The following is a 56,880-nucleotide window of genomic DNA, read 5'->3' on the forward strand; positions in this document are numbered from 1 at the left end:
GCGAGCACGTGACGGTCCATGCCGGCACCGCGCGCGGGCGCGGCCGCACCGTCGTCGGCGACGACTGCTTCTTCATGGCCGGCGCCCATATCGGGCACGACTGCATCGTCGGCAACGGCGTCATCCTGTCCAACAATGTCCTCCTCGCGGGCCACGCCCATCTCGGCGACTTCGTCCTGATCGGCGGCGGCGCGGCGATCGTCCAGCGCGTGCGGATCGGGGCCTACGCCTTCATCAGCGGCCTCTCCGGCGTCACCAAGGACGTGATCCCCTACGCCTATGTGATCGGCCATCGCGGCCGGCTCGACAGCCTGAACCTCGTCGGGCTGAAGCGGCGCGGCTTCAACCGCGAGGCGATCCGCACCCTCCTTGCGGCCTACGAGATCCTCTTCGCCGAAGAGGGCCTCTTCCGCGAGCGTCTCGACCGGCTCACCAACGAGATGGGGAGTGACCCGCTCGTGCGCCGGATCCTCGACTTCATCGCGGAGGGGAAGAACCGTCCGCTCCTCCATCCGCTGTCGCGCGCGGGCCTCGACCCCTCGACGGAGACGGACCTTCTCGAAGCGGGCGTGTGAGCGCCCCGATTGCGATCGTTGCCGGGGCGGGCGCGCTGCCCTGGGAGGCGGCGAAGCGCATCGCGCCGCGCCGCAGGGTCATCGTCTTCGCCCTCATCGGCGAGGCGGATCCGGCCCCGCCCGGGATCGAGACCCACGCGGTCGGCTACGGCCAGATCGGCCGCATCTTCAAGCTGATGCGTGAGAACGGGTGCGCCGACGTGATGTTCCTCGGCGCGATCCGCGCGCGGCCGGACTATCGCCGCATCCTCGGCGACGTCCAGACCCTCAAGCTCGTTCCGAAGATCGTGCGCGCCGTCGTCGGCGGCGACGACAGCGTCGTGCGCAACGTCATGAAGCTCGTCGAGGCGGAAGGGTTCCGCGTCGTCTCGGTGCCCGAGGCGGTGCCGGAGCTTCTGGCCGAGGTGGGCACGTTCGGCCGCTTCGCCCCGGAGGCGCGGCACGAGGCGGACATCGCCCTCGGCGCGCGCTTCCTCGACGCCGCCTCCGACTTCGATATCGGCCAGTCGGTGGTGGTGGCCGAGGGCCGCATCGTGGCGGTGGAGGCCGCGGAGGGGACGGACGCGATGCTGGAGCGATGCGTGAAGCTGCGCGAGGTGAAGCGCTTCCGGGCGCCGCGCGGGTCGGGCGTCCTCGTGAAGCGCGCGAAGGTCGGCCAGGACATGCGCTCCGACATTCCGGTGGTGGGGGCGGGCACGCTCGCGAAGGTGATCGATGCCGGGCTCGGTGGGATTGCCGTCGAGGCGGGCCGCACGATCATCGCCGAGCGCGAGGCGATGGTCGCCGCGGCCGACAAGGCGCGCGTCTTCGTGGTGGCGCGATGAGCCCCACCCGCATCGCGATCATCGCCGGGGAGGAATCGGGCGACCGGCTCGGCGGCGCGTTGATGAGCGCGCTGTCGGCGCGGCGCGACATCACCTGGTTCGGCGTCGGCGGGGACGACATGGTGGCGGCCGGGCTCGATCCGCTCTTTCCGCTGGAGGAGATCGCCGTCAACGGGTTCGACGCGATCGTGCGCCGCCTGCCGCAGCTTCTGGCGCGCATCGCGGAGACCGCGAAGGCGGTCGCGGCCTTCAAGCCGGACGTCCTCATCGTCATCGACGCGCCGGAGTTCAACCACCGCGTCGCGAAGCGCCTGCGCCGCGCGCTGCCGGACGTGCCGATCGTCAACTATGTGAGCCCGACCGTGTGGGCCTGGCGGCCGGGGCGGGCGAAGGCGATGCGGCCCTATGTGGACCTCATCCTCGCCCTCTTCCCGTTCGAGCCGGCGGCGCACGCGCGCCTCGGGGGACCGAAATGCGTCTATGTCGGCCACCCCCTCTACGAGGCGCTGCGGGCGGGCCGCGACGGGTCGGTGGGCGAGGCGCTTCTCGTGCTGCCGGGGAGCCGGCGCGGTGAGATCGACCGCCTGATGCCCCTCTTCGGCGAGGCGCTGGCGCGCCTTGCGCCAGAGGTGCCGGTCCGCCTCCTCGCCGTGCCCCGCCACCGCGAGCGGATCGAGGCCTATGTCGCAGACTGGACGGTGAAGCCGGAGATCCTGACCGGGGCGGAGGGCAAGCGGACCGCGTTCGCGACGGCCCGCGCGGCTTTGGCGGCCTCCGGCACGGTGACGCTGGAGCTCGCCGCGGCGCGCGTCCCGATGGTGGTCGCCTACAAGCTCGACTTCACCTACCGGCAGGTGAAGCGGTTGCATCGTTTCATTCCGATCGTGACCGCCACCTCGATGGTGCTCGCCAACATCGTCATCGGCCGCAACGCGATCCCCGCATTCCTCGAGGACGAGGCGACGCCCGAGGCGATCGCCGGCGCACTCGAGCCGCTCCTGCGCCCCGGAACGCCGGAGCGGGACGACCAGGCCACCGCCTTCGACGAATTCGACGCGGCGATGCGCGTCGCGACCTCCCCCTCCGAGCAGGCCGCCGACGCCGTCCTCGACCTCCTCGCGACCCGCGCCACCCGCTAGCGTCACCTAACGACGCACGATGTCCGGCGGGACGTGCCAGTGGCGCACGTGGCCGTAGGGGCGCGCCTTGTCGACGACCCACCCGCCGGCCGTCCGCCGCGCGGCGAGGCTGCCGTGACGCCACAGCATCGACCGGTCGATGAGGAGGGGGGCGGCGCAACCCCGCGGGCGGTCGAGCGTCACGACCACCTCGGCGCGCCGGCAATCCTCGGCGAGGGCGCGCGGGGAGGCGGGCGCGGCGATGGGCCGACGCGGGCACGAGCCACCCGCTGGCCCCACCTACCGACGCACGATGTCCGGCGGGACGTGCCAGTGGCGCACGTGGCCGTAGGGGCGTGCCTTGTCGACGACCCACCCGCCGGCCGTCCGCCGCGCGGCGAGGCTCCCGTGCCGCCACAGCATCGACCGGTGGAGGAGGAGGGGGCGCGGCGCAGCCCCGCGCGCGGTCGAGCGTCACGACCGCCTCGGCGCGACGGCAATCCTCGGCGAGGGCGCGCGGGGAGGCGGGCGCGGGTACGAGCCACCCGCTCGCCCCACCTAACGACGCACGATGTCCGGCGGGACGTGCCAGTGGCGCACGTGGCCGTAGGGGCGTGCCTTGTCGACGACCCACCCGCCGGCCGTCCACCGCGCGGCGAGGCTCCCGTGCCGCCACAGCATCGACCGGTCGATGAGGAGGGGGGCGGCGCAGCCCCGCGCGCGGTCGAGCGTCACGACCGCCTCGGCGCGCCGGCAATCCTCGGCGAGGGCGCGCGGCGACGGGGCCGGCGCGGCTATGCGCCACCCGCTGGCCTCACCTAACGACGCACGATGTCCGGCGGGACGTGCCAGTGGCGCACGTGGCCGTAGGGGCGCGCCTTGTCGACGACCCACCCGCCGGCCGTCCGCCGTGCGGCGAGGCTCCCGTGCCGCCATAGCATCGACCGGTCGATGAGGAGGGGGGCGGCGCAGCCCCGCGCGCGGTCGAGCGTCACGACCGCCTCGGCGCGCCGGCAATCCTCGGCGAGGGCGCGCGGGGAGGCGGGCGCGGCGACGGGGCCGGCGCGGGTCTCCAGCGTGCATCCGAGCGTGTCGCAGTGGGCCTCGGCGCGGGTCGCGGGCGCGGGGTCCCCGTCGGCGCGGTGCCAGACGTCGCCCACATAGTCGCTCTGCCGGCCGTGGAGGGCGATGTGGCCGCTCCGCTCGCGCACGCCCACCGTCGCCCCCTCTGCGGTCACGAGAAGGTCGTGGCGGGGGGCGAGCGGGGCGATCGCGAGGCCGAGCGCCAGCGGGACGATCCCGGCGAGGCGCAACGGGGAGACGAAGAGGGCGAGCCATAGGATGCCGAAGGCCGACAGGAGCGCCGTGGCGGCCGGGATCGTGCCGACGGTGCCCATGTCCCCCGTCCACCGCGTGACCGCGTGGGCGATGGCGAGGATCGCGTCGAGACCCCATCCCATCGCGAGCAGCGGCCACGCCTCCCCGCCGAACGGCATCAGGGCGAGGGCGAGGACGCCGGCGGGCATCGCGAAGAGCGTCAGCACCGGCATCGCGGCAAGGTTTCCGAGAAGGCCGAGCGGGGCGAGGCGGTGGAAATGGAAGACGGAGGCGGGCGTCGTCGCGAAGCCCGCGATCAGCGATGTCATCGCGAGCCCCGCGATGAAGAGGACCACCGGCCGCAACGGGCCGGTCCACGCTCCGCCCGGCCGCCGCGCCCACCATTCATACGCGCCGACGAGGGCGATGACGGCGAGGAAGGACATCTGGAAGCCGGGCTCGGCGACGCTCACCGGGTCGATCAGCATGATGACGAGCGCGGCCATCGCGACCGTGCGCATCGTGAGCGCCGGCCGGTCGGCGAGGATGGCGAGGAGCGCGAAGGCGAGCATGACGAAGGCGCGCAGCGTCGAGACCGACCCGCCGGAAAGGGCGAGATAGAACGCCCCCGCCGCGAGCCCCGCGACCGCCGCCCACTTTCGGATCGGTGCGCGGAGCGCGAGGGCGGGGACGAGGGCGAGCCCGCGGCGCACGAGCGCGAACACCGTGCCGGCGACGAGCGCCATGTGGAGCCCCGAGATCGCGAGGACGTGGCCGAGGCCCGAGACGCGCATCGCCTCCTGGTCCGCCGCCGGGATCGCCCCGCGCCGGCCGACGAGGAGCGCCGCCGCGAACGCCGCCTCGCGCGGGGCGAGCACGGCCGACAGGCGCGCCGCGATCGCGCTGCGCATCGCGTCGATCCGCGCCGAGACGCTCCAGCGTGGCGCGGGGCCGATGACCTCGAGCGGGCCGTAGGCGAACCCCGTCGCGCCGACCCCGTCGAAATAGAGGCGTCGCGCCGGGTCGTAGCCGCCGGGGAGCGCGGGGCCGGCGAGGGGGACGAGGCGGGCGCGGCCCGTCACCCTCTCGCCGACGGCGAGAGGCGCGCCGCCGCGCACCGAGAGGCGGACGCGCCGCGGCACCGGCCCGGAGAACTCGCCCGAAAGGCCGGTGAGGACGACGCTCTGCCGCCCGTCCTCCGCCGTGTCGACCGCCACCACCCGTCCCGTCACCACGAGCGACAGCGGGGCGCGGAGCGTCGCCGTCCCCCGCCATTCGGCCTGGAGGGCGAGGAGGAAGGCGCCGAAGAGGAGCGCGGCCGCGGCGAGGAGGAGCGGGGAGAGGGCGGCCATCGCCCCGCGCGCCGCCCACCAACGCAGCGCCGCGAGGACGACGAGGACGCCGCCGAGCGCGGCCGGCGGCGGGTCGAAGGGAAGGGCGAGCGCGATCGCGATCCCGGCCGCCATCAGCACCGGCAGCCAGAGCGCGCCGCGGCCGAACGCGGTCTCCTGCGCGATCGCCCGCGCGGGCCACCAGACCGCGCGCTGCGGCAGGTCTGCCCCGCTGAGGACGAGGGTCATCGGCGAATTCCCCTTGCGCGGGCCGGGCACCCGCGTACTTAACCCGCGTCCGCATTCTTCGGCCCGGAAGGGGCGCGAAGGGTCGACGGACAGGCCGCGTGTTCGCTACACCTGCCGGAACAGACTCACACTAGCGTGTATCGGATGACAATGAAACCCAAGGTGGTAACGCGCTTCGCCCCGTCGCCCACCGGCTATCTGCACATCGGCGGGGCGCGCACGGCGCTGTTCAACTGGCTCTATGCCCGCCACCATGGCGGCGAGATGAAGCTGCGCATCGAGGACACCGACCGCGCCCGCTCCACGACCGAGGCGATCGACGCGATCCTCGACGGGCTGACCTGGCTCGGCATCGAGGGGGACGGGGAGACGCTCTACCAGTCCGAGCGCGCCGCGCGTCACCGCGAGGTCGCCGAGGAGCTGCTCGCCAGGGGCGCCGCCTATCGCTGCTATACGAGCGCGGAGGAGCTGGCCGAAATGCGCGAGAAGGCCGCCGCCGAGGGCCGCCCGCCGCGCTATGACGGGCGCTGGCGCGACCGCCTTCCCCACGAGGCGCCTCCGGGTATCGACCCCGTCATCCGCCTCAAGGCCCCGATCGACGGGGAGACGGTGATCGCCGACCACGTCCAGGGCGAGGTCCGCTTCGCCAACAAGGATCTCGACGATCTCGTCGTCCTGCGCTCGGACGGCACGCCCACCTACATGCTCGCCGTCGTGGTGGACGACCACGACATGGGCGTCACCCACATCATCCGCGGCGACGACCACCTCACCAACGCCGCGCGGCAGACGCTGATCTACCAGGCGCTCGGCTGGGACGTGCCGGAGATGGCGCATATCCCGCTGATCCACGGGCCGGACGGGGCGAAGCTCTCCAAGCGCCACGGCGCGCTCGGCGTCGACGCCTATCGCGCGATGGGCTACCTGCCGGAGGCGCTGCGCAACTATCTCGTGCGCCTCGGCTGGTCGCACGGGGATGACGAGTTCTTCTCCACCGCGGAGATGATCGAGCTCTTCGGCCTCGACAGCGTCGGCCGCTCGCCGGCCCGCTTCGATTTCGCGAAGCTCGAGAACATGAACGGCCACTACATGCGCGAGGCCTCGCCCGAGGCGCTGATGGCGGCGCTGGGGCCGGTCATCGCGGCGCAGGAGGACGCGGCCGCGATCGAGGCCGCGCTCGATGCCGGCGGGCGCGAGCGCCTCGCGATCGCGCTCCCGTCCCTCGCCGAGCGGGCGAAGACGCTGAAGGAACTCCTCGACAACGCCCGCTTCCTCTGGGCCGAGCGTCCGCTCAGCGTCGACGAGAAGGCCGGCAAGCTCCTCGAGGGCGACGCGCGCAACCATCTCGGCGCGCTCTCTGACCGCTTCGCCGCGCTCCCCGAATGGTCCGCGGCGGCCACCGAGGGGGCGGTGCGTCAATATGCCGAGGATGCGGGGCTGAAGCTCGGCAAGGTCGCCCAGCCGCTGCGCGCCGCGCTCACCGGGTCGAGCACCTCGCCCGGCATCTTCGACGTTCTCGCCGCCCTCGGGCGTGAGGAGTCGATCGCGCGGATCCGCGATCAGGCCGTCTGACGCACGGGCGCGGGCAGCGCCCCCGTCAGCCGCGTGGCGACGATGGTGAGGAGCACCGTCGTCGCCGCGCAATAGGCCGACATGAAGAGCGCCTGCTCGGGGATCGTCACCCCGAGATCGATCAGCCACCCGGTGACGCCCGGCCCGAGCGCGGTGGAGAACACCATCGCGGAGGTCACCAGCGCCTTGATGCTGCCGATATGGCGCGTCCCGTAGAGGGTCGGCCACAGGGCCGCGAGGAGCGTGGCGGCGACACCCTGGCTCATCGCGATCCCGGCGAGCACGGCGAACCAGAGGCCGACACCCCCCGGCACGGCGAGCATCGCGACACCGAGCGCCGTCGGCACCAGGAAGAAGGGGAGGAGGCGTGTCGGCCCGAAGCGGTCGATCGCGGTCCCCGCGACGAGCGTCGTGCAGAGGGAGATGGCGGCGTAAACGGGGAAGGCGAGGGCCATCGTCGCGAGGTCGAAGCCGCGCACGACGGAGATGTGGACCTGGTGGAAGATCACGCAGGTCCCGATGAAGGGGGGCGCGAGGACCGCCGGGAGCAGCGCCCAGACGGACCAGTGGCGCAGCACCTCGGCGCGCGTCCAGTGCCGGTCCTCCATGCCGACCGCCTCCTCGCCCCCGCCCTCGCCCTGCGGCACGCGCCCGTGCCGCATCAGGACGAAGAGGAGGGGCAGGAAGACTAGGAGGATGATCGCGATCGCCACCGCCCAGCTGAGACGCCAGCCGAGGGCGGCGATGATGCCGACCGTGACGAGCGGGAAGAAGGCCTCGCCGAGCGGATAGCCGACGATCGCGATGGAGGCGGCGCGGCCGCGATTGGCGCGGAACCAGCGGGCCATCGCGGTCATGGAGATGTGGGACATCATCCCCTGGCCGCAGAAGCGCAGCCCGAAGACAGCGAGCGTCAGCATGATCGGCCCGGTCGCGGTCAGCATGATCGTCGCCGCGAGCGCGTAGAGGAGGAGGACGGCGACGGTGAGGCGTGCGAGGGGGCGCGTGTCGGCAAGGCCGCCGAGCTGGAAGAGGCAGGCGGCCGAGGCGAATGTCGCGAACGTGTAGATGCCGCCCCACTCTCCGTCCGACAGCCCGAACTCGCGTCGGATGCCGCCGGAGAAGAGTGAGATGAAGTAGGTCTGCCCAAATGCTGAGCCGAACGTGAGGAGGGCTCCGGTCGTGAGCCACCACGCGTTCTGGCGATAGAAGCTCCAACGCATGCGCTTTCCATAGCGCGCTTTCCTTCCGCGTGGAATCACCCCCGCGGGATGAATTTTTCCAACGCTTTCCGGGCTGTTCGGCCGTTATCATTTCGGCGTGAAAGGTCCGGACGCATGGCGCGGGAGCCGTCCGGAACGGGCCGGGTCGGCCCGAACGAGGGACCGGCGGAGGTCAGGAGACTTGAAGGGGAAGGGCGCTTCGGATAATTCGCGATGGACAGAATCTGAACGCAACGTGAGCGGCATCCCCTCCGGTTGCCTACAGACACGGCGCGTCATCCATACAAGGGAAGAGTGGGGCCGACGATGACCACAGACCACAGCGCGCAGTTTGCCGTCGGTGCCGAGACGGTGGATTACGACGTGATGCACGGGACTGAAGGCCCGAGCGTCATCAACATCGCTTCGTTCTACAAAGATACCGGGATGTTCACCTACGACCCCGGTTTCACCTCCACCGCTTCGTGCGAATCGAAAATCACCTATATCGACGGCGACAAGGGCGTCCTCCTGTACCGCGGCTACCCGATCGAGCAGCTTGCCGAGCACGGCGACTTCCTCGAGACGTGCTACCTCCTTCTGTACGGCGAGCTTCCGACCCCCGCCGAGAAGGCCGAGTTCGTGGGCCGTGTGACCAACCACACCATGATCCACGAGCAGATGAACCGCTTCTATGCCGGCTTCCGGCGTGACGCGCATCCGATGGCGATCATGGTCGGCTGCGTCGGCGCCCTGTCGGCGTTCTACCACGACTCGACCGACATCCATGACCCGACCCAGCGGATGATCGCTTCCATCCGCATGATCGCCAAGATGCCGACGATCGCGGCCTGGGCCTACAAGTATTCGATCGGCCAGCCGTTCGTGTATCCGCGGAACGACCTCGACTATTCCGCGAACTTCCTGCGCATGTGCTTCTCCGTGCCGTGCGAAGAGTATGAAGTGAACCCGGTCCTGTCGCGTGCGATGGACCGTATCTTCATCCTCCATGCCGACCACGAGCAGAACGCGTCGACCTCGACCGTGCGCCTCGCCGGCTCCTCGGGCGCCAACCCGTTCGCCTGCATCGCCGCCGGCATCGCCTGCCTGTGGGGCCCGTCCCACGGCGGCGCGAACGAAGCCGCGCTCAACATGCTGGAGCAGATCGGCTCGGTCGACCGCATCTCCGAGTACATCGCCCGCGCGAAGGACAAGGACGATCCGTTCCGCCTGATGGGCTTCGGCCACCGGGTCTACAAGAACTACGACCCGCGCGCCCGCATCATGCAGAAGACCTGCCACGAGGTTCTCGGCGAGCTCGGCATCAAAGACGACCCGCTCCTCGAGGTCGCCATCGAGCTGGAGAAGATCGCGCTCAACGACGAGTATTTCGTCGACAAGAAGCTCTATCCGAACATCGACTTCTACTCGGGCATCACCCTGCGCGCGCTCGGCTTCCCGACGACGATGTTCACGGTGCTCTTCGCGCTCGCCCGCACCGTCGGCTGGATCGCGCAGTGGAAGGAAATGGTCGAGGATCCGAACCAGAAGATCGGCCGTCCCCGCCAGCTCTACACGGGCGCCCAGCGCCGCGACTACACGCCGATCGTGCAGCGCACCTGATCCCGGCGACCGGGGCCGCCCGCCGGCCCCACCCCGCCCCGATCGAAGGCCGAGCCCCGTGGCTCGGCCTTTTTCGTTGCGGGGCGGCGGTGGGGGACCGTTCTCCCACGACGGCAATGTCCGATGGGTCCAGCGGCTGGGACGCCCGGTAGCACCTCCGCCCGAAGCATCCCCGAGGGCTCTGCCTCGCTCCTTCTTCCGTCTCCATCCGCTCGGCGGCCGTCCGCGCTGCCGGGAGCACCCGAGCCGTCCGTTCACATGAAGACGGGCGATCGGAACGCGTCGCGAACTTTTCCAGAAGACCGCCGTGATCGCTGAGCCCGAGCGCGATGAAGAGCACGGCGCGGCAAGCCCGACGAGCGGATTGATATCGCCGATGACGGGCCGAAGGGCGGAGCGAGCCCGCACCAAGCGCGACCCGAGGGTGCGACTCTTCGTTCCGGGGACGCCGAAAGGGTGCGAGCGAGGCTCGAAAGCCGCGCTTCGAGGTCGGCCGCAACCCTCGTTCTTTCCGCATGGATCGCCGCCGAATTTGCAAAGAGGCATTGTGATTCGACCGGGTCCGGAGGCGTGCGCGTAGGCGGTCTGCGGCCAGAATTCTGCGAGTCCGGCGAAGCGACACGGGGGGAGCGCGACGCGACGGACAGACGGTGCCTGGAGCACCTCACGGCCTTGGCGCCCCCTCACAGCCGGGACGGTCCGACTTCATGCTCTGAGGCGGCTGTAGGACGGCTCTGGTCCGGTGGCCTGTCCGACTGTCGCCACGGCTTGCGCGGAAGGGGACCGGAGGGGGACGAGGGTGCGGTCCGGCTTCTGGGGCACGTGGCCGCGTGACACCGCCGTGGGCGGCTAGGCCGGGCCGCGCTGCGAAGTCTGTCAGTGCTGTCCGGCGACGGCGCACGGCGGCCGGCGAGCGCGCAAAGAAAAAGAGCCGGTGCGGGGCACCGGCTCTTTGCGTCGGGGGGAGGGCGCGGGGGCCGCGCCGTCCGGTCAGTTGAGGCGGCCGGAGGCGTGGGCGAGGAGGGTGTAGAGCTTGCCGTCGTCCGACATCAGCGCCTCGCGGGTGCGGCGGCCCGAGGTGTCGGACCGGGCCGCGACGCCGATCTGCTCCTCGAACTCGTCGACGAAGCGGTCGACCTCGCCGCGGAAGTCGCGGTCGCGCTGGTAGCGGCGGCGCACGTCCTCGAAGGTCTGCTGGCCGTCGAGCGTGTAGAGCTGACGGTTGAAGACCTGCCGCTCGCCGCGATTGAAGCGCGTCCACAGCTCGCGATAGGTGCCGTCCTCGATCGCGCGTGCGGCGGGCTTGGCAAGGCCCGAGAGGCCCGCATCGCCCTCTTCCGGCCCATCGGCGCGGCGCAGGAGGCCGCCCATCCAGCCGCCATTCTGCTCCGACGGACGGGCGCGGCCGTTGGTCGGCTCGCGCTCAGGCAGGGCCGCGCGGCGCGGCTCGGCCGCACGGCGCTCGGCCCGGCGGTAGGTGTCGCGCCCGCCATCCTCGGCGGTGGCGGCGGCGCGCACGGTCTCGCCCTGGCTCGCATGGCGCGCCACGATGGCGCCGAGCTCACGCACGGCGTCGAGCTGCTCGGTCACCGCGCGGCGGAGCGCCTCGGCGTTCTGCACGGTCTCCTCGGGCAGCTCCATGACGGAGCGCTCGAGAGCGGTGCGGGTCGATTCGAACTCGTCCTTCACCGCGCGGGCCGACTGGCGCATCTCGCCGGTCGCCGCCTCGAAGCGCTGGGCGACCGACTGCAGGGCCTCGACCATCTCGGCCGCCATCCCCTCATAGGAGATGCGCAGGTTTTCGCGGACGCGCTCGGCCTCGCTGTTGGCGTTCTCGTGGAGCTGCTCCAGCTGCGGGGCGACGGCGCGCGAAGCCTCGTCGAGCGTGCGCTCCAGGAGGAGGCGCGCGTCGTGGACCCGCTCCTCGGTGGCGCGCAGCTGGTCGTCGACGCGTTCCGTGAAGGAGCGCATCAGCGTGTCGACCTGCTCGGACTTCAGCATCAGGCTGGAGGAGAGATCCTCCAGCGCGGTGCGGCGCTCGTCCATGCGGCTGTCGAAGGCCGCGGCATCGCCCTCGAACCGCTCCACGGTCGTGGCGAGGAAGCGGCCGTCGCGCTCGATCCGCTCGGCGATGGTGGAGAGGTCGGCGAGCGCCGCGTCGGCGGTGTCGCGCAGCGCGGAGGCCTGGCGGGACATCTCCTCGCCGGTCCGGTTCGTGTCCTCGAGCGCGCCCTGGACGACGTCGCGCAGGGCTTCGCCGCGGGTGGAGAGATTGTTCTCCATGTCGGCGAGCGTCGCGCCCACGGAGCCCAGCATGTCGTGGAGGGCCGTGTTCGTAGCGTGGACGCGTTCGAGCGTGCCGCCGAGCTCCTCGATGAGGGCGCGGTGGGTGTCGCGCAGCTCCGAGATCGCGCCGGCGCCGCGCTCGGCGAGGGCGTTGAGGAACTGGTCGCCGTGCTCGTCGATGACGGTGCGCAGGTCGGCGAGGGAGGCGGCGGCGTCGCGCGCCACCGACTGCATCGCCTCGGCGGTGCGGTCGCCTTCCTGAGCGAGGGCGTGGTGGGCGCTCGCCATCGTCTCGGCGATCGCGCTGCGGGTCGTCTCGGTGCGCTCCTCGATCATCTGGAGGAGCTGGTCGAGCGCCTCCACCATCGCGTCGCGCATCATCTTGCCGCCGGAGGCGACCTCGCCGGACATGGAGGCCATCGTCTCCGACAGCATCCGGTTGACGGCGGTGGTCTCCTCGCTGAGCTGGCCGGAGATGTCCTGCATCGGCTCCAGAATGTCGCGGCGGGCGGCGTCGACGACGCTGCGGAGCGCTTCCTGGGCGCGGGTGCCTTCCGAGGCGAGCCCGTCGGCGATTGTGTCGGTCGCCTCGCGGGAGAGGGAGGTGACCTCCTCGAGGCGCGCGGCGAAGGCGTCGTTGATCGCCGTCTGGCCGTCGGTGAGCGCGTCGGAGATGGCGCGGGCCCGCTCCACCAGCGCGTCGGAGACCTTCTCGACGCGGCCGTCGAGCGCGTCCTCCATCGCCTCCAGGCGCTCGGTGAGCACGCTCGCGATGTCCGTCGCGTGGGTGGTGAGGGCGGTCACGACAGCGGTCGAGCGTTCGTTGACGAGCTCGTCATAGCGGCTGATCGCCTCGGCGAGCTCCTGCGAGAGCGGGGTCGCGCGCTCGTCGATGAGGGTGGAGAGGCGCGTCACGTCCGACGTGATGCCCTCGCGCAGGAGATCCATCCGGCTCGCGAACGCATTCGCCTCGGTGTCGAAGGCGGCCGAGAGGCCGTCCATGCGCTCCGAGAGGGTGCGCTCGTAGCTGTCGGCGGTGTCGCCGAGGAGGGTCTCGAGGCGGATCGCACGGTCGGCGATGGCGCTCGCGACGCGGTCGCCACGCTCGGCGAGCGCCTTGTCGAAGGAGAGGATCTGCCCCTCGATCGTCTCGGACACCTCGCGATTGCGCTCCTGGATGACCTCAGAATAGCGGTCGAGCGAGCCTTCGAGGCTGACGCGGATCTCGTCGCCGCGCTCGGAGATGATCTCGGCGATGCGGGTCGCGGAGCGGCTGATCTCCTCGGCCGCGCTGGCGCCCTTCTCGGTGACGGCGTGGGCGATCTCGACGCCGGCCTGGGCGAGCGTCTCGGCGAGCTCGCCGGTGTGCTGGCGCATCGCGGTCGACACGCTCTGCACCGCGTCGGCGAGATTGTCGCGCACGATCTCGGTGTGGCCCTTCATGTTCTCCTGGAAGGCCTCGGTCGACTGGCGCAGCGTCAGGTCGAGCTGCGTGCCTTCCTTGGTGATCGCGATCTCGATCCGCTCCGCCGTCCCCTCGATCCGGCCGGCAAGCTCGCCGCCCGACTGGGTGATGGTCTGGGTGAGGCCGACATGGAGCGTCTCGAGGCGCTCGGAGAAGGCCTCGGTGCGGACAGCGATGTCCTCCACCAGCGAGGAGCCGGAGCCGGCGATGACGTCGGCGACGCGGTCCACCTCGCCGGTGATGCGCTCGACGATGAGGTCGGTCCGCTCGGCAAGGGCGTTGCCGGCGTGGTCGGTGCCTTCCGCGAAGGTGCGCTCCAGCGCCTCGCCGAAGCGGGTGAGGGAGGCCTGGAACTCCTCGGCGTGGTTGAGGAAGTTCTGTTCCAGCAGGACCTGGCGCTCCTTGAGCAGCGACTCGGACCGGTCGGCCTGGGCGAGCAGCGTCTCGGAGAGGGAAGTCGAGGTGGAGGCGACGGAGTCGGTGAGGCGGTCGCCGAGGACGTTGATCGAGGATTCGATCTGGTCGATCTGAGCGAACACCGCGTCGTGCATCTGGGTCGAGGCGCCGGAGATGGTCTCCGTCATGCGGTCGCCGAGATGGGTGAGGCGGCCTTCGACCTCGTGGATGCGGTCGCCGAACGAGTCGAGCATCGCCGTCGTCGTGGACTGGACCGTGCCGGAGAGCTGGTCGGAGAGGACGCGCAGGCGCGCCTCCATGTCGTCGACCTGACGGCTGACGGATTCGGTGAAGTCGCTCGACGCGCCGGAGACGACGTCGCTGACGCGGTCGCCGAGCGTGTTGAGCGTGACCTCCAGCGCCTCGGCGTGGGTGATCAGCGTCTCGCTCATGGTGGAGGAGGAGCTCGTCACCGCGTCCGTGAGGCGGTCGCCGAGGACGCCGAGCGTCGAGGACACCTGGTCGACCTGGTTGAGGAGCTGGTTCGACAGCTCCTCGGTCGCTGCGTGGATCGAGCTCGCGGCCATGGCGCCGCCCTGCGCGATCGTGGCGTCGAGCTCGCCCATCTTGCTCTCGATCGCGGCGACGAGGCGCGTCGCGGTCTCGGTGAGGCGCTCGTCGACGAGGGTGGAGCGGAGGGTGACGGTCTCGACCGCGCGCTCGGCCGTGTCGGTGACGTCGCGCTCCATGAGCGTCATGCGCTCGGCCATCGTGGTGACGATGTGCGTGGAGGCGGCCTCGACGCGCTCGTCGATCTCGCCGAGGCGGCCTTCGATCATGCCGCCGATGCGCTGGGCCGCGTCGGACAGGGTCGTGTCGAGATGGCCGAGCGAGCCGCCCACGACCTCGGACAGGCGATCGCCGGCCTCCGACATGCGCGTGGTGACGACGTCGAGCCGCTCGCCGACCTGGCTCTCCAGCATCTGAGAGGCGGTGACGAGGGTGGATTCGATTGTCGCGAGGCGCTCGTCGACGAGGGTGACGACCTCCTCGGAGGTGCGCGACAGGGTGGCGTCGATGCTCGCGATCTGGGTGTCGAAGGTCGCGGTCAGCGTCTCGTTCGCGCGCGTCATCTCGAGGGTGACGGCCTCGGCGCGCTCGGAGAGGTTCGTGGTGAGGTAGGTGGCGGTGCGCGTCATCGCGCCGTCGACCTCGCCGAGGCGTCCTTCCACCGTGCCGATGAGCTCGCGCGAGGCGCGTTCCAGCGTGCCGTCGATCCCCTGCATCGAGGTGTCGACGAGGCTCGCGAATGTCTCCGACGAGCCGGTGACGATGTTCTCGAGCGACTCGAGCCGCTCCTCGACCATGCCGGTGAAGCGCTCGGTGGCGAAGGAGATGGTGGTGTCGATCGCGTTCATGCGGTCGTCCACCGTGTTGGACAGCCGCTCGGCCGACATCGCGACGGCCGCGTCGAGGGCGCTGAGGCGCTCGGTGATCGTCATGTCGAAGGACTGGCTCGCGTCCGTGACGGTGACGCGGACCTGCTCGAGGTTCGATTCCAGCGTGTTCGTGAGGGTGCCGTTCACGTCCATGATGGCGCCGGTGACCTTGTCGCCGGTCGACATCAGGATCTTGGTGACTTCCTCGGCGCGTTCCAGCACCGTGTCGGCCATCGTCGAGCCGGTGCTCGCGAAGCTCTCGGTCATCGCGACGGTGCGGTCGGCGAGCGTGTCGACGAGCTCCTGGCCGACGCGGCCGAACTCGTCGGTGATCTCCTTGGACTGGCCGGCGATGGAATCGATGAGGATCTCGGAGGTCGAGCGGATCGTCTCGGTCGCCGCCCCCGCCTCGGCCTGGAGGCTGCCGACGAGATATTCGGTGGTGGAGCGGATCGTCTCGACCGTCTGGCCGGTCTCCGAGTGGAGGCTGCCGACGAGGGCTTCGGAGGCCGTCTTCACCGCGGCGATGGTCGCCTCGGACTGGTCGTTCAGCGCCGTGATCAGTGCCTCGACGAAGTTGCGGACCGACTCGGTCTGCGAGTTCGAGGTGTCCTCCAGGCGGGCGACGACGGACTCGCCGGTGCTCGTGAGGTTCATCTCCAGCTCGTTCGACCGATCGACGAGCTTGGAGACATAGGAGTCGCCGGAGGTCGTGAAGGTCGTGACGAGATGATCGCCGGAGGAGCGCAGCTCCTCGACGAGGCGGTCGGTCTCGGCGTGGAAGGTGGAGGCGATCTGGCCGGTCGTGTCGCCGAGGCGGGCGGTCAGCGTCTCCTGCAGGCTGCCGACGAGATCGGCGAGGCCGGACTTCGCGTCGGTCAGCTCGTCGCGGACCTTGTCGGAGTTCGCCATCAGCATTTCGCGCTCGGCGACGAGCTCCTCGAAGAGGGCGCGGATCTTGGCCTCGTGGTCGCCATAGGAGCGTTCGAGCGCGGCGACCTCGCGGTGGACGAGGACTTCGAGCTCGCTCGCGCGCTCGAGCGCCTGCTCGATGCCGGCGCTCATGCCCGCGACCTCGCGGCGGATCGCCTGGCCGATATTGGCGACGCCCTCGGTCGCGTTGATCTCGGGCTCGGTGAGGCGGGCGGCGATGTCGCTCACGGCCTCGGCCGTGGCGCGCAGCTCCTCCGACCGGCGCACGAGCTGGGCGACCATCAGGAAGAGGAGGATCGGCGCGATCGTCCCGCCGAGGACGGCGAAGGCCTCGGGCTGGGAGAGGAACGTGCCGATGCCTTCGGCGGCGGCGAGGCGGATCGCGATCAGCGCGCCGCCGGCGGCCCAGATGAGGGAGGTGACGAGGCCGATGCCCATGGCCGTCATACCGCGACGCCGCCCGGTCCGGGCGGCGGTCTCGAAGCGGTTGCGGTCATCGTTGGCGGCGGCCTGCTGTTTGGCGAGCGCCCGGTGGCGGCGCCGTCTCGGCTTGGTCGCGAGGTCGCCGTCGGGCGCGTCGTTCGCGGGCGCGAAGGCTTCCGCCTCGCTCGCCGCGTCCGCCTCTGCGCGCGCGTCCGATCGGCTGAGGGAGCTTTCGAAGCCGGCCACGAGGTCGACGGGCTCTTCGTCCGTCGCATCGAGATCGAACTTCAGCGCCTCCTCGACAGCCGAGAGCGCGGCATCGGTCGGGTCCGAGCCGGACGCATCAGTTGAACGGTGCGGGTCTATCGCCATGGATCGTCGCCTCGATCGTACGCTACGCTGGTATCGGACACGACGTCCGACACGCTTGTCGTGGTCCCTGTTGGGCCACGGAAGTTCGGCGGTGCAAAGATGCCGCCTCGGTCAGCCGTTAATGAATTGCTAATGCCATACTCGCACAGGGCGAACAAGGAAGCCGACCCCTTGCTGGATGTTAAGGTTAATGCTGTTAACCTTTGGCGCCGTCTGTGGAAATCGGGAGTGCTCCGGGGGAGGGGTGACGGTGCCGCACCCCGCCGATCCGCTTGACGCATCCGGCCGAATGGTTATGTCGCTCGCAAGCGCTGCGAGGACCCATGCCCACCATCACCTATATCACCCACGACGGCGAAACCCATAAGGTCGAGGCCGACACCGGATCGACCGTCATGGAAGCGGCGGTGCGATCCATGGTTCCGGGGATCGACGCCGAGTGCGGGGGCGCCTGCGCGTGCGCGACGTGCCACGTCTATGTCGACGAGGCCTGGCGCGATACAGTCGGCGGGCCGTCGCCGATGGAGGAGGATATGCTGGATTTCGCGTTCGAGGTGAATGAGGGCTCGCGCCTGTCCTGCCAGATCAAGATCACCGACGCCCTCGACGGGCTCGTGGTCAAGGTTCCCGAGCGTCAGGCCTGATGAGCGGGACCGCGATCAACCCCCCGATCGAAACCGACATTCTGATTGTCGGGGCCGGGCCGGTCGGTCTGTTCGCGGTGTTCGAGCTCGGCCTGATGGACATGCGGGCCCATCTCGTCGACATCCTCGACAAGCCCGGCGGCCAGTGCGCCGAGCTTTATCCCGAAAAGCCGATATACGACATTCCGGCCTACCCGGTGATCTCCGCCCAGGGCCTCGTCGATCAGCTCATGGCGCAGATCGCGCCCTTCGACCCCCAGTTCCATTTCGGCCAGATGGTCACCGCGCTGACCCGGCGCGAGGACGGCGCCTTCCTCGTGGAGACCGACGCCGGCACGCACTTCCTCGCCAAGGTGGTCGTGATCGCGGCCGGCGGCGGCTCGTTCCAGCCCAAGCGCCCCCACATCCCGACGATCGAGGATTATGAGGGGACGAGTGTCTTCTATTCCGTGCGGCGGATGGACGATTTCGCCGGCGAGCGCCTCGTGATCGTGGGCGGCGGCGACTCCGCCATCGACTGGGCGCTGAACCTCCAGCCCGTCGCCGAGCGGGTGACGATCGTCCACCGGCGCGACCAGTTCCGCGCCGCGCCCGACAGCGTGAACAAGATGCGCGCGCTCGTCGCGGACGGGGCGATGGACTTCCTGATCGGCCAGGTGAGCGCCATCGGCGGTGCGGACGGCGCGCTCCAGACGCTGACCGTCGCGACGGGGGACGGCGAGGTGACGATCCCCGCGACCCGCGTCCTCCCCTTCTTCGGCCTCACCATGAAGCTCGGCCCGATCGCGGACTGGGGTCTGAACCTTGAGGAAAATCTCATCCCGGTCAGCACCGAGACGTTCCAGACCTCGGAGCCCGGCATCTTCGCCATCGGCGACATCAACACCTATCCCGGCAAGCTGAAGCTGATCCTGTCCGGGTTCCACGAAGCGGCGCTGATGGCCCAGGCGGCGAAGCGCATCGTCTCGCCCGAGGAGCGGATCGTGTTCCAGTACACCACGAGTTCAACCAAGCTGCAGAAGAAGCTGGGCGTCGCCTGATGCCGAGCGTCGTCTCCGATGGCGTGACCATCGACTATCTCGACGAGGGCGAGGGCCCGGCGGTCCTCCTGATCCACGGCTTCGCGTCGAACCGGATGGTGAACTGGGTCAACACGTCCTGGACGAGCCAGCTGAAGCGCGCCGGCTATCGCGTGCTCGCGCTCGACAATCGCGGCCACGGCAAGTCCGAGAAGCTCTACGACCCGGCCCGATATCGCGCCGAGATGATGGCGGCGGACGCGATCGCCGTCCTCGACGGGGCGGGCGTCGAGAAGGCGGCGCTCTTCGGCTACTCGATGGGCGCGCGCATCGCAGCCTTCGCGGCCGTCGCGGCGCCCGACCGGCTCTGGGCGCTCGTGATCGCGGGCCTTGCGAGCAATCTCATCGCCGGGATCGGCGGCAGCGAGTCGATCGCCGAGGCGCTCGAGGCCCCTTCCGTCGAGGACATTCCGGACGAGGCGGCGCGCGCCTTCCGCGTCTTCGCCGGGCAGACGGGGGGCGACCGGCAGGCGCTCGCCGCCTGCATCCGCGCCTCGCGCCAGGCCTTCAGCGCGGAGAGCGCGGCCTCCATCCGCGTGCCGACCCTTGTCGTCGCCGGCGAGAACGACGATATCGCCGGATCGGCGGACGAACTCGCGGCGTTGATCCCGGGCGCGAAGGCGCTCACACTCCCCGGCCGGGACCATATGAGCGCGGTGGGCGACAAGCTCCACAAGAGCGAGGTCGTCGCATTCCTGGATGCCGCCCGCTTGTGATTTGCCGTGACCGGCCCGCTTGCTTATGTCCTTGCGGGCCCGGCTGGAGAAGTTGTCATGAGCGAACCCGCTATCATCCTTTCGCATGATCCCGTGTGGCGCCGCGTCCGCACGGAGGCCGAGGCGATCGCCAAGCATGAACCGGCGCTGGCGGGCTTCGTCTACGGCACGGTGCTCGACCAGCCGACGCTGGAAGACGCCATCGCCGAGCGCGTGGCGAACCGCCTTCAGGACCCGCACCTCCATTCGACCCACATCCGCAACGCCTTCCGCGAGGCGCTGGAGGACGATCCGGACCTCGCCGACATCTTCCGCGCCGACATCCTCGCCGTGTTCGACCGCGACGCGGCGTGCGAGCGGACGATCGAGCCCATTCTCTATTTCAAGGGCTTCCAGGCGCTCGCCGCCCACCGCGTCGCCCACTCGCTGTGGACCCGCGGCCAGCGCGACTTCGCGCTGATGATGCAGAGCCGCTCCTCGGCCGAGTTCCAGGTGGACATCCATCCGGCGGTGCCGATGGGGCGCGGCATCTTCATCGACCACGCGACCGGGGTGGTGATCGGCGCGACGGCCCGTCTCGGCAACGACGTCTCGCTCCTCCAGGGCGTGACGCTCGGCGGCACCGGCAAGGAGCGGGGCGACCGCCATCCGAAGATCTCCTCCGGCGTCCTCGTCGGGGCGGGGGCGAAGATCCTCGGCAATTTCGAGATCGGCGCGTGCTCGCGCGTCGCGGCGGGCTCCGTGGTCCTCTCGGCCGTCCCGCCCAACGTGACGGTGGCGGGCGTGCCCGCGCGCATCGTCGGCGCGGCCGGCTGCAGCGAGCCCTCGCGCACGATGGACCAGATCCTCGCCGACTTCGCCGACGAGCGCTGAGCCGCCGGCGCGGCCCGGTCCGCGCCAATCATTGGTTGTGAATTTGCGAAAGTTCGCGTGGAAAAGGCGCGCGGTGCGTGGTTGTCTCGACCGCGCGTCTGCAAAAGGCCGTTCCAACGGTTGATCGCCGCGGCGGCATCGGGCAGCGTGCCGCTCGACAGCGCGGCCGTGGCCGCGCGGGACCAGTGTAAATCAGAGAGATTGGAGTCGAGGGTGAAAAAGGCAGAGCTTGAGAAACTGCAAGCGTATATGCGGCGCACCTTCGCCAACGACACGCTGTCCGTGCGCGCCCGTCCGCGCAAGGACGATTCCGCAGAAGTCTATCTCGGCGAAGAATTCATCGGCGTCCTCTATCGCGACGAGGACGAGGGGGAGCTGTCGTGGAACTTCACGATGGCGATCCTGGAAGTCGATCTCGAAGGCGCCTGACCGGCGCCCCTTCGGTGCTCTATCGCCTCGAGGGGATCGCGCCCGAATGTGACCCGCGGTCGTGGGTGGCCCCGACCGCGGCCGTGATCGGGCGTGTCCGGCTCGGCCCCACCGCTTCGGTGTGGTGGGGTGCGGTCCTGCGCGGCGACGCGGACTGGATCGAGCTCGGCGAGGGCGCCAACGTCCAGGACAACTCGGTCTGCCATACCGATATCGGCGTGCCCCTCACGATCGGGCCGCACGTCACCGTCGGCCATCGCGCGATCCTGCACGGCTGCACGATCGGGCAGGGCGCGCTGATCGGCATGGGGGCGACCGTTCTCAACCACGCCGTCATTGGCGAGAAGGCGCTGATCGGCGCCAACGCGCTGGTGCCGGAAGGGAAGATCATCCCGCCCGGCACGCTCGCGGTCGGGGCGCCGGCGCGCGTCGTGCGCGACCTCACCGAGGCCGAGATCGCGCGGATCGCGGGCGGCACGCGCTGGTACATCGACAACGCCGTGCGCTATTCCACCGCTTGCGAACCGCTCTGATCCGCCCAATGTGGTCGGCATGATCCCCACCGGCGCCGCAAGGCGCGCCCTCCGACACACGCAAGGCGGCCCGACCCTCATGCCAGCGCGACGGACCGTTCCGCCCACCCGCCTTCGTCCGGCCAGCTGATGCCCCACATTCCCCAGATCAAGCGGGACGATTCGGCCGCACCCCCCGCGGACCTTCCGCCCGGCCACCCGCCCTCCCACACGGACGACGGGCCGCCTCCGCGCCCCCCGCGCGAGCCGCTCTTCATGATGCCGGGCGCGGTGGTGGCGATGATCGGGCTGATGATCATCGTCCACCTCGTGCGCGCGACGCTGAGCTTTCGCGAGGATCTCAACGTCCTCGCCCTCTTCGCCTTCGTCCCGGCCCGCTATGGCGGCGACCTTGTCGGCTTCCCCGGCGGCGTCGCGGCGGACGTGTGGACCTTCTTCACCTACGCGCTGCTCCACGGCTCGTGGGCGCACATCATCACCAACGCGGTCTGGCTCCTGATCTTCGGCACCGCCGTCGCGCGCCGTTTCGGCCCGCTGCGCTTCTGGCTCTTCTCGGCCGCCGCGGCGGCGGGCGGTGCGGCGCTCCACCTCGTCTTCCACATGGGGGAGGCGGTGCCCGTCGTCGGCGCGTCCGCGGCGATCGCGGGGCAGATGGCGGCCGCCGCGCGCTTCGTCTTCGAGGGGCGCGGCCCGCTCGGCCTCGGGCGGGGCGGGGACGATGCGTCCTATCGCCGCCCGGCGCGCTCGCTGAGCGGCATCTTCCAGAACAAGACCGCGCTCGTCTTCATCGTGCTGTTCTTCGGCATGAATATCCTGATCGGGCTCGGCGGCTCGGTCGCCGGCGGCGGCGTCTCGATCGCCTGGGAAGCCCACCTCGGCGGGTTTCTGGTGGGCCTCTTCGCGTTCCGATTGTTTGATCCGGTGAGGCAGTAGGCAATTTCGCCAAATTGTGGGAGCATCCTCATACAACCAAGAACCGATGGGGAGGTCCCGTAATGAGTGTAAAGACGATCCTTCGGGGGAAGGGTGGCGACCTGTTCACAATGCCGCCCCACGCCACGCTTCAAACGGTTGCCGAGGAATTGGCGAAGCGGCGCATCGGCGCCCTCCTCATCATGGAAGGCGGCCATCTCGCCGGCATCCTGTCCGAACGCGACCTCGTGCGCGTCATCGCCCGCGAGGGGCCGGGCGTGCTTTCCTCGCCCGCATCCTCCGCGATGACCGCGAAGGTCGAGACCTGCACGATCGACGATTCGATCCATGACGTGATGAGCCGCATGACCGCGAGCCGCTTCCGCCACATGCCGGTGGTGGAGGACGGGCGCCTCGTCGGCGTGATCTCGATCGGCGACGTCGTGAAGGAGCGGATCGAGGAGGCCGAGCGCGAGCGCGACGACATGCAGGCCTACATCCACTCGGTCTGATCCGAGAGAAACCGCGCCGGGGCGGGGGCCGTGGCCCTCGCACCTTGACGCGGCGGCGGGCGTCGATCACCCGTGAACGCGACAGAGTGAGCGCAAAGGGCGATCGATGTTCCGCGACTATCTGGGGGATGTCGCCGATGGGCGGCTCGGCCGCGGCCGGTTCATCCTCCTCTGGCTCATCTCGGGGATCGTGCTGGTCCTCGTCCTCTTCGCCGCGCTCCTCGCCTTCGGCCTCCTCGGCACGGCGATGGCCCGCATGGGCGGCGATCCGGGGCAGCCCCTCTTCATCGACATGGCGCCGGTGCCGCTCCTCATCGCGATGGCGGTGATCGTCGCCGGTTACCTCTTCGCCAACCTCAACATCGTCGCCAAGCGCGCCCGCGATATCGGGCTGCCCGGCTGGCTGATCGCCTTCGGCTACGCCCTCGTCTACGGCGCGACGATCCAGCTCGGCGACCAGGGGACGACGATCGGGGCGGGCCTCCTCATCGCGATCGTGCTCGCCCTCGTCCCCGGCCGGCGCCGCGAGACGGACGCGCCCTGAGGCGCGGCGGGCGGGCGGGCGGGCTCAGCCTCAGCCGACCCGCGTCAGCGCCCCGTCCGGGCCGACCGCGCGATAGAAGCAGGAGCGGGCGCCGGTGTGGCAGGCCCCGCCATCGCCCCCCACCGAGACGCGCAGCAGGATCGCGTCCTGGTCGCAATCGACGCGCATCTCCACCACCGTCTGGATCTGGCCGGACGTCTCGCCCTTCTTCCACAGGCTTTTGCGCGAGCGGCTATAATAATGCGCGATCCCGGTCTCGATCGTTGCGGCGAGGGCGGCGCGGTCCATATGAGCGAGCATCAGCACCTCGCCGGATGCCGCGTCCACCGCCAGCGCGGTGACGAGCCCGTCGGGTCCGAATTTGGGGGAGAGCGTGTCGCCCAGCTCCTGAACGGCCTTGTCGGGGGAGGGGGCGGGGAAGTCGCGCACGGCGTGAACCCTTCGTCTTTCGGTGGCGTTGGCGCTGTCCTATATGGGGAAAGCGGAGGATCGTTATGCTCAGCGACCTTTATAACGACAAGATACTCGGCTTTGCCGCCAACATCCCGCGCCTCGGCCGTCTGGATGATCCGGACGGGTCGGCGACCCATCGTTCGCGCCTGTGCGGCAGCCAGGTGACGGTGGACGTGAAGATGAAGGACGGCGTCGTCATCGACTTCGCGCACGACGTGAAGGCGTGCGCGCTCGGCCAGGCCTCGTCCTCGATCATGGCGAGCCATGTCATCGGCGCGACCATCCCCGAGCTCGAAGAGGTCGAGCGCGAGATGACCGCGATGCTGAAGGAGAACGGCCCCCCGCCGACCGGCCGCTGGGCCGATCTCGCCTATCTGGAGCCGGTGCGCGAGCACAAATCCCGCCACGCCTCGACGCTTCTCACCTTCGGGGCGACGCTCGAAGCGGCGCGCAAGGCCGCCCAGGTCGCCGAGGCGGCGTGAGGCCGGTCGCCGCGCTGCTGCGCGGCCTCATCTACATCTATCGCGTCATCCTGTCGCCGCTCCTCGGACGGCAATGCCGATACCTTCCCACCTGCTCCCAGTATGGTGACGAGGCGATCAAGCGCTATGGCGCGTGGGTCGGCGCGTGGCTCACCCTGGCGCGGATCCTGCGGTGCAATCCGTTCGGCGCGTCGGGCTTCGACCCCGTGCCCGACCTGCCGCCCGACGCCTGGCGCCGCCCCTGGCGTCATGCGCGCTGGAGCGCGGCCCATATCGACCCGGCGACGCGGCTCGACCTCTGAACCCGATTGCATTGGCCGCCCGACCCGTTAGATAGAGCCCACCTACCTGCATCCGTAGGCAGCGAGTGGGCGAGAGACCATGATCAACGTGACCTTCCCCGACGGGGCGTCCCGCCAGTACGAATCTGGCATTTCCGGCGCGGATATCGCCGCTTCCATCTCCAAGTCGCTGGCCAAGAAGACGATCGCGATGACCGTCGACGGCGAGCTCGCGGATCTCGCCGATCCGATCGACCGCGACGTTGCGCTCCGCTTCGTCACGCGGGCGGACGACGAGGCGCTCGGCCTCATCCGTCACGATGCGGCGCACGTCATGGCCGAGGCCGTGCAGGCACTCTGGCCCGGCACGCAGGTGACGATCGGCCCCGTGATCCGCGACGGTTTCTATTACGACTTCTACCGCGACACTCCCTTCACCACCGACGATCTGCCGAAGATCGAGGCGAAGATGCGCGAGATCATCGCGGCGAACCGGCCCTTCACCAAGGAAGTGTGGCCGCGCGACAAGGCGCGCGACACGTTCGCCGCGATGGGCGAGGGCTTCAAGGTCGAGCTCGTGGACGCGATCCCCGAGGACCAGGACGTCAAGATCTACAAGCAGGGCGACTGGTTCGACCTCTGTCGCGGGCCGCACATGGTCTCGACCGGCCAGGTGGGCGACGCGTTCAAGCTGACGAAGGTCGCGGGCTCCTATTGGCGCGGTGATTCCAACCGCGAGGTGCTGACGCGCATCTACGGCACCGCCTGGGCCGAAAAGAAGCAGCTCGACGCCTACGTCACGATGCTGGAGGAGGCCGAGAAGCGCGACCATCGCCGCCTCGGCCGCGAGATGAACCTCTTCCACTTCCAGGAGGAGGCGCCCGGCGCCGTGTTCTGGCACCAGAATGGCTGGCGCCTGTTCCAGACGATGATCAACTACATGCGCCGCCGCCAGAACGTGGCGGGCTATGAGGAGATCAACACGCCGGAGCTGATGGACCAGGAGCTGTGGCGCCTGTCCGGCCATCTCGAGAAGTTCGGCGACGGCATGTACCTGACCGACCCGAAGGACGAGAAGATCTTCGCCATCAAGCCGATGAACTGCCCTGGCCACGTGCAGGTCTTCAAGAACGGGTTGAAGAGCTATCGCGATCTGCCGGAGAAGGTCGCCGAGTTCGGCAAGGTGCACCGCTACGAGCCGTCGGGCGCGCTCCACGGCCTGATGCGCGTGCGCGCCTTCACGCAGGACGACGCGCACATCTTCTGCACCGAGGAGCAGATCACCGAGGAGTGCCTGAAGGTCAACGACCTCATCCTCTCGATCTACTCCGACTTCGGCTTCGACAATATCGACATCAAGTTCTCCGACCGCCCCGAAAAGCGCGTCGGCACGGACGAGGTGTGGGACCAGGCCGAGGCCTCGCTGAAGAAGGTGCTGGACTCGACCGGCCGTCCGTGGGGCCTCAACAAGGGCGAGGGCGCGTTCTACGGGCCGAAGCTCGAATACACGCTGCGTGACGCGATCGGCCGCGAGTGGCAGTGCGGCACGCTCCAGGTCGACTTCAACATGCCGGGCCGTCTCGGCGCGTTCTATATCGGCCCGGACGGCGAGAAGCACGTGCCGGTGATGCTCCACCGCGCGCTCTTCGGCTCGCTGGAGCGCTTCCTCGGCATCCTGATCGAGAACTTCGCCGGCCACCTGCCGCTGTGGCTCTCGCCGATGCCGGTGAAGGTCGCGACGATCGTCTCCGACGTCGACGACTATGCGCGCGAGGTCGCGGCCGCGCTCCACGCCGCCGGCCTCGTCGCGGAGACGGACCTGCGCAACGAGAAGATCAACTACAAGGTCCGCGAGCATTCGACGGCGAAGGTGCCGGTGATCCTCGTCGTCGGCCATCGCGAGGCGGAGGAGGGGACGGTGAACGTGCGCCGCCTCGGCTCGCGCGATTCGAAGACGGTGCCGCTCGACGAGATCGTGGCCGAGCTCGCCTACGAGGCGATGGCCCCGGACCTCAAGCGTGCGCTGGAGGCCCAGCGCGGCGCGACCCGGTCCGACCAGCGCATCGACGTCGTCGAGGTGTTCGAGGGCTTCGTCGTCAATGACGGCGCTGAGGGCCTCTCGAGCGACGTGTTCGAGCATCGCGAAGAGGCCGTCGAGATGGCGCGCCGCATCCTCACCGAACGCGGCGGCGGCATCGCCACCGTCTCGACCCTCGCGGGCGAGACGGAGCGGATGACGGTCGACCCGGCGGAGTAGTCCGCCGGACCCGCTTGCGGGGCGGCATCGGAACCAACCTTCTTGCTAGGGTGATTGTCTAAAGGACAGCACCCGCAAGGAGGGATCGATGGTCCCCGCAAGTCTTCACTTTATTTCCATCGCCTCGCTGGTGATCGCGGTCGTGTGCGCGGCCGTGGTCGCCGTCGATGTCGTGCGTCGTCCCCAGCACATGGGGATCATGAACGTCGTGTGGCCGGTGGTGATGCTCTTCCTCATCCTGCCCGGCATCTGGTTCTACTGGCGTTATGGCCGCGCGGCGCCGCCCGAGCACGCCATGGCGGACGCGGGGATGGCCCATGCCGGGATGGCCCACGCCGGGATGAGCCATGCCGGGATGAGCCACGCAGGGATGGGCGAGGGCGCGCCGATGGGCGGCGGCCGGCCGATGGCGGCGCAGGCGCCGACGCCGTTTCCGGTCTCCGTCGCCAAGGGGGCGCTCCATTGCGGGGCCGGCTGCACGGTCGGCGACATCCTCGCCGAGATCCTGATGTTCCTGGTGCCGTCGATCGCGCTGGCGTTCGGCTACCAGTCGCTCTTTTCGGAGCGGATCTTCGCCGTCTGGGTGTTCGACTTCATCCTCGCCTTCGGCTTTGGCATCGTCTTCCAGTATCTCGCGATCGTGCCGATGCGCGGGCTCGGCTTCGTCGAGGGGATCGTCGCGGCGCTGAAGGCGGACGCGCTGTCGCTGACGGCGTGGCAGGTCGGCATGTACGGCGTGATGGGGATCGCGCACTTCTGGCTGTTCGGCGCGGTCTTCGGCGTGCCGCTCGAGGCGTCCATGCCGGAATTCTGGTTCTTCATGCAGGTCGCGATGCTGGCGGGGCTCGCCACGAGCTACCCCGCCAACTGGTTCCTCCTGAAGGCCGGCATCAAGGAGGTGATGTAGCGGCGCGCCGAAGCGCGCCGCCGCGCGTCCTGCGGCTCACTTCGCCGCGAGGAATTCCGGCACGGAGAGGAGGAAGAACTCGTTGTTCATCGCCTCGTCGAGCTGGCGGCCCGAGGAGAAGGGCAGGTTGTTGTCGGTGCCGACGAGGATGTGCGTGTCGTCGATCTTCATGACGTCCTCGATCGTGAAGAACGGCACGGTGTAGGTCCCGCTCATGTCGCGGTCGGCGGCCGTGTCGAGGAGGGCGAGGCCGTTCGGATCGTCGATGTTCATGAGGTCGATGTGGCCGATGCGGCGCACGGTGCCGTCCTCGTGGACGTCGGCGGTGTCGATGAGGACGATGCGCTTGATCATCGCCGGGTTCGGGAAGCAGTCCGGCGTCGCCTCGCCTTCGCACTTCAGGCTCGGGTCGCCTTCGCCATTGTCACGCTCGATGACGAGGGCGCGGGTCTCGTCGATGAAGTTGAAGTCGCCGATCGCGGTGGCGCCGTCGGCGAGCGGGAACTTGATGACCTCGCCCGTCCACTCGGTGGTCTTCGGGTCGAAGGCCATGACGGTGAGGACCGGCTCGCCGGCCGCGCCCGTCTCGTCCATGAGCGGCTTCTCGAGCATCGCCCAGAGGAGGCCGGTGCCCGGCTGGAGCGCCATGCCCTCATAGCCACCGGAGCGGGCGACGCGGAAATCCTTGCCGGCGACGGCCGGGACGCGCACGGACGGGTTGTCCGGGCCCTTGAGGACCGCGCCGTCGAGGATCGTCGGGTAGACGCCGGTGACGACGCCGTCCTTGGTCGCGCGGATGATGTAGGGGCCGAACTCGTCGCCGATGAAGATCTCGTCGCCGACGATCTGGAGGCTCTCGGTGTCGAAATCGGAGCCGGTGAGGTAGCGCTCCTTCGTGCCTTCATAGGCGATGCGGAAGGGGACGACCTTGTTCGGGTCCTTCAGGAAGATGGTCTCCTTCACCGAGATGGCACCGTTCTCGAGGTCCGGCGTCAGCTTGTGGAAGAAGAGGAGCGTGTCGGGGCTGTTGGCCTTGGAGCCGAAGCCGTTGTCGGTCAGCGCGTAGATCGAGCCGTCCTCGGCGCGCTCCATCGCGAAGCCGGAGAAACCCTGGAGGGGCTGGCCGATGAAGGGGAAGAAGAGGCCCGTGCCGCGCTTGCCGTGGAAGGCGCCGACATCGCCCTCGACGCTCATCGGGGCGTCGATGCGGTTGTCGCCGCCGGCGAACTTGCCGCTGATCCAGGCGTCGGCCGGCGCATCGGCCGGGGGCGTGATCAGCGACAGGGCCGGGATGTAGGCGTGGCCGGCGAGGGTCGCCGGGAACACGGTTTCGTCCTGCGCGAGGGCAGGAGCCAGCATCAGCGCCGAAAGCGCCACCGCGAGACCGGTGTGACGAAGCATGGAAACTCTCCATTGCGTGATTGGTGCCGATGCCGGTAGCGGCTGCCATTGACGGGCCGATGACTGTTCTTTGACAGTTCGGCAAAGCCCCATATCTCTTGCATCTCGGCAGCCTCGGGAGGTCGTCATGCACGTGTTCATCGCCGGTGCGGGGCCGGTCGGTCTGAGCGCCGCGATCGCGCTCATCGGTCGTGGCCATCGTGTGACGATCGCGGACCGCGACCCCGGCATCACCGACGAGTCGCGCGCCGTCGCGGTGAACCACAACTCGCTGACCCTGCTTGCCCCATCCGGCGCCGCCCAGCGCATCCTGGAGACCGGGCAGCGCGTGCGGCGCGTGCGGATCATGCGCGACGGGGCGGTGCTGTCGCGCATCAAGGTGCCCGGCCAGGACCGGCGCTGGCCGACGATGGTGGCGCTGCCCCAGAGCGCGACCGAGGGCATCATGGCGGAGGTGCTGGCGCGGATCGGCGGCTCCGTCCGCTGGAACACGGAGCTGAAGACGATCACCCAGTCCGATCGCGGCGTCTCTGCCACCCTTGCCGACCGCGAGACGGGCGAGACCAGCGCGGTGGAGGCCGATTTCGCGCTCGGCGCAGAGGGCTCTCACAGCGCGACGCGCACCGCCCTCGGCATCGCCTTCGAGGGGCGCGTCCTCCCGAACGATTGGAGCCTCGCCGACATCACCTGCGACTGGCCCTACGAGGAGGACGCGTGCGCGGTTCTCGGCGAGAGGGGCGAGATCAACTTCTTCATCACGCTCGGCAACGGGCGCTTCCGCGCGATCGGCAACCATCCGGACGTGCTTGGCGTCGCGCGCGGCATGATGAATGTGCGCGAGGTCCATTGGGCGAACCCGTTCACCGTCAATCTGCGCGTCGCGGCGGCGATGGGGCGGGGGCGGATCGCGATCGCCGGGGACGCCGCGCACACCCATTCGCCGGTCGGCGGGCAAGGGATGAATCTCGGTATCGCCGACGCGTTCTCCTTCGCCGACGCCGCGGACGAGGGTGACCTCGCGCCTTATTTCGCCGCCCGCCCGCGCCATGCGCGGCGCATCGTCGGCGGCACCGACCGGGCCTATCGCCTCCTGTCGTCCACGTCGCCGGCGGCGCGCCTCGCGCGCGACACGCTGTTGCGCGGTGCCGGCGTCGTCACGCGTCTTTTGATTTAGGAGCCATTGGGGGCGGGCGCCGATTGCGCCATGTTAGGGAAAGAGGCGCTCAAGGAGATTGAGATGGTCGACGACGATCGACGCCCGAAGAAGGACGCACCCGAGCCGTCGACGCCCGCGAAGGACGCCCCGCCCGTGCCGGAGGATCCGGTGCTGACGGACGAGGAACTCGACGAGGCGTTGGACGAATCCTTCCCGGCCAGCGATCCGCTGCCGCCGCCGACGCACACCGGCCGGCACGACTGAGGCGCGCGGGTCCTGTCCTCCCTGTCCCCGATGCCGGCGCGGTTCGCCGCGGCCGCGCTTGTCGCCGTGTGGCTCGTCGCGATCGCGGCGGCCGCACCCGCCGCCGCCTGTGGCGCCCGTGAGGAGGCCTGCGAGACGCCGCTCGGCACCTATCATGTGATGGCCCCCGCCGGGACGGGCGGCGCACCACGTCCGACCTTCATCTACTTCCACGGCGCGGGCGGCAGCGGCGCGACGATCTTCGACGCCGATTTCGCCGCGGCCCTCGTCGCGCGCGGTTATGTCGTGATCGCGCCGAACGGGCTCCAGCGGCCGGACAGCCGCTTCGGCCCCGGCTGGTTCTTCCGTCCGGAGAGCCCGGGCCTCCGGGATGAGCTCGCCTTCACGCGCGAGATCATCGACGACGCGGTCGCCCGCCACGGGGTGGACCGGTCACGCATCATCTTGACCGGCTATTCGATCGGCGGCTCGCTCGTCTGGTATCTCGCCTGCCGCGACGCGGACCTCGCCGCGCTCTACACGCCCTATGCGGGCGGCTTCTGGCGGCCGATCCCCACCACCTGCGACGGCCCGATCCGGATGCTCCACACCCACGGCTGGCGCGACCAGACGGTGCCGCTGGAAGGACGGCCGCTGCGCGATGGGGCGATCTACCAGGGCGACATCTTCGAGGGGCTCGCGCGCTGGCGCGAGGTCAATGGCTGCGACCTCCTGCGGGCCGACCAATTCGAGACGGAGGGGCGCTACTGGCGCCGCCGCTGGACCTCGTGCACCGCGGGCGACCTGGAACTCGCCCTTTGGCCGGGCGGCCACACCCCGCCGGACGCCGAGTGGGCCGGGATGGCCGCCGACTGGGTCGAGGCGCGCTTCGCCGGCGAGGCGACGCGCTGAGGCTCAGACCCGCATCAGCACCATGCCGCCGAGGATCAGCGTCGCGGCGGTCCAGCGCCACCGCCCGGCGCTCTCGCCGAGGATGAGGACGCCGATGAGGAGGGCGAAGAGGACGCTGGATTCCCGCAGCGCCGCCACCAGCGCGACCGGCGCGCGCGTGAACGCCCAGATCGCCACCCAGTAGGAGCCGAGCGAGAGCGCGCCCGCGAGAATGCCGGGCCGCCACGCGGTCGAAAGACGCGTGAAGGCGACCCACCCGCGCGTCGCCGCCGCGAAGGTGCTGATGAAGAGGCTGTCGAGCACGAAGAGCGCCATCGTGAAGCCGGACGCCGTCTCCGAAAGGCGCGCGCCAACCGCGTCCGCCAGCGTGTAGCTCGCGGTGAAGCACGCGGTGGCGAGAGCATAGGCGATCGCCTTCGGGGGCGTGCGCCCGCGCGCCGCTCCGCCGCGCAGCGACATGGTGATCACCCCGAGCGCGATGGTGAGGACGGCGATGCCGCCGGTGAGGCTGAGATCCTCGCCGAGGAAGAGCGCGCCGACGATCGCGACCATCATGGACGCTGCGCCGCGTGCGAGGGGGTAGACCTGCGCGAGATCGCCGTGCGCGTAGGCGCGGATGAGGAAGAGCTTGTAGCCGGTGTGGAGGAGACCGGAGAGGACGAGCCACGGCCACGCCTCTCGCGCCGGGAACGGAAAGACGGCGAGGAGGACGAGCGCGATCACGCCCTGCGCGATCGACAGCATCAGGATCGCGGAGAAGCGGTCGAGCCCGACCTTCACGACCGCATTCCAGCTCGCGTGCATCAGGGCGGCGGCGAGGATCGCGAGGAAGGTGAGTGTGTCGAGGGATGGGGCTGTGTCCATTCCGCTCACATGCGGCACGAAGGACCGCCAGCCAACCGAATATATCGAAGCTAGTTCGTGAGTTTTACGCACGAAGGAGCTGGCTCGCCCCGACGCCGCTTGCTAGGCTCCGGCCCCAACCAGGACAGGGCCTCAGTTGGGGTCAGACCCGGTCGAAATGCGCTGCGGAAGGCGAGGCGGGACATGCCAGGCATATTCGACGAGGCTTCCGCCCGCAGATCGGCCGGTTCCGGCCAACCCTTCGGGCGGCACCCCGGCTTGCCGTCGCGGCGTTGCGCGGCCTTGAAAACCGGCCAGGTTTCTTGTGACGACGCGCCTTGCCACGACAAGCCGAGGCGGCGCGCAGGTCCAGCCCTGATTGGGGCCGGAGCCTAGGATCGTCCATGCGCCGCGCCCTCCCATCCCTCGTCGCGCTGCGCGCCTTCGAGGCGACGGCGCGGCAGGGCCGCATGAAGGACGCAGGCGACGAGCTTGGCGTCACCCACAGCGCGATCAGCCGCCATGTGCGCGGGCTCGAGGCCGCGCTCGGCGTGCGCCTCTTCGACGGGCCGCGCAACGCGCTCGTCCTCACCGAGGCGGGCCGCCTCCTCCTCACCCACCTCACCGAGGCGTTCGATCGGATCGAGACCGGGGTTCGCCTCGTGCGCGACGAGGGGGAGGGGACGCTCGACGTCTCCTGCCTCGGCACGCTGTCGCTGCGCTGGCTGATCCCCCGGCTCGACCGCTTCGCACGGGCCCATCCCTCGATCGAAGTGCGGCTCACCCAGTCCGACGCCCCGGTCGACATCGCGCGCGAGCGGTCCGAGGTCGCGGTGCGCGTCGTGCGCGGGCCGGCGCCGGAGGGGGTCGTCGTGACGGAGCTCTTCGTCGAGCGGGTCGGCCCGGTGGTCTCACCCGCGCTCGCGGCGCGCGCGGGCGGCGACATCCTCGCCCTTCCCCGCCTCCACACCGAGACGCGCCGCAGCGCGTGGCCGGAATGGCTGGAGGCGACCGGGCGCACGGGCGCCGAGACCCAGAGTGCCGGCGCCGGCGCGACGTTCGACCATTTCTACTTCATGCTGGAGGGGGCGACGGGCGGCCTCGGCGTCGCGATCGCGCCAGAGATCCTCGTCCTCGACGATCTCGCCGCGGGCCGTCTCATCGCCCCGTTCGGATTCGTCGCGAGCGGCCGGCGCTATCTCGCGATGCGCCGGGCGGGCCGGCAGCGCAAGGCGGAGATCTTCTGCCGCTGGATCGGCGAGGAGGCGGCGACGACGGCCGGCCGCCTCGGCGCCGCGCCGGGCTAGCGGCCGATGCGAATTTCGTGTGGCGTGGCCGCGCCGCGCTTGCCTCTGTGCGCTCCCGATGTCAGGACGGTAACAGCCGAGGAGGGGCAAGCCATGCCGCGAACAGAGGCGTGCAGCACAGCGCGTCGCCCGGCGCGCACCGTCGGGGCCGCATGAGCGACGTCGAGCACCGCGACGCGCGGATCTCCGAGCGCATCCTGGAATCGATGCGCGACGGCGTCATTACTATCGACCTGACGGGACGGATCATCACCTTCAACGGCGCGGCCGGCCGCATCCTCGGCAAGGACCCGACGGAGGTTCTCGGCCACTCCTTCGCGGAGGAATTCCTCGCCGAGGAGAGCTTCGACGACTTCAACGAGGTCGTCTTCAAGGCGGTCTACGAGGCGACGACCATGCATTCGGTCGAAGTCGCGCTTCAGGTCGAAGGCAAGCGCACGGACCTCCTCGTCGCCTCCTCCTTCCTCACCTTCGACGGGGATGACGGGGAGGAGCAGCGCTTCGGCGTCGTCGTGGTCTTCTCCGACATGACGGAGGAGCGCAAGCGCCGCAAGATCAAGCGGCTCTTCGGCGAATATGTCGACCCGCGGATCGTCGACCGGATCCTGTCGAGCACGGAGGCCGCCCGCAACCGGCGCGGCGACATGACGATCTCCTTCGTCGACATGCGCGACTTCACCGGCTGGTCCGAGCGGCTCGACACCGACGCGCTCGTCGACCTCCTCAACCGCTTCCTCGCCGCGATGACCGAGCCGATCAGCGCGGCCGGCGGCATCACCGACAAATATATCGGCGACTCGGCGATGGCCTGCTGGGGCGCGCCCTTCACCGAGGACGCGACGCAGGCGCGCGACGCCTGCCGCGCCGCGCTCGGCCAGATCAACGCGCTGCCGGAGTTGCGCACCGCGCTCGTCGCGAACGGGGTGGAGCACGCGGAGAATCTCGACGCGGTGGTGGGCGTTGCGACCGGCGACGTCCTCTCCGGCGATATCGGCCCGCCATCGAGCCGCAACTTCACCGTCATCGGCAACGCCGTGAACATCGCCGCCCGCCTCCAGGAGGCGGCGAAGGCCTACGGGCAGAAGATCCTCGTCGCGGAGGAGACGGCGAAGCGTGCGGGCGAGGGCTTCGTCTTCCGCGAGATCGACCGCCTCACCGTGCGCGGCTCGCAGCGGCCCGTCACCGTCTTCGCCCTGCTCGGCACGCCCGAAGACGTGGACCCCGCCGTGCTGGAGCTTGTCGACACCTACCAGTCGGGCCTCGCGGCGATCCGTGCGCGCGAATGGGACAAGGCGCGCAAGGCCTTCAATGCGTGCCTGGAGATCGACCCGGTCGACGTGCCGGCCGCGATGATGCTGGAGCGCGTCGACGCGTTCGAGGCGGACCCGCCGCCGGCGAGCTGGGACGGGGTCTGGCGCCGCGCGCAGCGGGCCATGATCAATCACCCGCCGCTGAAATAGCGAAGCGCCACGCAAGTCAGGTCGTCGGCACGATCGGCGCCGCGCTCGAACTCGAGCACGGCGTCGCGCACGGTCTCGGCCACCGTGTCGACAGTCTCGTTGCGCGAGCCGTCCACCTCGGTCTCGATGCGCGTCTCGCCGAACGCCTCGCCCTCGATGTTGAAGGCCTCGGTCGCGCCGTCGGTGTACATGAAGAGGAGGTCGCCGGGCGCCATGACGATCTCGCGCTCGGCATATTCGAGCCCTTCCATGATGGCGAGGGCGGGGTCGCCGGTGCGCGCGAGCACCTGCACCGGCCCGTGCGGGCCCGTGACGAGCGGCGGATTGTGGCCGGCATTCACGTAGACGAGGCGGCCGGTCGTGAGGTCGAGGACGCCGTGGAAGACCGTCACGAACATCATCTGCTCGTTGTCGACGGCGAGGAAGTCGTTCACCTCGGTGATGGTCGCGGCCGGTGAGACCGCGCGCAGCGAGGTCGCCTTGATGAGGGTCCGGCTGATCGCCATGAACAGCGCCGCCGGGACGCCCTTGCCCGACACGTCCGCGACGACGATGCCGAGGCGGTTCTCGTCGATCATGAAATAGTCGAAGAAGTCGCCGCCGACTTCCTTCGCCGTCTCCATCACGCCGCTGATCGCGAAGCGCGGATGGGGCGGGAGGGGGCGCGGCAGGAAGGAGAGCTGCAGCTCGCGCGCGATGTCGAGCTCCTGCTCAAGCGCCGCGAGGCGGGCGCGGGTGATGATCGCCCCCTGCAGCTCCTTGATGAGCTCGGTGAGGCGGTGGTGCTGGTCGGTGATGCGCTGGGACATGCGCTGCAGCACCTCGGCGAGGATCGCGAGCTCCTCGTTCGGCCGGTGCTGTGCCTGACCCTCACGGCCCGGCTCGGACATGATGGCCTTGAGGTCGGCGAGAACGTCGGCGCGCCCTTCCGGGTCGAGCGTCTCGGCGAGGCGTTCGAGCTGGCGGCGGATCACCCGCTCTTGGCGCCGGCGCTGGCGGGTGATGCCCTCTTCCTGTTCGAGGAGGCGCAGCGCGTTGCGGCGGAAGATGACGAGCGCCTCGCCGATGCGGCGGATCTCGCCCGCGCCGCCGGGCTCCGGGTGGGAGGAGAGGTCGCCCTGGGAGAGGGAGCCGAGCGTCGCGATCGCCGCTTCCAGCGGATTGAAGGCCTGGCGCAGGAAGACGTAGAGCCCCGCGATCATCAGGAGGCTGACGGTCACGATGAGGATGAGGCCGCGCTGTTCGAGGCGCCGCGTGGCGGTGACGCTGTCGGTCGCGTCGCGCAGCGTGACGAGCGTGCCGGCGATGCCGCCGGTGAGATCGTCGACGGGCGAGCCCGCCGCGAAATAGAGCTTCTCGCCGGCCGACAGGAACTCCGCCCCGGCGCTGCGGCGGGGGAGCATCGGGCGGGCGAGTTCCCACAGGGCCGAGTCCGTCCCCGCGATCACGCGCCCGCGCAGCGAGACGAGATAGGCGGGGCCGCCGGTCAGCTCGCTGAGGCTCTCGATCACCGTCTGCGCGTCGATCGCGAGGCTGAGCACGGCCTTCGGCTCGCCGCGCACCGAGATCGCGCGCGCGGCGGCGACGACATAACGATCGGGCCGCTCCTGGCGCAGGCCCTGGAGGGAGGCGACGCCGGTCGTCAGCAGATCGATCGCGGGCGTGCCGAGGAGGGGGCGGGAGCGGAAGAGCGGGTCGTTGGAGGCGATCACCTCGCCGTCGAGCCCGAGCACCTGGACGGTGATGTTGTGGGGCACGAGGTCGGGCGAATCCTGAAGCACGCGCACGACGTCGGACGGAGCGAGGTCGGCGGCGGCGACGGAGATCCGCGCGGCGAGCTCGGACGCATCAGTGTTGAGATCGTCCGCCTTGTCACGGACGAGGCTGCTCCAGAGCGATTTCTGGCTGTCGATCGCGATGTCGGCGAGGCGCTCCTGTTCGAGGCCGGAGCGGATCGTGCCGAGGCCGACGAGCGCGACGATGACGAGGATCAGCGCGATCGAGAGGAGGAGCGTGATGCGCGTGCGCAGGAGCATCCTCAGCGCCTCCCGCCGCCGCCGCGCCGCGCGCCGCCGATGCCGGCCGCGAGGATCGCGAGGAGGGTGAGGGCCGACGCCCCGACGGCGCTCGTGCCGAGCGGGGAGATGTCGACGACATAGGTCGCCGCCTTCGCGCCCGCGGCGATGAGGATGCCGACGAGGAGGACGATCGCCGCGCTCCCGCCGAACCCGCGCGCGCCGAGGCGCATCAGCGTCAGCCCGAAGCCGAGCCCGATCGTGCCGCTCGCCGCGACCGGGGGGAAGTCGAGGAGGAGGGCGGCGGCGACGCCCGCGGCGGCGAGGGCCGCGCCGGTCGCGGCCGCGGTGCGCGTGTCGGTCGCGAACGGCACGTAGGCCGCCGCGCCGATGATCGCGAAGTGCATCGCCATCGTGGCGTAATTCTCGGTGAGGGCCGTGCCGGCGATGAAGATGTCGGTCCAGGTGAAGAGGGCGGTGGTCGCCGCCGCGAGCGCCAGCGTCTCGCTCGCCGTGAGGGCGAAGGCGAGGCGCACCGGCCGCACCCGGCGCGGTGCGCCCGCGGTGGAGGCGAGCGCGATCACGACGAGGATGCCGCCGATCGACAGGAAGGCGAGGCGCCGTCCCACGGCCTCGGCGAGGAGGGCGCCGACGGTCGGCCCGATCGCGGCGGCGGCGAGGAGGACGAGCGCGGCGTGCCACGGCCGGCGCATGAAATTGCCGTCCGCGAGGAGCACGGTGAAGGCGGCGAACCACAGGCCGAAGCCCGCGATGGCGAGCGCGCCGATGAAATAATCATAGTCGCGGATAAGGTAGATGGAGCCGATCGCGCCGGCGCCGATCAGCGTGCCGATCGTGGTCGCGAGCTTGGAATAGCGCCCGCCGACGAGCCAGGCCAAGGCGAGGCCGAGGAGGCCGCCGGCCGCCATCGCGCCGACCGACCCGCCGACGACGAGGGCGACGATCGGGTCGTCCCCGATGCGGTCGCCCGCGAAGTTCGCGACGAGCGGGCGCACCGCCATCGCAGCGGAGAGTGCGGCGAGCGGCCACCACAGGAGGCCGTCATCCTGGCGGTGGGGGAAGGGGCGGTCGAAGCGGAAGGCGGCGAGGGGGGCGAGCGCGGCGTCGATCCGCTCGTGGAGGGCGCGGGTGATGTCGAGCGCGCGCACCTCGTCGACGACCACCTGGAGGCGCCGGTGCGCGCGGCGCAGCGTCACCGTGAGGCGGGCCGCGGACTGGCCGAGGGGCTGGAAGGGGCCGGGCCGGGGGGAGGTGAAGTCGGCGAAGACGCCGTGCGCGACGGCCCGTCCGCCAGCCACGAACCGGGCCTGCGGTAGGTCGCGCCGTTCGAGGAGGAGGAGGCGCAGGAGGATGCCGACGAAGAGGCTGGCGGCGATCGCGACCGCGATGGCCGACTGGATGATGTGCCCGCGCACCCGCTCCAGCATCAGCCGCGAGGGGACGACGACGACCGCGCCCTCCACGGCGCGCCCTTGCGCGATCGCGGAGCGGACCTGGCGTTCGTCGCCATAGACGCCGCCCGTCTCGCCGGCGGCGAAGAGGACGCGCTCGTTGGGGTCGAGGATGGAGATCGAGGCGACGCTGGGGTTCGCTTCCAGGATCGTGTCGAGATAGGGCCCGACCCCGCGCATCTCGCGCAGCGGGATGCCGAGATCGATGGCGCGCTGGAAGTCGCCGGCGACCGATTCGGAGATCGCGGCGGCGACATAGTCGGAGCTGGAATCAAGGGCCGAGAAGGCGCTCTCGAAGCGCGGCAGGAGCACGACGAGCGCGCTCGCGAGGACGATCGCCGCGACGCAGAGCGCGGCGATGGTCGCCCGCCGCGTGGAGGCGAGGTGACCGCTCAATTTCGCGCGGTCAGACCTGTTCATCGAGCCGCTGCAATTCGTCGGATGCGGTGTCGAGGACGCGCCGCGCCTCCTCGGTGCGCCGGATCGCCGCATCGACGGACGCGCCGACCGGCTCGTCCGTACCGGCGATCGGCTCCTTGGCCCTCAGCGCCGCGTGGGCAGCCTCGATCGGCCGGTCATGGCGTGGCAGGACGACGAGGCCGAGGACGAGCACCGCGAGCGCGATGAGGCCGATGAGCGGGGCCTGCGCGGAGAGGAGGGGCGTCAGGAGCGAGAGCGGGGCGGCGAGCGCGGCGCGGTCGACGATCAGCGCGACCCACCCCTCGGTCTGGTTGAAGTCGTTCGCGAGCGTGCGGCCGATGGTGATCGTCTGCGGCTCGTCGGCCTGCCAGCGCAGGCGGACGCGCTGGTCGCTGATTGCACTCATCCAAGCCGGCGGCACCGGCTCGCCGACCGCGCCGCGATCGGTGGAGAAGACGGTGATGCCGTTCTGCGAGAAGACGTCCGCCGCGATGATGCTGGGGGTGCGGGCGAGGGCGCGCTCAAGCAGCGGCTCCACCTGCTGCAATTCGCCAAGCGGCAGGCCGAGCTGGAGATTTCGCTCGATCGTCTGCTCGGTTTCGCTCAGCACGAAGTCGAGCTCGGCCGCGCCGAGCGCCGCATCGCCCTGCTCCACGGTACGCGCCGCGACCGCCACGAACGCAATCAGCGCCGCGAAGATCACAATCGTGACGAGAACAAGGCCGCCGGTTCGTCCCATCCGCTCACTCTAGAGGCGAATTCACGCGATCTTTGTGCCGAAATCGCCACAGCTTCGCCACGGTGTGGTAAGGGTTTTGGTGAGATTTGTCGCGTGGCGTTTGTCTGTAAACAAAATACCCATCAACAACAACTTGGTACGGGCGATGAGTGGACGGACGCGGCAAAGGGAGGTTCCATGCAACGGCTTGGACTGACATTGCTCATGGTTCTCCTGCCGCTCGTCGCCGCTTCGCTCGGCCTCGGCGGGTATCTGAACTACGCGAGCGTGCGCAATTCCTATCTCGAGATGGTCGGCGAGCGGCTCGAAACGGTGGCCCACCGCATCGCGGGCGACGCGCAGATTGCATTGTCCATGGGTATGCCGCTCGGCGGACAGGACGCGCTGGAGCGCACATTGGTACGCGAGCGTGACGCCGATTCGGACCTCGCTTCGGTCGACGTCGTCTCCAACACCGGCCTCGTCCTCTTCTCCAGCGATCCGAGCCGCAAGGGCAATCAGGACGTCCCCGACGTCTCGCTCGCCGAGCGGCGCACGGCCGACATCGTCTCCCCTTTCGAGACAGTGGACGGCACCGTCGTCGTGCGCGCCTCGCGCGAGGCGATCGACGGCGCGCTGAACCGGCTCGGGCGGCAGATCCTCATCACGGTGGTGATCGCGACGATCGCGAGCGCGCTCGCCGTCGCGCTGGTCGTCACCGTCGCGGTGCGCACGCTCTATGGCCGCCTGATGGACCGGCGGCGGACCTCGGCCGGTCGCGCCGTCCCTGCCGAAATGCTGGAGGTCATCGACGCGGTCGACGCCGCCCATCGCAGCATCGCGGAGCGCCTCGCCAAGGGGGCGAAGTCGGCGGGGTCTCATGCGTCGCTTTGATGGCATCATCGTCGGCTTCGTCACCGCGATCCTGATCGCGGGGCTCGCGGCGATCTCGTGGCAGACGGTTCGCGGCGCGCAGGCGCTGCTCCTTCCCGCCCTCGACCAGAAGGCCGACACGGTGGCCCGTTCGCTCGCGGGCCTCGTCAGCGAGGCGGTCGGGTACGGCATCGGCCTGCGCGAAATCGTCGGCGCGGACGAGGTGCTGCGTGCGGCGCTCAACGAGAATGACGATTTCGCCTTCGTCTCGATCACCGACGCGGACGGGACGACCATCTCGGCCGCGACGCGCGCGGAAGGCGCGCAGCCGAGCGAGATGAACACCGTCACCGCGCCGATCGAGGCGGAGGGGAGCCGCGTCGGCGCCGTCGTCGTCGGCACACCGAACGCGGTCGCGCAGACGATCCTGCGCGAATTGTGGCTCGACGTCGCCGTCCTCCTGATGGTCGCGGTGCTCGTCGCGCTGGAGCTCGTCGCCTTCGCCTTCTCCATCCCGTCCGCAGTCCTGTTGCGCGGCCTCGCCCAGCGGCTCGACGCGATCTCGCGCGGCGACTTCCGCCCGCACCTGCCGCTCCCCGGCCGCGGCATCCTCGCCGAGGAGATCGAGGCGGTGGACGGGGAGATCGCCCGCGCCCGCGCGACCGACCTCGAGCTGCGCGAGAAAGCGCGCGCGGCGGGGGACAAGGAGGCGCTCGCCGCCCTCGACGCGCTCGACCAGAAATTCCGCCTCCTCGGCACGCGCCACCAGCCGCCGGTGAGCCTCATTGCGGTGCGCGCGCCGGTCTTCCTCTTCTTCTTCGCCGAGGAGCTGACGCGGCCCTTCCTGCCGAGCTACATCAAGTCGCTCGCCCAACCGATCGCCGGCCTCTCGATCGAGTTCGTGATCGCGCTGCCGATCATCCTCTTCATGGCGATCGTCGCCTTCATGCAGCCGACGCTGAACGGGGTGACGGAGCGGATCGGGCGCAGCCGGTCGCTTCGTGCCGGCGCGATGGTCGCGATCGTCGGCTATCTCGGCACCGCCTGGTCGACGACGATGATGGAGCTGATCCTCTTCCGCACCGTCACCGCGTTCGGCTTCGCGACGGTGTTCGTCTCGGCCCAGGGCTTCATCGTCGACCGCACGGGCGCGACCAACCGGGCGCGCGGCATCGGCCTCTTCGTCTCCGCGATCATGGCCGCGATGCTGTGCGGCCCGCCGATCGGCGGCATCGTCGCGGACCGGCTCGGCCCCAACGCGGCGTTCGTGATGTCGGCCGCGATGGCGCTGATCGCCTATCTGTGCGCCCTCGTCGCCCTGCCGCGCGATCCCGCCACCGGCGAGACGCGGGCGCGCGGGGTGCGCGTCTCCGACGTCGTCACCGTGCTGCGCCAGCCGGCGCTCTTCCTGCTCCTCGTCGGGTGCGCGTTCACCGCCAAGATGATCCTCATCGGCGTGTGCATGTACTACCTGCCGCTGACGCTCGCGAACTCGTTCGAGCCGGCGGTCATCGGCCGCGTCCTGATGCTTTACGGGCTTGCGATGCTGATCGTGGTGCCGGCCGTCTCGCGCCTGTCGGACGAGAAGAGCCGGCGCGTGCCTTACGTGGTCCTCGGCGGCATCCTCTCGGGGCTCTCCGTCGTCCACCTCTTCATCTGGCCCGCGCCATGGGGCGCGGCGCTCCTCGTCCTCCAGGTCGGGATCGCGCAGGGGATCTCCACCACACCCCAATCCGCGCTGGTGGGCGAGCTTGGCCGTCGTTATCTACCGGATCTGTCCGAGGGAGGGCTTTACGGCGTGTTTCGGCTCATCGAACGCATGGGGACGGCCGTAGGACCCGCCGCGGTCGCGGCCGTATGGGGCAGCTTCTCGGGCGATGTCGCGATGATGGCGATGGGCGGCCTCCTGATCGTCGGCGCGCTCCTATTCGGGATCGCCTCGATGAGCGCGGGCGCCCGCCCGCTGCCGGCCGCGGGCGAATAGGAGTGGCCGCCTTGATCACCCGCCGCTCCACGCTGAAGCTCGCCGCCGGCCTCGTCGCGATGCCCGCCATCGCGCGCGCGGCGACCGACAAGCCCTACACGATCTACCAGATCACCTATCGCGGCCCGACCGACGTCGAGCGCGGCTTCCGCGACTATCTGGAACAGCGCGGCATCCCGGTGACCATCATCGAGCGCAGCGCCGACCTCGACCCGAGCCGCGTTCCGGGCTTCGTGGAGGAGATCCGCCAGATCAAGCCGGACCTCGTCTACACCTGGGGCACGCCGGTGACGCTCGGCACCTTCGGCCGCGCGAGCGATGCCGACCCCGCCCGCTTCATCACCGACATTCCGGGCGTCTTCACGATGGTCGCCTCGCCCGAAAGCTCGGGCGTCGTGCCGACGCGGGACTCGTCCGGCCGCAACATCACCGGCACCTCGCACGTCGTCCCGCCCGAGCCGCAATTGCGGGCGATGGAGGCCTACCGCCCGTTCAAGCGGCTCGGCGTGCTCTACACCTCGATCGAGCAGAACTCGCTCGCGATCGTGAACGCGCTGCGCGACCTCACCGCCGAGCTCGGCTTCGCGCTCGAGGAGCGGACCTTCCCGCTCGACGCGGCGGGCCGGCCGACGACGGACAATGCGGCTGAGCTCGTCACCCAGCTCGCGGACGCGGGGGCGGAGTGGCTCTACTACCTCCCCGACACCTTCCTCTCGACGAACATCAGCAAGGTGGCCCCGGTCGCGACCTCGCTGGGGCTCCCCGGCTTCTCGGCGACCGAGCTCCTCCATCGCGACGCGCTGATCAGCCTCATCAGCCGCTACTACTCGCTCGGCCAGCTCACCGGCTACAAGGCCGAGCAGATCCTCACGCGCGGCGTGCCGCCGGAGGACATCCCGATCGAAACGCTGAAGCGCTTCGCCCTCATCATCAACATGCCGCTGGCGCGGGAGCTCAAGATGTACCCACCGCTCGCCATGTTGAACTACGCCAACATCCTCACCGACTAGGGTGGCCATGAACGTCGCGACCACGCTCTCGCCGCTCACATTCGATGTGGTGAACCTCTCCCCGGCGGACATACCCGTCGTCTACGAACTCTACCGCCGCGCGCTCGCGGCGGTGCCGGACCCGGCCGCCGTGCGGGCCGACGAGCCGTCCTTCTTCGAGGACATGTTCGCGGTCGGGGGCGAGATCCTGGGGCTGCGCTGCGACGGGGACCTCGTCGCCTACGGGGTGCTGCGGCCCGAGCTCGCGCGCGAGCATGACAGGGTCGGCCTCGACGGGCTCGTCGCGCCGGACGCAGTGATGCGCGTCCTCGACGGGTCGGCGGTGCGGCCGGACTTCTGGGCGCACGGCCTCCAGCGCACCATCATCGACGCGCGCATCGTGCGGGCGGGCGAGGAGGGGGCGAGTTCGGTGATCGCGAAGGCGGCGCCGCGCAACGTGCCCTCGATGCGCAACCTCACCAAGCGCGGCTTCCGCATCGTCGGGCGCGTGATGAAGCCGTACGGCTGGCGCTACATCCACCACCGCCCCGTCGCGGACGAGCCGGTCCATCCCGAAGACGGGACATGGACGGTCTCTGAGGATGTGGACGGCAGCGAGGCGCGCTTCGAGGATGGCTTCTACGCCTGCTCGGCCCAGCGCGACCCGCACGGCGTGCCGCTCCTGCGTTTCGCGCCTGAGCGTCTCCCCCGCACCGCTCCGCGCGCCGACACCGCCCACTGAGGGCGCGGACCGACGCTCAGATGGCGTGAAGCGTCTTCAGCTCCTCGGCGACGAGGTGCTGGAGGCGCCACAGATTGCGGTCCCTGATGCCGTATTCGGCGAGATGGGCGACGGTGTTGTAGAGATATTCGGCGCCCGATCCGACGCTGCCGCACGCGCGCGCCAGGATCCACGCGACCTCCTCGTGCTCGAGGTCGGCGGCGACGCGCTCCCCCTTCGGCCCCGCCCAGAAGACGAGCACCTGCTTGCGCCCCTCCGGCGTGTGGACCGGGATCCAGCGCACCATGTCCTTGTTGTGCTTGAAGCGGACCTCGCGCACGAGCGCGCGGCGCACCTCTTCCTCCAGCCGGTCGTCGGGGAGGCGATAGATCAGCCCGTCGCACCGGCCGCCGCGTTCCAGCGCCATCATCAGGCCGGGCTGGTCGGGCGAGCCGCGCCAGCGGTTCATCTTGAGGCAGAAGGAGCGGTGCCAGCCATAGGCGGTGGCGCGCATTTCGCCCACCGCGTCGAAGCCCGGCTTCCAGATCAGCGAGCCGTAGGCGAAGACCCAGATCGGCTGGCCGGCACTCTCCTCGATGATCCGGCGGGCCACCGCGTCGAGCTCCTCGTCGGTCATGAGGATCCAGCCGGGCTCCGGGCCGATATCGGGCTCGTTCCTGAGGCTCAGCGCAACCAGCTCCGGGGTCAGCATCATGACGCGTCGTGGTCCTTGTCACCGTTCGTGGGCGCCGCACGGCCAGGCGCCCGCACACTCCCACATCGGGCTTGTTCAGCGCGTTGCAAGCCGCGCGCCGCTTTCACCCGCTCCGCTTTCGACCGCGGCCGCCCCGCCGGTCAAGCCGTGCCGGCGCTCGCCCGGCCCCGCTCGATTGCGTAGATATGATCGACGAGTGCGGTGCTGTAGATCGCATCCGACTCCGAGATGAGCACGCTGTGGTCGCCCTCCTGGCGCAGCGTCGACAGGATCTCGACGAGGCGCTGGACGAGGGCGGGGGCGACCCCCTCGAACGGTTCGTCGAGGATCATGAGGCGCGTGCCGGCCATGAAGGCACGGGCGAGAGCGACGAGCTTCTGCTGGCCACCGCTGAGCTGCATCGCGCGCCGCCCGGCGACCTTCTCGACCTCCGGGATGAGGCCGTAGATGCGGGCGAGCCGGGCGGGGCCATCGTCGGTGTGGGCGGCCCAGACGGGCAGGAGGATGTTCTCCTCCACCGTCCAGTCCGGCACGAGGCGGCGGTCCTCAGGCATGTAGCCGACGCCCTCGCGGGCGTGGGTATGGGGCGAGGCGCGGGTGGTGTCGCGCCCGGCGATCTCGATGGTGCCGCCGTCGACCGGCAACAGGTTCATGACCGAGCGCATCAGCGTCGTCTTGCCGGCCCCGTTGCGGCCGACGAGGGCGACGAAAGCGTTCGGCCCGACCTCCATCGACACGTCGCGCAGGATCTCGGCGCCGCCGATCGAGACGGAGACATCGTGGAGACGCAGCATCAGGCCGTCCCGGCCGGGTGCGCCATGCCGACGATCTGCTCGGCGACGGCGCTGTCGGCGAACACCGCCTCCGGCGTGCCATCGGCGATGACGGCCCCGTCGGTGAGGGCGACGACGCGGGTCGCGTAGCGGCGCACGATGTCCATGTCGTGCTCGATGAAGACGACGGTCTTCTCGTCGGCGATGAAGCGGTCGGCGAGGCGCTGCATCACGTCGTTCTTCTCGTCGCTGCTGACCCCGCTCGTCGGCTCGTCGAGGAGGACGAGGTCGGGGTCGGCCGAGGTCGCCATCGCGATGTCGAGTAGCTTGCGCACGCCCTGGGGCAGCTCGCCGACGAGGCTGTCGCCGTGCTCGGCGATGCCATAATGGGCGAGCGCCTCGTGCGCGCTCTCGGCGAGGCCCTCGTCATCGAAGCGGGAGACAATGGCCCGGCGCGGCGCGGCGAGGAGGCTCGTCGCGAGCATCATGTTCTCGAGCGCGGTCGAGGTGCCGAAGAGCTGCGGCACCTGGAAGGAGCGCGCGATCCCCTTCCGGGCAAGGACCCGCGCGGGGACGCCCGTCACGTCCTCCCCGCGGAACATCACCCGCCCGGTGGTCGGCGCGAGGTGGCCCGAGACGATGTTGAGGAGCGTCGTCTTCCCGGCCCCGTTCGAGCCGATGATGCCGACGATCTCGCCCTCGTCGACGCGCATGTCGATGGCGTTCGCCGCCGCGAAGCCGCCGAAGGTCTTCGCGATGTCCTGGCATTCGAGGATGGGCGTGGTCATGGCTGACGTCCTTGCGTGTCGATGTCCGGGCGCGGCGCCGGCCGACGGGTGAAGAGGCGATGGACGAGAACGAAGAGGTGGCCGAGCCCGCGCGGCAGGAAGAGGATGATGATCAGCATCACCGCGCCCAGCACGAGTTGCCACTCGTCGGGGAAGAAGGCGGATGCGTAGGTGCGCATCGTCTCCAGGAAGACGGAGCCGAAGAGGGGGCTCAGCACGTTCGCCTGGCCGCTGATGAGGACGATGAAGACGAACTCGCCAGAGGTGGTCCAGTAGGCAAGGCTCGGGTCCGCATAGCGCGCCGCGGCGGCCGCGAGCGCCCCGCCGGCGCTGCCGAGCACGGCGGCGATCACGTAGTTGATGTGGACCGCCCGGCGCACCGACCAGCCGAGATATTCGACGCGCGTCTCGTTGTCCTCGATCGCGGAGAGGAGCTTGCCGAAGCGCGAGCGCAGATAAAGGTGCGTCGCGATGCCGAGCAGCGCCCAGACCCAGACGCACAGGAGGAAGAGCGCCGTCTGCGACCAGGCGCGGGACGGGGTGAGGCCGAAATAGGTGAGGCGGCCGACATTCAGCCCGTCGCTGCGGCCGAAGAGATCCATCTTCACCGCGATCCCGTAGACGACCATCGACAGGGCAAGGGTCAGCATCGCGAAGAAGATGCCGCGATAGCGCGCGAGGAAGACGCCGACGAGGGCGGCGATCGCGGCCGAGACGATGGCGCCTGCGATGATCGCGAGGATCGCGTCGCTGATGCCCAGATGCTCGTGCATCAGCGCGACGCCGTAGGCGCCGAGGAAATAATAGAGGCCCTGGCCGAAGGAGAGGAGGCCGCTGCGCAGCATGATCATGCAGCCGAGCGCGGGGAGCGAGGCGGCGATGGCGATCTGCAGGAGATAGACCACCCAGCCCGGCATCAGCGGCTCGGCGAAGGAGAGGACGACCGCCCCGGCGAGGACGACGAGGACGGTCGGATCGAGAAAATGTCTCATATCTTGCGGGCCATCGGTCGAGCGAAGAGCCCGTAGGGGCGGATTGCGAGGACGATCGCCATCACGGCGTAGACCGAGAAGACGGCAAGGTCCGGCGCGAGGTGGGTGGCGGCCGCCCGCGCGAGGCCGACGACGAGCGCGCCGACGACGGCGCCGCCGATGCTCCCGAGCCCGCCGATCACGATGACGGCGAAGGCGAGCACGATGACCTCGACCCCGATGCCCGGATTGACCGCGATCTTCGGCGCGGTGACGGCGCCCGCGAAGGCGCCCAGCATTGAGCCGACGATGAAGGTGCCGGTCATGATCGCGGCGACATTGACGCCCATCGAGGCGCTCATCTCGCGGTCGTGGACGACGGCGGTGACGCAGCGCCCCGTGCGCGTGCGGTTCAGCACATACCAGGTGCCGGCCGCGACGAGGATTGCGACGACCACGGTGAGGACGTCGTAGACGGGATAGTTGAGCGTGCCGATCGCGACGGTGCCGAAGGCGTTGCGCGGCTGGAAGGCGTAGAGCGACTGACCGCCGAAGACGAGCTTCGTCACGTCTTCCAGGATGAGGAAGAGGGCGTAGGTCGCAAAGAGCGTCAGGACTTCGGGGTGATCGTAGAGGCGGACGAGAATGGTCCGCTCGACGAGAAGGCCGAGGAGGCCGCCGACGATCGCCGCGCCCGCGAAGGCGAAGAGGAGCTGCGGCGCGGTGCCGAACCCGTTCGAGGCGCACACGCCGATGGCGTAGGCCGCGACGTAGGCGCCGATCGCGTAGAAGCCGCCATGGGCGATGTTGAGGAGGCGCAGGACGCCGAAGACGAGGGTGAGGCCGATCCCGACGAGGAACAGCCAACCCGCGTAGGAGATCCCGTCGACGAGGACGATCAGAGCAAGGTTCATGGACACTCTGCTGGGTTCGGGGTGCCCGGACGGCGCGCGTCGGCGTCCGTCAGGGCGGGCGGACTTCTGCCCGGCCCGCGCGCCTCAGCGAGGGCGCGGACGGGGCGGGAGGGGGAGCGGCGGGCCGGCCGCTCCCGGAAGGCGTTCAGCAGGTCGCGCCTTCGAAGCCCGATTCGATCCACTCGACCGCGTTGGTGCCCTCGGGCGGGTTCACGCAGTCGGCGGGGTAGACGGTGACGTCCTCGATGATCGGCATGTCGGTCTCGGAGTCCCAGCCGGTGTAGACGCCGTAGGCGGTGTCGGAGACGCCCTGGTGGCCGCCATGAAGGGCCATGGAGATCGGGTAGCCGTTCACGGTGTCGAAGGTCAGCCCTTCGAGCGCCTCGATGATCGCGTCGGTGTCCGGCAGCGTCCCGGTCTCGGCGGCGGCCTTCTCGGCGGCGGCCTTGATCGCGAGGATGCCCTGCGCGGCGACATAGGCGCCGAGCGGCGGGTAGCGGTCGTAGGTGTCCTCGTAGGAGGCGGCGAACCAGTCCGACAGCGGGGTGGACTTCGCGAGGTAGGAGTTCGGACCGCGCGCGCCGACGATGGTGCCCTCGATCGTATTCTCGCCAAGCCCGTCGATCACGCCGGTGCCGAGGGTGAAGGCGAGGTCGGTGCTGCCGCCGAGGCCGCGCGCGGCGGCCTGGAGCATCAGCGCGTCGGCGTCGCCGCCCCAGAAGCTGACGAAGGTGATGTCGGCCGGATCGGTCGCGAGGGAGCTGATCTCGCTGCCATAGTCACCCGCGCCGAGGGCCGGGAAGAGGGCGTTCTTGAACGTCGTCTCCGGCTTCAGCGCCGTCATCGCGGCCTTGAACTCGACCCAGTTGTCCTGGCCCCAGGAATAGTCCTGGTTGACGCCGGAGACGGTGGAGATCTCGGGGAAATTCTCGGTGACATAGCGGGCGAGGGCGACCTGATCCATCGTCCCCATCGGCGCGGAGCGCACGACATAATGCGGGTCGGTGACGACGTCCTCGAAGAGGCCGGGATTGCCGCAATGGAAGAAGTTCGTCAGCGTCTCGAGCTCTTCCACGATCGGGGCGAGCGCGTTGCAATTGCCGCTGGAATTGTAGCCGATCACCATGTCGACGCCTTCGCGCTCGACGAGGCGGCGATACTCGGCGATCTGCTTGCGGGTGCCGCCGGCCTCGTCGATGAAGATCGGCTCGATGGTGACGCCGTTGATGCCGACGGTGTCGTAGGGGGCGGGGACGGACCCTTCATTGAGTGCGTCGACCATCATCGCGGCGCTGTCACGGGCGGGCGTGCCGTAGGCGGCACCGGCGCCGGAAAGAAAGTAGACGAACCCGATCTTCACGCTGTCCTGCGCCTCGGCCGGGGCGGTCATGGCGAGGGCGGCGGCGGCAAGCGTGGTGGCGGAACAAAGCCGCCAAGTGCGGCGGCGGGAAAGTGTCGTCATGCGTCGTGTGTCTCCGTATGGCGATGATCTGAAGTGTGGAATGGACGCGCGAGGACGCGCGTCGGCGCACGCCGCCGGGGCGACGCGCGGGGCGCTCAGGCCGTCTTCTGTGCGTCGAAGCGGGGCCGCAGGATCGGCGAGCGATGGCCGTGGCGCTGGTGGGCGGAGTGGCCTTCGGCGTGGACGCGGGAGGGCGGGGCGCGACGCGGGCGCGGGACGCTCACCGGCCGCAGCGGACGGCGCGGGACGGAGCCCCGGCGGCGTCGCGTGCGATGTGCGGCGATGTCGACATCGCGAGCGCGGGGCTCGCACAGTCGAACGTCGGCGGTGATGCGTTGCGCGTCCTTCATCAGCTCCATTGCGGTCCGTCTCGCCGGGTGGCGAGAGGCGGATGGACCATTGCTTTGCTTTGCCGGCTCAACCAGCGTGACGCGTCACTTGCGGCAATTGCGATGTGATGAGCGAGTTGCTCGCCACGACGCCCGAACGGGCCTCGGTAATCTTGTTTAACCCCAATGGATCCTTTGGTAAAGGCCCGTCGCCCGAGGTGGGTTCGTCGATGCGCCAAAACATGGCGCAATTCCTGACGATTTCCCCGCTCCGGCGGGCTGTGGGCAGTGCGTGTGTTTCACGCTGAGGTGGCAATTGGATACAATCTCGCCCTGCCACGTCAGCCGAGCCACATCCGCAGCGGCATCCAGATCGCCATCGCCATCATAATCAGATTTTCGGTCAGCGAGATGAAGCCGAGCGGCACGTTGCTGCCGCCGCCGACGCACGCGCATTTCAGCTCCCGCCGGTCGACATAGACCGCCTTGAAGACCGACACCGCGCCGACCGTGCCGATGAAGAGCGCGATCGGGGCGGCGACCCAGACGAGAACCCCCGCGATCATCAGGACGCCCGCGAGCACCTCGCCGAACGGGTAGAGATAGGCGTAGCGCACCCACCGCCGCGCGAGGAGGTCGTAGTTCAGGAACATCGTGGAGAAGCTCTCCACGTCCTGCAGCTTCTGGATCCCGAGGATGCACATCGCGATGGCGACGAACCACTCGATCGTGCGCACGGTGAGGAGGGTGCCCGTCGCCGACCACGCGACGGCGAGCGCCATCAGGAAGGCGACGGCGAAGATCGCGATCACGGGCCGATAGCTTGTCTCGCCCTTCTCGGCGACGTGTTCGCCGAAATGTTCGCGCAGGTCGTCATAGCCGCCGACGCGCTCGCCATCGATGTAGATCTGCGGCGTCGTCTCGACGTGCTCGGCGCGCTGGAAGGCCTTCGTCTCTTCGGAGGTCTTCAGCCAGTGATCATCGACCGTGAAGCCGTGCCGTTCCAGGAGCGCCTTCGCCTTCAACCCGTAGGGACAGACGTGCTTGTCCATCACCATGCGATAGAGCGAGGCGGTCTTGCCGCCGGAATCGCTTGCGAGTGCCATGTCGCCTCTCCGTCAGCGCGATGCGGGGGACGCGCGGCACCTCGCGCTCCGGCGGTTGGCCGAAGCGTCCGCGGCAAGGCGTCACGCGTCGTGTGGTGAACCAACGTGGCGGGGTCGCATTCGATCCGCCGCGCGCCGGATTTCGCCGCATTCGGCCGCGGGGCGGGCGTCATGGTGGGGCGCGCGCGCCGTGCTATAGGGGCGCCCGTCTGCCTCCAGCCAACAAGGCGCCGCCCCCCGTGACCCGTCGCCGTCTCCTGGCGCTCCTCGCCTTCATCGCCTTCGTCAGCCTCGGCCTTCCGGACGGACTTCTGGGGGTCTCCTGGCCCTCGATCCGGGCCAGCTTCGGCCAGCCGCTCGACAGTCTCGGCCTCGTCGTGCTCCTGACGACGACCGGCTATCTGGTGTCGAGCTTCCTGTGCGGCGCGGTGCTGCGCGTCCTGCGGATCGGGAGCCTCCTCGCTTTGTCGACCGCGGCCGCCGCGACGGCGCTGCTGGGCTTCGCCTTCGTCCCCTTCTGGCCGGCGCTGCTCGTCTTCGCGCTGATCGCGGGGCTTGGCGGCGGCGCGATCGATGCCGGCCTCAACGCCTACGGGGCACGCCATTTCGATGCGCGCGCGCTCAACTGGATGCACGCCTTCTACGGCCTCGGCGCGACGCTCGGCCCGCTCCTGGTGACGACGATCCTGAGCGCGGGTTTCGCCTGGCAATGGGCCTACACTATCGCGGGGAGCGCCCAGCTCGCGCTCGCCATCGTGTTCCTCCTGACGCGTGGCCTCTGGGGCGAGGAGGACCTCGCCGAACGGCCGGTCGAGCATCGCGCCGCGCCGATGTTGGCGACGCTGCGGCGTCCGCTCGTGTGGCTCGGGATGGCGCTCTTCTTCGTCTATTGCGGGCTGGAAGTCGCGACGGCCCAATGGAGCTATTCGCTGCTGACCCTCGGGCGCGGGGTGAGCGAGACGGTCTCCGGCCTCTTCGTGACGCTCTACTGGGCGAGCCTGATGGTGGGGCGCGTCGCGTTCGGCTTCGTCGCGAACCGCGTGCCGCTCGTCGCGACGCTGCGCATCGCCATTCTCGGCACCATCGCCGGCGCGCTGCTCTTCTGGCTGGAGCCGACTCAGTGGCTGGCGCTGACCGGGCTGATGGTGATGGGCTTCCTGCTCGCGCCGATCTTCGCCTCGCTGATCAGCCTGACGCCGAACCGCGTCGGCCTCGACCATGCCGACAGCGCGATCGGCTTCCAGATCGCGGCGGCCGGCCTCGGCGGGGCGGGGCTGACGGCGTTCGTCGGCGTGCTCGCCCGCAATTTCGGGCTCCCGGTGATCGGCGTCTCGATCGTCGTCCTCGCCCTCCTGCTTCTCGCGACCTTCGAGCTCTTCATGCGCCGCCGCTGACGCGTCCGGCGCAAGGCAGACCCGCCCGAGGCGGGGGCGTCAGCCGCGCGATCGGTGGTAAGAGGGGCCCGAACACGCCAAGATTGCCGCGGCAGACTGGCGACTCGCCGGCGGGGATCCCATGGCAATCGACGTTTCCGGCATGAGCCGGCGCTCGCTTCTCGGCGCCGCTCTCGTCTTCGCCGTGGTGCTGGCGGCGAGCCTTGCCGGCATCCTCACCCGGCCCGTCGGCTTCCTCGCCGCGTTCTGGCCGGCGAACGCGCTGCTCCTCGGCCTCTTCGTCCGCTTCCCGGCCCTCGCCTCTTGGCGCGGCTGGGCGGCGGCGCTCGCGGGCTATGCCATGGCGGACCTCGCGACCGGCGGCGCGCCGGCGCTGTCCCTCTGGCTAACCGCCGCGAACCTTGCCGGGGTCGCGACCGGCGTCGCGCTCTTCCGCCGGGCGCGCGCGGAGGATCGTGCGCTCGGGCGGCCGCTCTCGGTTCTCGTCCTCTTCGCGATCCTCGCCGCCGCGGCCGGGGTGTGCGCCCTCGTGGGGGCGGGCATCGCCCCGGTCTATTTCGACCGGCCGCTCTGGTCGGGGCTCGCCTTCTGGTTCACGACGGAGCTCGTGAACGGGATCGTCGTCCTGCCCGTCATCTTGTCCGCACGGCCCATCCCGCCGCTTTCCTGCCTTCTCGCGGGCGGAGGGAGGGCGCGTCTCCTGAGGATTGCGCCGCTTGCGCTTCTCCTGGCCGCGCTCGTGCTCGGCTACTGGGTCGGCGGGATGGGGCTTCTCGCCTTTCCCTCGCCGGCGCTGCTCCTGTGCGCGCTCGCCTATCCGACCTTCGCCACCGTGCTCGCGACGATGCTCGTCAGCATCTGGCAGCTGATCGCCGTCTCGCTCGGATGGGCCGGGGCGCCCGCGATCGAGATCGACGCGACGACGATGACCGACCGGCTGAGCATCATGCTCCTGGCGCTTGGGCCGCTCACCGTCGCGTGCGTCAACGCGGCGAGGGTGGAGGCGACGGACAGGCTCGCCCGGCTCGCGACCTACGACACGCTGACCGGCGCGCTCACCCGCTCCGCCTTCACCGACCAGGCGGAGGCGGTGCTTGCGGCGGGGAAGGGGCCGCTCGCGGTGGTGCTCCTCGACATCGACCACTTCAAGCGGATCAACGACGATCACGGCCACAGGGTCGGCGACCAGGCGCTGGCGCGGTTCGCCGGGATCGTCGCCCGATCGCTGCGCGAGAGCGACCTCTTCGGCCGCATCGGGGGCGAGGAGTTCGCGGTGGTGCTCGCCGGGACGGGGCGGACGAACGCGGAAGCGATCGCGGCGCGCGTGCGCTGCGCGGTGGAGGCGGACGGCTGTCCTCTCCCCGACGGGGGCACGCTTCGCTTCACGGTGAGCATCGGTGTCGCCCACGTCGACCATGTCGGCGGGGAGACGCTCGACCGGCTGATCGCGCGGGCCGATGCCGCGCTCTATGGCGCGAAGCGGGCGGGGCGCAACCGGATCGAGATGGCCTGAGGGGGCGCGGGGCGCGCCAGAGGCCAGAGTGGCGCAGGGGCCGGAGCCCCTGCCGCCGTTCGGGTCTTAGCCGCGGCCAACGAAGGGCATCTTCGTCGCCATGATGGTCAGGAACTGGGCGTTCGCGTTCAGCTCGAGCCCTGCCATGTAGAGGACGGTGTCGGCCACCACCTGCACGTCGATCAGCGGCTCGACGCGGATCTCACCGTCCGCCTGCGGCACGCCGGTCGCCATGCGGGCGGCCATCTCGGTCATCGCGTTGCCGATGTCGATCTGGCTGCAGGCGATGTCGAAGCGGCGCCCGTCGAGGCTGATCGACTTGGTGAGGCCGGTGATGCCGTGCTTGGACGCGGTGTAGGGGGCCGAACCCGGACGCGGGGCGTGGGCCGAGATCGAGCCGTTGTTGATGATGCGGCCGCCCTGCGGGGACTGGTCGCGCATCATTCGATAGGCACGGTTCGCCATCAGGAAGGCGCCGTCGAGGTCGACGGAGACGACGAAGCGCCACTGGTCGTATTCGAGGTCGCCGAAATTGGTGCTCGGCAGGTTGTTGCCGGCGTTGTTGAAGAGGACGTCGAGCCGGCCGTGACGGGACTTGATCGCCTCGAACATCGCGTCGACCGAAGCCGGATCCGTCGCGTCGCAGGCGCAGGGCATCACGTCGCCCTCGGCCTCGGCGGCGACCGCCTCGAGCTTTTCCTTGTTGCGGGCGGCGATCACCACCTTGGCCCCATTGCGCGCGAGCGTCAGCGCGCAAGACCGGCCGATACCCTGGCTCGCGCCAGTCACCAGAATAACTTTCCCTTCAACACCCACCAGTGCGTCCTCCGATTTGATTCTGACGCAGTGGGTTAGGCGCTTCGCTGCGGCAGATCAACGTCTGCCGCAGCTTTGCGCAGGGGTCAGGCGGGCTCGCCGACGGGAGGAGCGGGGACGATGGTCCAGGCCTCACCGGCGCCGACGACGCACGAGCGGCCGGAGGGCAGCGTGACGAGCGCGGTCCACGTCCCGCTCGGCGACGCGTAAAGTTCCAAAACGCGCTTGTTGTTTTGCAATCCGAACGAGCGCTGCGTCTCGCCGAACTTGCGGGCGAGGATCTCGATGATCTCGTTGCGGTCCTTGCAGACGGCCTGGCCGGCGCTGGCCGGCAGCGAGGGCGCGGCGAGCAGTGTGGCTGTGGTGAGGCAAGCGAACAGAGCAGTCTTCCGCATAGCGGCATCCCTTCCTTCGCTGGCGGCTGTCAGAGCCGGTGAGAGCCGCCTAACGGATCTGGTGTGTCATCTGTCAGTCATCACATTTAAACTTTAAATTGCGCTCCAGGGCGCGGGGATAAGTCGAGATGACTCGCCCATCCGCTGCCGTGAATGTCATTGCGCTCGGTCCGCAGGCGAGCCGAACTCGCCGACGGGAGCCTCCCGGTCTTGTTAGGCGGGGGCCGGCTATTCTGGCGGCCGCTCCCCGTTCGCAACGGCCTGCATCATCGCCCACTGGCGGGGCAGGATGGTCGACAGGTCGTAAGACTCAGCAATCGTGCGCCGCGACGCTTGCTTTAGGCTTGTGCAGTCGACGTCGCCGCGCAAGATCTCATCAATTCGATCGGCGATCTGATCCACATTAAAAAAGTCGGCGAGGAGGCCGTTCTCGCCGTCGGTGATCAGCTCCTGCACCGGGGCCGTGGCCGAGCCGACCACGAGCGCCCCCGTCGCCATCGCCTCCAGCATCGACCAGGAGAGGACGAAGGGGACCGTGAGGTAGACGTGCGCGCGCGTGATTCGGAACATGTCGCGCAGCGTCTCGAGCGGCACGAGGCCGAGGAAGTGGATGCGCGAGGTGTCGAGGTCGAGCGTCTCCAGCGCGTGCTCGCGGTGGGTCTTCCCGTCCTCGCGGGTGCGTCCGTACGCGGTGCGGTCCTGCCCGGCGACGAGGACGTGGAGGTTCGGCCGGCGCTTCTGGAGCTTCGACACCGCCTCCATGAATTGCGGGAAGCCGCGATAGGGCTCCATGCCGCGCGCGACGTAGGTGATCACCTCGTCCTTCGCGGTGAAGACGCGGTCGCCGACCGTCACCTGCGCCTCGCCGGGCGAGAAGAAGGTGCAGTCGACCCCCTCGTGGAGGACGCTGATATTGTGCGTCAGGTGCTTCGGGAACTGGCTGAACTGCCACCGCGTCGGCGAATAGCCCCAATCCATCGTCGCAAGGTCGAGGAGGACGGGGATGTTCTTGAAGTGGGCGCGGGCGGCGATGTCGTGGTTCACCGGGGCGAGGAAGTCGGTGTCGCTGCCGCGGGCATTATAATACCACTCGAAGAGGCTGAGCATCTTCGTCTTCGGCCACAGCTCCTTGATGAGGAAGGCCGGGCCCCAGCCGGAGTGGGCGCACACGAGGTCGGGCTCCCAGCCGCTCTGCTTCAACGGGTAGAGGGCCTGGAAGGCGGCCTGGCCGTTGATGACGGCCCGCTCGGTCACGACGAGGACCGGGTGGATCGTCTTCGTCACCTCCCGGTGCGGGGCGTAGTCGACGCGGCGGATGCCGAATTGCTGAGCATTCGTCTTCAGCGTGCCGGCGACGAGCTCGATCCCCTCCACCCCGTGTAGGTGCTGTGCGATCCGGCGATATTGGCCAGGAAAGTTGTTGTGCAGGAACAGGATGCGCAT

The 56,880-nt window shown here is 69.8% G+C and carries 51 protein-coding genes (1 of these 51 running past the window's edge); 29 read left to right on the top strand and 22 right to left on the bottom strand.

The features are described 5' to 3' along the window. The 3 genes in view from lpxA to lpxB are tightly spaced (each overlapping or abutting the next) and all read left to right on the top strand, a layout consistent with a single transcriptional unit that may run on beyond the window. Positions 1-575, top strand: partial view of an acyl-ACP--UDP-N-acetylglucosamine O-acyltransferase gene (gene lpxA / locus DBV35_RS06260; RefSeq protein WP_108659329.1) — the 3' portion only. The gene continues 262 nt to the left of window position 1, outside the view; 575 of the gene's 837 nt are visible here — the last part of the coding sequence; its start codon lies beyond the left edge, outside the window; it ends in the stop codon at positions 573-575. Then, a complete protein-coding gene (locus tag DBV35_RS06265) occupies positions 572-1,399 on the top strand; it encodes an LpxI family protein (protein WP_108659330.1) in 828 nt (275 codons plus the stop codon). Before lpxA ends, DBV35_RS06265 begins: the two co-directional genes overlap by 4 nt. Continuing rightward, positions 1,396-2,538 carry a lipid-A-disaccharide synthase gene (lpxB, locus tag DBV35_RS06270; protein ID WP_108659331.1) on the top strand — a complete coding sequence of 381 codons (1,143 nt, stop codon included), beginning with the start codon at positions 1,396-1,398 and terminating at the stop codon, positions 2,536-2,538. Before DBV35_RS06265 ends, lpxB begins: the two co-directional genes overlap by 4 nt. A 6-nt stretch (positions 2,539-2,544) precedes the next feature. Here lpxB and DBV35_RS06275 read toward each other — a convergent pair whose 3' ends face one another. The 3 genes from DBV35_RS06275 to DBV35_RS06280 all read right to left on the bottom strand — a co-directional run bounded on the left by DBV35_RS06275 (position 2,545) and on the right by DBV35_RS06280 (position 5,414). Beyond that, complete coding sequence (locus DBV35_RS06275; protein WP_157961601.1) at positions 2,545-2,817, bottom strand: hypothetical protein; 273 nt, start codon at positions 2,815-2,817, stop codon at positions 2,545-2,547. Positions 2,818-3,075: 258 nt separating this feature from the next. Next, the gene (locus DBV35_RS30140; protein WP_157961602.1) at positions 3,076-3,252 is read right to left on the bottom strand and encodes a hypothetical protein; all 177 of its coding nucleotides are present in this window, start codon (positions 3,250-3,252) and stop codon (positions 3,076-3,078) included. Between the two features lie 83 nt (positions 3,253-3,335). Then, positions 3,336-5,414 (bottom strand): ComEC/Rec2 family competence protein, encoded by a 2,079-nt coding sequence (locus DBV35_RS06280; RefSeq protein ID WP_157961603.1) that lies wholly within the window; start codon positions 5,412-5,414, stop codon positions 3,336-3,338. Positions 5,415-5,564: 150 nt separating this feature from the next. Between DBV35_RS06280 and gltX the strand changes: the two genes are divergently transcribed. Continuing rightward, a complete protein-coding gene (gltX, locus tag DBV35_RS06285) occupies positions 5,565-6,986 on the top strand; it encodes a glutamate--tRNA ligase (RefSeq protein WP_108659334.1) in 1,422 nt (473 codons plus the stop codon). On the opposite strand, the gene DBV35_RS06290 is transcribed toward gltX, so the two are convergent. Next, entirely contained in the window at positions 6,974-8,209 is a 1,236-nt protein-coding gene (locus DBV35_RS06290) for an MFS transporter (RefSeq protein WP_108659335.1), read from the bottom strand. The genes gltX and DBV35_RS06290 overlap by 13 nt on opposite strands. 306 nt (positions 8,210-8,515) lie before the next feature. Between DBV35_RS06290 and gltA the strand changes: the two genes are divergently transcribed. Beyond that, on the top strand, positions 8,516-9,811 hold the full coding sequence (gltA, locus tag DBV35_RS06295) for a citrate synthase (protein WP_108659336.1): 1,296 nt from the start codon (positions 8,516-8,518) through the stop codon (positions 9,809-9,811). A gap of 990 nt (positions 9,812-10,801) precedes the next feature. Here the strand turns inward: gltA and DBV35_RS06300 are convergent. Next, the gene (locus tag DBV35_RS06300; protein ID WP_108659337.1) at positions 10,802-17,125 is read right to left on the bottom strand and encodes an apolipoprotein A-IV repeat region-like domain-containing protein; all 6,324 of its coding nucleotides are present in this window, start codon (positions 17,123-17,125) and stop codon (positions 10,802-10,804) included. A 323-nt stretch (positions 17,126-17,448) separates the two neighbouring features. On the opposite strand from DBV35_RS06300, the gene DBV35_RS06305 reads away from it, so the two are divergent. From DBV35_RS06305 to DBV35_RS06345, 9 genes are all read left to right on the top strand, one after another. Further along, positions 17,449-17,769: a 2Fe-2S iron-sulfur cluster-binding protein gene (locus tag DBV35_RS06305; RefSeq protein WP_108659338.1), complete on the top strand. Its 321-nt coding sequence runs from the start codon at positions 17,449-17,451 to the stop codon at positions 17,767-17,769. Next, a complete protein-coding gene (locus DBV35_RS06310; protein WP_108659339.1) occupies positions 17,769-18,809 on the top strand; it encodes an NAD(P)/FAD-dependent oxidoreductase in 1,041 nt (346 codons plus the stop codon). Before DBV35_RS06305 ends, DBV35_RS06310 begins: the two co-directional genes overlap by 1 nt. Beyond that, positions 18,809-19,564: an alpha/beta fold hydrolase gene (locus DBV35_RS06315; protein WP_108659340.1), complete on the top strand. Its 756-nt coding sequence runs from the start codon at positions 18,809-18,811 to the stop codon at positions 19,562-19,564. Before DBV35_RS06310 ends, DBV35_RS06315 begins: the two co-directional genes overlap by 1 nt. A gap of 57 nt (positions 19,565-19,621) precedes the next feature. Then, positions 19,622-20,437: a serine O-acetyltransferase gene (gene cysE / locus DBV35_RS06320; protein WP_108659341.1), complete on the top strand. Its 816-nt coding sequence runs from the start codon at positions 19,622-19,624 to the stop codon at positions 20,435-20,437. A 168-nt stretch (positions 20,438-20,605) separates the two neighbouring features. Next, entirely contained in the window at positions 20,606-20,866 is a 261-nt protein-coding gene (locus DBV35_RS06325; RefSeq protein WP_425428462.1) for a DUF3126 family protein, read from the top strand. A gap of 14 nt (positions 20,867-20,880) precedes the next feature. Then, positions 20,881-21,399 (top strand): gamma carbonic anhydrase family protein, encoded by a 519-nt coding sequence (locus DBV35_RS06330; RefSeq protein ID WP_108659343.1) that lies wholly within the window; start codon positions 20,881-20,883, stop codon positions 21,397-21,399. Between the two features lie 129 nt (positions 21,400-21,528). Beyond that, positions 21,529-22,332, top strand: coding sequence for a rhomboid family intramembrane serine protease (locus DBV35_RS06335; RefSeq protein ID WP_108659344.1), 804 nt, complete (start codon positions 21,529-21,531; stop codon positions 22,330-22,332). A gap of 62 nt (positions 22,333-22,394) precedes the next feature. Further along, positions 22,395-22,823: a CBS domain-containing protein gene (locus DBV35_RS06340; RefSeq protein WP_108659345.1), complete on the top strand. Its 429-nt coding sequence runs from the start codon at positions 22,395-22,397 to the stop codon at positions 22,821-22,823. Between the two features lie 106 nt (positions 22,824-22,929). Continuing rightward, on the top strand, positions 22,930-23,367 hold the full coding sequence (locus DBV35_RS06345; RefSeq protein ID WP_108659346.1) for a DUF805 domain-containing protein: 438 nt from the start codon (positions 22,930-22,932) through the stop codon (positions 23,365-23,367). 30 nt (positions 23,368-23,397) lie between these two features. Here the strand turns inward: DBV35_RS06345 and hisI are convergent, their stop codons facing one another. Next, entirely contained in the window at positions 23,398-23,796 is a 399-nt protein-coding gene (gene hisI, locus DBV35_RS06350; RefSeq protein ID WP_108659347.1) for a phosphoribosyl-AMP cyclohydrolase, read from the bottom strand. 65 nt (positions 23,797-23,861) lie between these two features. Here hisI and DBV35_RS06355 point away from each other — a divergent pair, with 65 nt between their 5' ends. The 4 genes from DBV35_RS06355 to DBV35_RS06370 all read left to right on the top strand — a co-directional run bounded on the left by DBV35_RS06355 (position 23,862) and on the right by DBV35_RS06370 (position 27,747). Then, positions 23,862-24,302, top strand: a complete 441-nt coding sequence (locus DBV35_RS06355; RefSeq protein ID WP_108659348.1) for an iron-sulfur cluster assembly scaffold protein — start codon at positions 23,862-23,864, stop codon at positions 24,300-24,302. Further along, positions 24,299-24,604 carry a membrane protein insertion efficiency factor YidD gene (yidD, locus tag DBV35_RS06360; protein WP_108659349.1) on the top strand — a complete coding sequence of 102 codons (306 nt, stop codon included), beginning with the start codon at positions 24,299-24,301 and terminating at the stop codon, positions 24,602-24,604. The genes DBV35_RS06355 and yidD overlap by 4 nt, the downstream gene beginning before the upstream one ends. 79 nt (positions 24,605-24,683) lie before the next feature. Further along, entirely contained in the window at positions 24,684-26,840 is a 2,157-nt protein-coding gene (thrS, locus tag DBV35_RS06365; protein WP_108659350.1) for a threonine--tRNA ligase, read from the top strand. A gap of 88 nt (positions 26,841-26,928) precedes the next feature. Further along, positions 26,929-27,747: a DUF4396 domain-containing protein gene (locus DBV35_RS06370; RefSeq protein WP_108659351.1), complete on the top strand. Its 819-nt coding sequence runs from the start codon at positions 26,929-26,931 to the stop codon at positions 27,745-27,747. Positions 27,748-27,783: 36 nt separating this feature from the next. Here DBV35_RS06370 and DBV35_RS06375 read toward each other — a convergent pair whose 3' ends face one another. Then, complete coding sequence (locus DBV35_RS06375) at positions 27,784-29,148, bottom strand: esterase-like activity of phytase family protein (RefSeq protein ID WP_108659352.1); 1,365 nt, start codon at positions 29,146-29,148, stop codon at positions 27,784-27,786. 127 nt (positions 29,149-29,275) lie between these two features. Here DBV35_RS06375 and DBV35_RS06380 point away from each other — a divergent pair, with 127 nt between their 5' ends. From DBV35_RS06380 to DBV35_RS06390, 3 genes are all read left to right on the top strand, one after another. After that, positions 29,276-30,322: an FAD-dependent oxidoreductase gene (locus tag DBV35_RS06380; RefSeq protein ID WP_108659353.1), complete on the top strand. Its 1,047-nt coding sequence runs from the start codon at positions 29,276-29,278 to the stop codon at positions 30,320-30,322. 63 nt (positions 30,323-30,385) lie between these two features. Beyond that, positions 30,386-30,568, top strand: a complete 183-nt coding sequence (locus tag DBV35_RS06385) for a hypothetical protein (RefSeq protein ID WP_108659354.1) — start codon at positions 30,386-30,388, stop codon at positions 30,566-30,568. 30 nt (positions 30,569-30,598) lie between these two features. Further along, positions 30,599-31,459, top strand: coding sequence for a CE1 family esterase (locus DBV35_RS06390; protein ID WP_108659355.1), 861 nt, complete (start codon positions 30,599-30,601; stop codon positions 31,457-31,459). A gap of 3 nt (positions 31,460-31,462) precedes the next feature. Here the strand turns inward: DBV35_RS06390 and DBV35_RS06395 are convergent, their stop codons facing one another. Continuing rightward, entirely contained in the window at positions 31,463-32,323 is an 861-nt protein-coding gene (locus DBV35_RS06395) for an EamA family transporter (protein ID WP_108659356.1), read from the bottom strand. 383 nt (positions 32,324-32,706) lie between these two features. Between DBV35_RS06395 and DBV35_RS06400 the strand changes: the two genes are divergently transcribed. Further along, a complete protein-coding gene (locus DBV35_RS06400; RefSeq protein WP_108659357.1) occupies positions 32,707-33,609 on the top strand; it encodes a LysR substrate-binding domain-containing protein in 903 nt (300 codons plus the stop codon). A gap of 152 nt (positions 33,610-33,761) precedes the next feature. After that, complete coding sequence (locus DBV35_RS06405; RefSeq protein WP_157961604.1) at positions 33,762-35,069, top strand: adenylate/guanylate cyclase domain-containing protein; 1,308 nt, start codon at positions 33,762-33,764, stop codon at positions 35,067-35,069. Here DBV35_RS06405 and DBV35_RS06410 read toward each other — a convergent pair. From DBV35_RS06410 to DBV35_RS06420, 3 genes are read right to left on the bottom strand one after another with little or no spacing between them, the layout of a single operon-like run. Then, positions 35,051-37,105 carry a SpoIIE family protein phosphatase gene (locus DBV35_RS06410; RefSeq protein WP_108659359.1) on the bottom strand — a complete coding sequence of 685 codons (2,055 nt, stop codon included), beginning with the start codon at positions 37,103-37,105 and terminating at the stop codon, positions 35,051-35,053. The two genes, DBV35_RS06405 and DBV35_RS06410, sit on opposite strands and share 19 nt — an antisense overlap. A 2-nt stretch (positions 37,106-37,107) precedes the next feature. Then, positions 37,108-38,976 carry a hypothetical protein gene (locus DBV35_RS06415; RefSeq protein ID WP_170134883.1) on the bottom strand — a complete coding sequence of 623 codons (1,869 nt, stop codon included), beginning with the start codon at positions 38,974-38,976 and terminating at the stop codon, positions 37,108-37,110. Continuing rightward, positions 38,963-39,715: a hypothetical protein gene (locus DBV35_RS06420; protein ID WP_108659361.1), complete on the bottom strand. Its 753-nt coding sequence runs from the start codon at positions 39,713-39,715 to the stop codon at positions 38,963-38,965. Before DBV35_RS06420 ends, DBV35_RS06415 begins: the two co-directional genes overlap by 14 nt. Positions 39,716-39,892: 177 nt before the next feature. Here DBV35_RS06420 and DBV35_RS06425 point away from each other — a divergent pair, with 177 nt between their 5' ends. The 4 genes from DBV35_RS06425 to DBV35_RS06440 are packed head-to-tail and all read left to right on the top strand — an operon-like array spanning position 39,893 to position 44,282. Further along, positions 39,893-40,588, top strand: coding sequence for a hypothetical protein (locus tag DBV35_RS06425; protein ID WP_157961605.1), 696 nt, complete (start codon positions 39,893-39,895; stop codon positions 40,586-40,588). Beyond that, positions 40,575-42,551, top strand: coding sequence for an MFS transporter (locus tag DBV35_RS06430; protein ID WP_108659363.1), 1,977 nt, complete (start codon positions 40,575-40,577; stop codon positions 42,549-42,551). Before DBV35_RS06425 ends, DBV35_RS06430 begins: the two co-directional genes overlap by 14 nt. 2 nt (positions 42,552-42,553) lie before the next feature. Then, positions 42,554-43,561, top strand: coding sequence for an ABC transporter substrate-binding protein (locus tag DBV35_RS06435; protein ID WP_157961606.1), 1,008 nt, complete (start codon positions 42,554-42,556; stop codon positions 43,559-43,561). A 7-nt stretch (positions 43,562-43,568) separates the two neighbouring features. Further along, positions 43,569-44,282 (top strand): GNAT family N-acetyltransferase, encoded by a 714-nt coding sequence (locus tag DBV35_RS06440; RefSeq protein WP_108659365.1) that lies wholly within the window; start codon positions 43,569-43,571, stop codon positions 44,280-44,282. A 16-nt stretch (positions 44,283-44,298) separates the two neighbouring features. Here the strand turns inward: DBV35_RS06440 and DBV35_RS06445 are convergent, their stop codons facing one another. The 8 genes from DBV35_RS06445 to DBV35_RS06480 form a co-directional block, all read right to left on the bottom strand. Continuing rightward, positions 44,299-44,976, bottom strand: coding sequence for a gamma-glutamylcyclotransferase (locus tag DBV35_RS06445; protein ID WP_108659366.1), 678 nt, complete (start codon positions 44,974-44,976; stop codon positions 44,299-44,301). A gap of 140 nt (positions 44,977-45,116) precedes the next feature. Continuing rightward, on the bottom strand, positions 45,117-45,770 hold the full coding sequence (locus DBV35_RS06450) for an ABC transporter ATP-binding protein (RefSeq protein ID WP_108659367.1): 654 nt from the start codon (positions 45,768-45,770) through the stop codon (positions 45,117-45,119). Next, the gene (locus DBV35_RS06455; RefSeq protein WP_108659368.1) at positions 45,770-46,537 is read right to left on the bottom strand and encodes an ABC transporter ATP-binding protein; all 768 of its coding nucleotides are present in this window, start codon (positions 46,535-46,537) and stop codon (positions 45,770-45,772) included. Before DBV35_RS06455 ends, DBV35_RS06450 begins: the two co-directional genes overlap by 1 nt. Continuing rightward, a complete protein-coding gene (locus DBV35_RS06460; protein ID WP_108659369.1) occupies positions 46,534-47,529 on the bottom strand; it encodes a branched-chain amino acid ABC transporter permease in 996 nt (331 codons plus the stop codon). Before DBV35_RS06460 ends, DBV35_RS06455 begins: the two co-directional genes overlap by 4 nt. Further along, positions 47,526-48,422, bottom strand: coding sequence for a branched-chain amino acid ABC transporter permease (locus DBV35_RS06465; protein ID WP_108659370.1), 897 nt, complete (start codon positions 48,420-48,422; stop codon positions 47,526-47,528). The genes DBV35_RS06460 and DBV35_RS06465 overlap by 4 nt, the downstream gene beginning before the upstream one ends. 145 nt (positions 48,423-48,567) lie before the next feature. Further along, entirely contained in the window at positions 48,568-49,884 is a 1,317-nt protein-coding gene (locus tag DBV35_RS06470) for an ABC transporter substrate-binding protein (protein WP_108659371.1), read from the bottom strand. Positions 49,885-49,979: 95 nt separating this feature from the next. Next, positions 49,980-50,234 (bottom strand): hypothetical protein, encoded by a 255-nt coding sequence (locus tag DBV35_RS06475; RefSeq protein ID WP_157961607.1) that lies wholly within the window; start codon positions 50,232-50,234, stop codon positions 49,980-49,982. A 320-nt stretch (positions 50,235-50,554) separates the two neighbouring features. Next, a complete protein-coding gene (locus tag DBV35_RS06480) occupies positions 50,555-51,319 on the bottom strand; it encodes a glutaredoxin family protein (RefSeq protein ID WP_245943858.1) in 765 nt (254 codons plus the stop codon). Between the two features lie 239 nt (positions 51,320-51,558). On the opposite strand from DBV35_RS06480, the gene DBV35_RS06485 reads away from it, so the two are divergent. Together DBV35_RS06485 and DBV35_RS06490 are read left to right on the top strand one after the other, a co-directional pair. After that, positions 51,559-52,713: an MFS transporter gene (locus DBV35_RS06485; RefSeq protein ID WP_205648485.1), complete on the top strand. Its 1,155-nt coding sequence runs from the start codon at positions 51,559-51,561 to the stop codon at positions 52,711-52,713. 121 nt (positions 52,714-52,834) lie between these two features. After that, on the top strand, positions 52,835-54,226 hold the full coding sequence (locus tag DBV35_RS06490; protein WP_108659374.1) for a GGDEF domain-containing protein: 1,392 nt from the start codon (positions 52,835-52,837) through the stop codon (positions 54,224-54,226). A 66-nt stretch (positions 54,227-54,292) separates the two neighbouring features. On the opposite strand, the gene DBV35_RS06495 is transcribed toward DBV35_RS06490, so the two are convergent. From DBV35_RS06495 to DBV35_RS06505, 3 genes are all read right to left on the bottom strand, one after another. Further along, the gene (locus DBV35_RS06495) at positions 54,293-55,015 is read right to left on the bottom strand and encodes an SDR family oxidoreductase (protein ID WP_245943859.1); all 723 of its coding nucleotides are present in this window, start codon (positions 55,013-55,015) and stop codon (positions 54,293-54,295) included. Between the two features lie 113 nt (positions 55,016-55,128). Further along, positions 55,129-55,437 carry a hypothetical protein gene (locus tag DBV35_RS06500; RefSeq protein ID WP_108659376.1) on the bottom strand — a complete coding sequence of 103 codons (309 nt, stop codon included), beginning with the start codon at positions 55,435-55,437 and terminating at the stop codon, positions 55,129-55,131. 228 nt (positions 55,438-55,665) lie between these two features. Next, a complete protein-coding gene (locus DBV35_RS06505; protein ID WP_108659377.1) occupies positions 55,666-56,880 on the bottom strand; it encodes a glycosyltransferase in 1,215 nt (404 codons plus the stop codon).

It is taken from the genome of Acuticoccus kandeliae, from assembly GCF_003073115.1.

Coding starts and splice junctions, on each gene's coding strand:
- DBV35_RS06470 (WP_108659371.1), bottom strand. CDS start 49,884: ATGACGACACTTTCCCGCCGCCGCACTTGGCGGCTTTGTTCCGCCACC.
- gltA (WP_108659336.1), top strand. CDS start 8,516: ATGACCACAGACCACAGCGCGCAGTTTGCCGTCGGTGCCGAGACGGTG.
- DBV35_RS06355 (WP_108659348.1), top strand. CDS start 23,862: ATGCTCAGCGACCTTTATAACGACAAGATACTCGGCTTTGCCGCCAAC.
- DBV35_RS06420 (WP_108659361.1), bottom strand. CDS start 39,715: ATGGGACGAACCGGCGGCCTTGTTCTCGTCACGATTGTGATCTTCGCG.
- DBV35_RS06340 (WP_108659345.1), top strand. CDS start 22,395: ATGAGTGTAAAGACGATCCTTCGGGGGAAGGGTGGCGACCTGTTCACA.
- DBV35_RS06385 (WP_108659354.1), top strand. CDS start 30,386: ATGGTCGACGACGATCGACGCCCGAAGAAGGACGCACCCGAGCCGTCG.
- DBV35_RS06430 (WP_108659363.1), top strand. CDS start 40,575: ATGCGTCGCTTTGATGGCATCATCGTCGGCTTCGTCACCGCGATCCTG.
- DBV35_RS06395 (WP_108659356.1), bottom strand. CDS start 32,323: ATGGACACAGCCCCATCCCTCGACACACTCACCTTCCTCGCGATCCTC.
- DBV35_RS06315 (WP_108659340.1), top strand. CDS start 18,809: ATGCCGAGCGTCGTCTCCGATGGCGTGACCATCGACTATCTCGACGAG.
- DBV35_RS06425 (WP_157961605.1), top strand. CDS start 39,893: ATGCAACGGCTTGGACTGACATTGCTCATGGTTCTCCTGCCGCTCGTC.
- DBV35_RS06440 (WP_108659365.1), top strand. CDS start 43,569: ATGAACGTCGCGACCACGCTCTCGCCGCTCACATTCGATGTGGTGAAC.
- DBV35_RS06445 (WP_108659366.1), bottom strand. CDS start 44,976: ATGATGCTGACCCCGGAGCTGGTTGCGCTGAGCCTCAGGAACGAGCCC.
- DBV35_RS06405 (WP_157961604.1), top strand. CDS start 33,762: ATGAGCGACGTCGAGCACCGCGACGCGCGGATCTCCGAGCGCATCCTG.
- DBV35_RS06305 (WP_108659338.1), top strand. CDS start 17,449: ATGCCCACCATCACCTATATCACCCACGACGGCGAAACCCATAAGGTC.
- DBV35_RS06410 (WP_108659359.1), bottom strand. CDS start 37,105: ATGCTCCTGCGCACGCGCATCACGCTCCTCCTCTCGATCGCGCTGATC.
- DBV35_RS06335 (WP_108659344.1), top strand. CDS start 21,529: ATGCCCCACATTCCCCAGATCAAGCGGGACGATTCGGCCGCACCCCCC.
- cysE (WP_108659341.1), top strand. CDS start 19,622: ATGAGCGAACCCGCTATCATCCTTTCGCATGATCCCGTGTGGCGCCGC.
- DBV35_RS06345 (WP_108659346.1), top strand. CDS start 22,930: ATGTTCCGCGACTATCTGGGGGATGTCGCCGATGGGCGGCTCGGCCGC.
- DBV35_RS06460 (WP_108659369.1), bottom strand. CDS start 47,529: ATGAGACATTTTCTCGATCCGACCGTCCTCGTCGTCCTCGCCGGGGCG.
- thrS (WP_108659350.1), top strand. CDS start 24,684: ATGATCAACGTGACCTTCCCCGACGGGGCGTCCCGCCAGTACGAATCT.
- DBV35_RS06490 (WP_108659374.1), top strand. CDS start 52,835: ATGGCAATCGACGTTTCCGGCATGAGCCGGCGCTCGCTTCTCGGCGCC.
- DBV35_RS06290 (WP_108659335.1), bottom strand. CDS start 8,209: ATGCGTTGGAGCTTCTATCGCCAGAACGCGTGGTGGCTCACGACCGGA.
- lpxB (WP_108659331.1), top strand. CDS start 1,396: ATGAGCCCCACCCGCATCGCGATCATCGCCGGGGAGGAATCGGGCGAC.
- DBV35_RS06400 (WP_108659357.1), top strand. CDS start 32,707: ATGCGCCGCGCCCTCCCATCCCTCGTCGCGCTGCGCGCCTTCGAGGCG.
- DBV35_RS06475 (WP_157961607.1), bottom strand. CDS start 50,234: ATGAAGGACGCGCAACGCATCACCGCCGACGTTCGACTGTGCGAGCCC.
- DBV35_RS06310 (WP_108659339.1), top strand. CDS start 17,769: ATGAGCGGGACCGCGATCAACCCCCCGATCGAAACCGACATTCTGATT.
- DBV35_RS06280 (WP_157961603.1), bottom strand. CDS start 5,414: ATGACCCTCGTCCTCAGCGGGGCAGACCTGCCGCAGCGCGCGGTCTGG.
- DBV35_RS06300 (WP_108659337.1), bottom strand. CDS start 17,125: ATGGCGATAGACCCGCACCGTTCAACTGATGCGTCCGGCTCGGACCCG.
- DBV35_RS06480 (WP_245943858.1), bottom strand. CDS start 51,319: ATGGCACTCGCAAGCGATTCCGGCGGCAAGACCGCCTCGCTCTATCGC.
- DBV35_RS06390 (WP_108659355.1), top strand. CDS start 30,599: ATGCCGGCGCGGTTCGCCGCGGCCGCGCTTGTCGCCGTGTGGCTCGTC.
- DBV35_RS06415 (WP_170134883.1), bottom strand. CDS start 38,976: ATGAACAGGTCTGACCGCGCGAAATTGAGCGGTCACCTCGCCTCCACG.
- DBV35_RS06455 (WP_108659368.1), bottom strand. CDS start 46,537: ATGACCACGCCCATCCTCGAATGCCAGGACATCGCGAAGACCTTCGGC.
- DBV35_RS06370 (WP_108659351.1), top strand. CDS start 26,929: ATGGTCCCCGCAAGTCTTCACTTTATTTCCATCGCCTCGCTGGTGATC.
- DBV35_RS06465 (WP_108659370.1), bottom strand. CDS start 48,422: ATGAACCTTGCTCTGATCGTCCTCGTCGACGGGATCTCCTACGCGGGT.
- DBV35_RS06380 (WP_108659353.1), top strand. CDS start 29,276: ATGCACGTGTTCATCGCCGGTGCGGGGCCGGTCGGTCTGAGCGCCGCG.
- DBV35_RS06505 (WP_108659377.1), bottom strand. CDS start 56,880: ATGCGCATCCTGTTCCTGCACAACAACTTTCCTGGCCAATATCGCCGG.
- DBV35_RS06375 (WP_108659352.1), bottom strand. CDS start 29,148: ATGCTTCGTCACACCGGTCTCGCGGTGGCGCTTTCGGCGCTGATGCTG.
- DBV35_RS06500 (WP_108659376.1), bottom strand. CDS start 55,437: ATGCGGAAGACTGCTCTGTTCGCTTGCCTCACCACAGCCACACTGCTC.
- DBV35_RS06450 (WP_108659367.1), bottom strand. CDS start 45,770: ATGCTGCGTCTCCACGATGTCTCCGTCTCGATCGGCGGCGCCGAGATC.
- gltX (WP_108659334.1), top strand. CDS start 5,565: ATGAAACCCAAGGTGGTAACGCGCTTCGCCCCGTCGCCCACCGGCTAT.